The sequence below is a fragment of the Synechococcus sp. ATX 2A4 genome (assembly GCF_024346375.1).
Classification (GTDB): domain Bacteria; phylum Cyanobacteriota; class Cyanobacteriia; order PCC-6307; family Cyanobiaceae; genus MW101C3.
Map to the genome: position 1 here is coordinate 168,299 of NZ_JAGQCV010000003.1, position 54,411 is coordinate 222,709.

General features: G+C 66.3%; 59 protein-coding genes and 1 tRNA gene (2 of these 60 only partly in view). 28 read left to right on the plus strand and 32 right to left on the minus strand.

Going from position 1 to position 54,411, the window contains the following annotated elements; genetic code table 11:
* A protein-coding gene (nblS, locus tag KBY97_RS04110; RefSeq protein WP_255145495.1) for a two-component system sensor histidine kinase NblS crosses the window boundary here: on the plus strand, window positions 1-1,482 show its 3' portion. Its footprint begins 540 nt before the window's first position; 1,482 of the gene's 2,022 nt are visible here — the last part of the coding sequence; its start codon lies off the left edge, out of view; it ends in the stop codon at window positions 1,480-1,482.
* A 30-nt stretch (window positions 1,483-1,512) separates the two neighbouring features.
* Here nblS and kaiC read toward each other — a convergent pair whose 3' ends face one another.
* The 3 genes from kaiC to KBY97_RS04125 form a co-directional block, all read right to left on the minus strand.
* Window positions 1,513-3,024, minus strand: a complete 1,512-nt coding sequence (gene kaiC / locus KBY97_RS04115) for a circadian clock protein KaiC (RefSeq protein WP_255145420.1) — start codon at window positions 3,022-3,024, stop codon at window positions 1,513-1,515.
* A 99-nt stretch (window positions 3,025-3,123) separates the two neighbouring features.
* Window positions 3,124-3,480, minus strand: coding sequence for a circadian clock protein KaiB (gene kaiB, locus KBY97_RS04120; protein ID WP_255145421.1), 357 nt, complete (start codon window positions 3,478-3,480; stop codon window positions 3,124-3,126).
* Complete coding sequence (locus KBY97_RS04125) at window positions 3,477-4,355, minus strand: circadian clock protein KaiA (RefSeq protein ID WP_255145422.1); 879 nt, start codon at window positions 4,353-4,355, stop codon at window positions 3,477-3,479. The genes kaiB and KBY97_RS04125 overlap by 4 nt, the downstream gene beginning before the upstream one ends.
* A 174-nt stretch (window positions 4,356-4,529) precedes the next feature.
* Between KBY97_RS04125 and rplU the strand changes: the two genes are divergently transcribed.
* The gene (rplU, locus tag KBY97_RS04130; RefSeq protein ID WP_255145423.1) at window positions 4,530-4,928 is read left to right on the plus strand and encodes a 50S ribosomal protein L21; all 399 of its coding nucleotides are present in this window, start codon (window positions 4,530-4,532) and stop codon (window positions 4,926-4,928) included.
* A gap of 52 nt (window positions 4,929-4,980) precedes the next feature.
* Entirely contained in the window at window positions 4,981-5,244 is a 264-nt protein-coding gene (gene rpmA, locus KBY97_RS04135) for a 50S ribosomal protein L27 (RefSeq protein WP_255145424.1), read from the plus strand.
* Between the two features lie 170 nt (window positions 5,245-5,414).
* Here rpmA and KBY97_RS04140 read toward each other — a convergent pair whose 3' ends face one another.
* On the minus strand, window positions 5,415-6,179 hold the full coding sequence (locus KBY97_RS04140) for a bifunctional 2-polyprenyl-6-hydroxyphenol methylase/3-demethylubiquinol 3-O-methyltransferase UbiG (RefSeq protein WP_255145496.1): 765 nt from the start codon (window positions 6,177-6,179) through the stop codon (window positions 5,415-5,417).
* Between the two features lie 42 nt (window positions 6,180-6,221).
* On the minus strand, window positions 6,222-7,007 hold the full coding sequence (locus KBY97_RS04145) for a queuosine precursor transporter (RefSeq protein WP_255145425.1): 786 nt from the start codon (window positions 7,005-7,007) through the stop codon (window positions 6,222-6,224).
* A gap of 83 nt (window positions 7,008-7,090) precedes the next feature.
* Here KBY97_RS04145 and truB point away from each other — a divergent pair, with 83 nt between their 5' ends.
* The gene (gene truB / locus KBY97_RS04150; protein ID WP_255145426.1) at window positions 7,091-8,017 is read left to right on the plus strand and encodes a tRNA pseudouridine(55) synthase TruB; all 927 of its coding nucleotides are present in this window, start codon (window positions 7,091-7,093) and stop codon (window positions 8,015-8,017) included.
* 52 nt (window positions 8,018-8,069) lie between these two features.
* On the plus strand, window positions 8,070-8,933 hold the full coding sequence (locus KBY97_RS04155) for a YebC/PmpR family DNA-binding transcriptional regulator (protein WP_255145427.1): 864 nt from the start codon (window positions 8,070-8,072) through the stop codon (window positions 8,931-8,933).
* A 39-nt stretch (window positions 8,934-8,972) separates the two neighbouring features.
* Here the strand turns inward: KBY97_RS04155 and KBY97_RS04160 are convergent, their stop codons facing one another.
* On the minus strand, window positions 8,973-9,815 hold the full coding sequence (locus KBY97_RS04160; RefSeq protein ID WP_255145428.1) for a glucosamine-6-phosphate deaminase: 843 nt from the start codon (window positions 9,813-9,815) through the stop codon (window positions 8,973-8,975).
* Window positions 9,773-11,161, minus strand: a complete 1,389-nt coding sequence (locus tag KBY97_RS04165) for a SpoIID/LytB domain-containing protein (protein WP_255145429.1) — start codon at window positions 11,159-11,161, stop codon at window positions 9,773-9,775. The genes KBY97_RS04160 and KBY97_RS04165 overlap by 43 nt, the downstream gene beginning before the upstream one ends.
* A 122-nt stretch (window positions 11,162-11,283) precedes the next feature.
* Here KBY97_RS04165 and rnz point away from each other — a divergent pair, with 122 nt between their 5' ends.
* Together rnz and psbV are read left to right on the plus strand one after the other, a co-directional pair.
* On the plus strand, window positions 11,284-12,234 hold the full coding sequence (gene rnz, locus KBY97_RS04170; RefSeq protein WP_255145430.1) for a ribonuclease Z: 951 nt from the start codon (window positions 11,284-11,286) through the stop codon (window positions 12,232-12,234).
* 127 nt (window positions 12,235-12,361) lie between these two features.
* A complete protein-coding gene (psbV, locus tag KBY97_RS04175; protein WP_255145431.1) occupies window positions 12,362-12,883 on the plus strand; it encodes a photosystem II cytochrome c-550 in 522 nt (173 codons plus the stop codon).
* A 93-nt stretch (window positions 12,884-12,976) separates the two neighbouring features.
* Here the strand turns inward: psbV and KBY97_RS04180 are convergent, their stop codons facing one another.
* The 4 genes from KBY97_RS04180 to serA form a co-directional block, all read right to left on the minus strand.
* Window positions 12,977-13,357 (minus strand): hypothetical protein, encoded by a 381-nt coding sequence (locus tag KBY97_RS04180; RefSeq protein ID WP_255145497.1) that lies wholly within the window; start codon window positions 13,355-13,357, stop codon window positions 12,977-12,979.
* Window positions 13,358-13,492: 135 nt separating this feature from the next.
* Complete coding sequence (locus KBY97_RS04185; RefSeq protein ID WP_094512700.1) at window positions 13,493-13,792, minus strand: ferredoxin; 300 nt, start codon at window positions 13,790-13,792, stop codon at window positions 13,493-13,495.
* Between the two features lie 145 nt (window positions 13,793-13,937).
* Window positions 13,938-14,903 carry a 50S ribosomal protein L11 methyltransferase gene (gene prmA, locus KBY97_RS04190; protein WP_255145432.1) on the minus strand — a complete coding sequence of 322 codons (966 nt, stop codon included), beginning with the start codon at window positions 14,901-14,903 and terminating at the stop codon, window positions 13,938-13,940.
* Window positions 14,900-16,486: a phosphoglycerate dehydrogenase gene (serA, locus tag KBY97_RS04195; protein WP_255145433.1), complete on the minus strand. Its 1,587-nt coding sequence runs from the start codon at window positions 16,484-16,486 to the stop codon at window positions 14,900-14,902. Before serA ends, prmA begins: the two co-directional genes overlap by 4 nt.
* A gap of 123 nt (window positions 16,487-16,609) precedes the next feature.
* Between serA and KBY97_RS04200 the strand changes: the two genes are divergently transcribed.
* The 6 genes from KBY97_RS04200 to KBY97_RS04225 all read left to right on the plus strand — a co-directional run bounded on the left by KBY97_RS04200 (window position 16,610) and on the right by KBY97_RS04225 (window position 20,834).
* A complete protein-coding gene (locus KBY97_RS04200; RefSeq protein ID WP_255145434.1) occupies window positions 16,610-17,113 on the plus strand; it encodes a hypothetical protein in 504 nt (167 codons plus the stop codon).
* Window positions 17,110-17,925 carry a photosystem II S4 domain protein gene (locus tag KBY97_RS04205; protein WP_255145435.1) on the plus strand — a complete coding sequence of 272 codons (816 nt, stop codon included), beginning with the start codon at window positions 17,110-17,112 and terminating at the stop codon, window positions 17,923-17,925. The genes KBY97_RS04200 and KBY97_RS04205 overlap by 4 nt, the downstream gene beginning before the upstream one ends.
* A gap of 81 nt (window positions 17,926-18,006) precedes the next feature.
* Window positions 18,007-18,078 (plus strand) — tRNA-Val (locus KBY97_RS04210).
* A 19-nt stretch (window positions 18,079-18,097) separates the two neighbouring features.
* On the plus strand, window positions 18,098-19,540 hold the full coding sequence (gene murD / locus KBY97_RS04215; RefSeq protein WP_255145436.1) for a UDP-N-acetylmuramoyl-L-alanine--D-glutamate ligase: 1,443 nt from the start codon (window positions 18,098-18,100) through the stop codon (window positions 19,538-19,540).
* 35 nt (window positions 19,541-19,575) lie between these two features.
* The gene (locus KBY97_RS04220) at window positions 19,576-20,037 is read left to right on the plus strand and encodes an EVE domain-containing protein (protein WP_255145437.1); all 462 of its coding nucleotides are present in this window, start codon (window positions 19,576-19,578) and stop codon (window positions 20,035-20,037) included.
* Window positions 20,034-20,834, plus strand: coding sequence for a hypothetical protein (locus tag KBY97_RS04225; RefSeq protein WP_255145438.1), 801 nt, complete (start codon window positions 20,034-20,036; stop codon window positions 20,832-20,834). The genes KBY97_RS04220 and KBY97_RS04225 overlap by 4 nt, the downstream gene beginning before the upstream one ends.
* Here the strand turns inward: KBY97_RS04225 and KBY97_RS04230 are convergent.
* The 3 genes from KBY97_RS04230 to KBY97_RS04240 all read right to left on the minus strand — a co-directional run bounded on the left by KBY97_RS04230 (window position 20,821) and on the right by KBY97_RS04240 (window position 22,217).
* Complete coding sequence (locus tag KBY97_RS04230) at window positions 20,821-21,132, minus strand: DUF2811 domain-containing protein (protein WP_255145439.1); 312 nt, start codon at window positions 21,130-21,132, stop codon at window positions 20,821-20,823. The two genes, KBY97_RS04225 and KBY97_RS04230, sit on opposite strands and share 14 nt — an antisense overlap.
* A gap of 323 nt (window positions 21,133-21,455) precedes the next feature.
* A complete protein-coding gene (locus KBY97_RS04235; RefSeq protein WP_255145440.1) occupies window positions 21,456-21,872 on the minus strand; it encodes a DUF1818 family protein in 417 nt (138 codons plus the stop codon).
* 114 nt (window positions 21,873-21,986) lie between these two features.
* A complete protein-coding gene (locus tag KBY97_RS04240) occupies window positions 21,987-22,217 on the minus strand; it encodes a DNA-directed RNA polymerase subunit omega (RefSeq protein ID WP_255145441.1) in 231 nt (76 codons plus the stop codon).
* Between the two features lie 126 nt (window positions 22,218-22,343).
* On the opposite strand from KBY97_RS04240, the gene KBY97_RS04245 reads away from it, so the two are divergent.
* The 3 genes from KBY97_RS04245 (at window position 22,344) to KBY97_RS04255 (ending at window position 25,219) form a co-directional block, all read left to right on the plus strand.
* Window positions 22,344-23,951, plus strand: a complete 1,608-nt coding sequence (locus tag KBY97_RS04245; protein WP_255145442.1) for an Hsp70 family protein — start codon at window positions 22,344-22,346, stop codon at window positions 23,949-23,951.
* Between the two features lie 206 nt (window positions 23,952-24,157).
* The gene (locus tag KBY97_RS04250) at window positions 24,158-24,952 is read left to right on the plus strand and encodes a hypothetical protein (RefSeq protein WP_255145443.1); all 795 of its coding nucleotides are present in this window, start codon (window positions 24,158-24,160) and stop codon (window positions 24,950-24,952) included.
* 45 nt (window positions 24,953-24,997) lie between these two features.
* Window positions 24,998-25,219, plus strand: a complete 222-nt coding sequence (locus KBY97_RS04255) for a ferredoxin-thioredoxin reductase variable chain (protein ID WP_255145444.1) — start codon at window positions 24,998-25,000, stop codon at window positions 25,217-25,219.
* 11 nt (window positions 25,220-25,230) lie between these two features.
* Here KBY97_RS04255 and pyrR read toward each other — a convergent pair whose 3' ends face one another.
* Complete coding sequence (pyrR, locus tag KBY97_RS04260) at window positions 25,231-25,779, minus strand: bifunctional pyr operon transcriptional regulator/uracil phosphoribosyltransferase PyrR (protein WP_255145445.1); 549 nt, start codon at window positions 25,777-25,779, stop codon at window positions 25,231-25,233.
* A 243-nt stretch (window positions 25,780-26,022) separates the two neighbouring features.
* On the opposite strand from pyrR, the gene gpmI reads away from it, so the two are divergent.
* The 3 genes from gpmI (at window position 26,023) to msrB (ending at window position 28,425) form a co-directional block, all read left to right on the plus strand.
* Window positions 26,023-27,603, plus strand: a complete 1,581-nt coding sequence (gpmI, locus tag KBY97_RS04265) for a 2,3-bisphosphoglycerate-independent phosphoglycerate mutase (protein ID WP_255145498.1) — start codon at window positions 26,023-26,025, stop codon at window positions 27,601-27,603.
* Between the two features lie 92 nt (window positions 27,604-27,695).
* Window positions 27,696-27,926, plus strand: coding sequence for a preprotein translocase subunit SecG (secG, locus tag KBY97_RS04270; RefSeq protein ID WP_094512713.1), 231 nt, complete (start codon window positions 27,696-27,698; stop codon window positions 27,924-27,926).
* A gap of 16 nt (window positions 27,927-27,942) precedes the next feature.
* Window positions 27,943-28,425, plus strand: coding sequence for a peptide-methionine (R)-S-oxide reductase MsrB (gene msrB, locus KBY97_RS04275; protein ID WP_255145499.1), 483 nt, complete (start codon window positions 27,943-27,945; stop codon window positions 28,423-28,425).
* A 358-nt stretch (window positions 28,426-28,783) separates the two neighbouring features.
* On the opposite strand, the gene groL is transcribed toward msrB, so the two are convergent.
* Together groL and groES are read right to left on the minus strand one after the other, a co-directional pair.
* Window positions 28,784-30,421 (minus strand): chaperonin GroEL, encoded by a 1,638-nt coding sequence (gene groL / locus KBY97_RS04280; RefSeq protein ID WP_255145446.1) that lies wholly within the window; start codon window positions 30,419-30,421, stop codon window positions 28,784-28,786.
* A 124-nt stretch (window positions 30,422-30,545) separates the two neighbouring features.
* Window positions 30,546-30,857 carry a co-chaperone GroES gene (gene groES, locus KBY97_RS04285; RefSeq protein WP_255145447.1) on the minus strand — a complete coding sequence of 104 codons (312 nt, stop codon included), beginning with the start codon at window positions 30,855-30,857 and terminating at the stop codon, window positions 30,546-30,548.
* Between the two features lie 246 nt (window positions 30,858-31,103).
* Here groES and atpD point away from each other — a divergent pair, with 246 nt between their 5' ends.
* Window positions 31,104-32,570, plus strand: coding sequence for a F0F1 ATP synthase subunit beta (gene atpD, locus KBY97_RS04290; RefSeq protein ID WP_255145448.1), 1,467 nt, complete (start codon window positions 31,104-31,106; stop codon window positions 32,568-32,570).
* Window positions 32,571-32,612: 42 nt separating this feature from the next.
* Window positions 32,613-33,020 carry an ATP synthase F1 subunit epsilon gene (gene atpC / locus KBY97_RS04295; RefSeq protein ID WP_255145449.1) on the plus strand — a complete coding sequence of 136 codons (408 nt, stop codon included), beginning with the start codon at window positions 32,613-32,615 and terminating at the stop codon, window positions 33,018-33,020.
* A gap of 372 nt (window positions 33,021-33,392) precedes the next feature.
* Here the strand turns inward: atpC and KBY97_RS04300 are convergent, their stop codons facing one another.
* A complete protein-coding gene (locus KBY97_RS04300) occupies window positions 33,393-33,845 on the minus strand; it encodes a 30S ribosomal protein PSRP-3 (RefSeq protein ID WP_255145500.1) in 453 nt (150 codons plus the stop codon).
* A 120-nt stretch (window positions 33,846-33,965) separates the two neighbouring features.
* Here KBY97_RS04300 and KBY97_RS04305 point away from each other — a divergent pair, with 120 nt between their 5' ends.
* Window positions 33,966-34,721 carry a TIGR01548 family HAD-type hydrolase gene (locus tag KBY97_RS04305; RefSeq protein WP_399217267.1) on the plus strand — a complete coding sequence of 252 codons (756 nt, stop codon included), beginning with the start codon at window positions 33,966-33,968 and terminating at the stop codon, window positions 34,719-34,721.
* Between the two features lie 45 nt (window positions 34,722-34,766).
* Here KBY97_RS04305 and KBY97_RS04310 read toward each other — a convergent pair whose 3' ends face one another.
* Complete coding sequence (locus KBY97_RS04310; protein ID WP_255145450.1) at window positions 34,767-36,086, minus strand: aminopeptidase P N-terminal domain-containing protein; 1,320 nt, start codon at window positions 36,084-36,086, stop codon at window positions 34,767-34,769.
* Window positions 36,087-36,196: 110 nt separating this feature from the next.
* On the opposite strand from KBY97_RS04310, the gene KBY97_RS04315 reads away from it, so the two are divergent.
* From KBY97_RS04315 to ald, 5 genes are all read left to right on the plus strand, one after another.
* Window positions 36,197-37,213, plus strand: coding sequence for a CNNM domain-containing protein (locus tag KBY97_RS04315; RefSeq protein ID WP_255145451.1), 1,017 nt, complete (start codon window positions 36,197-36,199; stop codon window positions 37,211-37,213).
* Window positions 37,210-38,526, plus strand: a complete 1,317-nt coding sequence (locus tag KBY97_RS04320; RefSeq protein ID WP_255145452.1) for a GTP-binding protein — start codon at window positions 37,210-37,212, stop codon at window positions 38,524-38,526. The genes KBY97_RS04315 and KBY97_RS04320 overlap by 4 nt, the downstream gene beginning before the upstream one ends.
* Window positions 38,523-39,137: a nicotinate-nucleotide adenylyltransferase gene (locus KBY97_RS04325; protein ID WP_255145453.1), complete on the plus strand. Its 615-nt coding sequence runs from the start codon at window positions 38,523-38,525 to the stop codon at window positions 39,135-39,137. The genes KBY97_RS04320 and KBY97_RS04325 overlap by 4 nt, the downstream gene beginning before the upstream one ends.
* Window positions 39,137-40,834 carry an NAD+ synthase gene (locus tag KBY97_RS04330; protein ID WP_255145454.1) on the plus strand — a complete coding sequence of 566 codons (1,698 nt, stop codon included), beginning with the start codon at window positions 39,137-39,139 and terminating at the stop codon, window positions 40,832-40,834. Before KBY97_RS04325 ends, KBY97_RS04330 begins: the two co-directional genes overlap by 1 nt.
* A gap of 75 nt (window positions 40,835-40,909) precedes the next feature.
* Complete coding sequence (gene ald / locus KBY97_RS04335) at window positions 40,910-42,049, plus strand: alanine dehydrogenase (protein WP_255145455.1); 1,140 nt, start codon at window positions 40,910-40,912, stop codon at window positions 42,047-42,049.
* A gap of 6 nt (window positions 42,050-42,055) precedes the next feature.
* On the opposite strand, the gene KBY97_RS04340 is transcribed toward ald, so the two are convergent.
* From KBY97_RS04340 to KBY97_RS04400, 13 genes are all read right to left on the minus strand, one after another.
* Window positions 42,056-43,159 carry a DUF3326 domain-containing protein gene (locus tag KBY97_RS04340; protein ID WP_255145456.1) on the minus strand — a complete coding sequence of 368 codons (1,104 nt, stop codon included), beginning with the start codon at window positions 43,157-43,159 and terminating at the stop codon, window positions 42,056-42,058.
* Window positions 43,156-43,383, minus strand: a complete 228-nt coding sequence (locus tag KBY97_RS04345; protein WP_255145457.1) for a hypothetical protein — start codon at window positions 43,381-43,383, stop codon at window positions 43,156-43,158. Before KBY97_RS04345 ends, KBY97_RS04340 begins: the two co-directional genes overlap by 4 nt.
* A 28-nt stretch (window positions 43,384-43,411) precedes the next feature.
* Window positions 43,412-43,735, minus strand: coding sequence for a 2Fe-2S iron-sulfur cluster-binding protein (locus KBY97_RS04350; RefSeq protein WP_255145458.1), 324 nt, complete (start codon window positions 43,733-43,735; stop codon window positions 43,412-43,414).
* 315 nt (window positions 43,736-44,050) lie between these two features.
* Window positions 44,051-44,776 carry a TIGR02466 family protein gene (locus KBY97_RS04355; RefSeq protein WP_315857137.1) on the minus strand — a complete coding sequence of 242 codons (726 nt, stop codon included), beginning with the start codon at window positions 44,774-44,776 and terminating at the stop codon, window positions 44,051-44,053.
* On the minus strand, window positions 44,757-45,710 hold the full coding sequence (locus KBY97_RS04360; protein WP_255145459.1) for a F0F1 ATP synthase subunit gamma: 954 nt from the start codon (window positions 45,708-45,710) through the stop codon (window positions 44,757-44,759). The genes KBY97_RS04355 and KBY97_RS04360 overlap by 20 nt, the downstream gene beginning before the upstream one ends.
* A gap of 26 nt (window positions 45,711-45,736) precedes the next feature.
* Window positions 45,737-47,254, minus strand: coding sequence for a F0F1 ATP synthase subunit alpha (gene atpA / locus KBY97_RS04365; protein ID WP_255145460.1), 1,518 nt, complete (start codon window positions 47,252-47,254; stop codon window positions 45,737-45,739).
* Window positions 47,255-47,332: 78 nt separating this feature from the next.
* A complete protein-coding gene (gene atpH / locus KBY97_RS04370; protein WP_255145461.1) occupies window positions 47,333-47,881 on the minus strand; it encodes an ATP synthase F1 subunit delta in 549 nt (182 codons plus the stop codon).
* Window positions 47,881-48,405, minus strand: a complete 525-nt coding sequence (locus tag KBY97_RS04375) for a F0F1 ATP synthase subunit B (RefSeq protein WP_255145503.1) — start codon at window positions 48,403-48,405, stop codon at window positions 47,881-47,883. Before KBY97_RS04375 ends, atpH begins: the two co-directional genes overlap by 1 nt.
* A 14-nt stretch (window positions 48,406-48,419) precedes the next feature.
* Entirely contained in the window at window positions 48,420-48,890 is a 471-nt protein-coding gene (locus KBY97_RS04380) for a F0F1 ATP synthase subunit B' (protein WP_255145462.1), read from the minus strand.
* A 141-nt stretch (window positions 48,891-49,031) separates the two neighbouring features.
* Window positions 49,032-49,280, minus strand: a complete 249-nt coding sequence (atpE, locus tag KBY97_RS04385) for an ATP synthase F0 subunit C (protein ID WP_010315318.1) — start codon at window positions 49,278-49,280, stop codon at window positions 49,032-49,034.
* A 150-nt stretch (window positions 49,281-49,430) separates the two neighbouring features.
* The gene (atpB, locus tag KBY97_RS04390; protein ID WP_255145463.1) at window positions 49,431-50,159 is read right to left on the minus strand and encodes a F0F1 ATP synthase subunit A; all 729 of its coding nucleotides are present in this window, start codon (window positions 50,157-50,159) and stop codon (window positions 49,431-49,433) included.
* Between the two features lie 72 nt (window positions 50,160-50,231).
* On the minus strand, window positions 50,232-50,822 hold the full coding sequence (locus tag KBY97_RS04395) for an ATP synthase subunit I (protein ID WP_255145464.1): 591 nt from the start codon (window positions 50,820-50,822) through the stop codon (window positions 50,232-50,234).
* A gap of 51 nt (window positions 50,823-50,873) precedes the next feature.
* On the minus strand, window positions 50,874-52,082 hold the full coding sequence (locus KBY97_RS04400; RefSeq protein ID WP_255145465.1) for a trans-aconitate 2-methyltransferase: 1,209 nt from the start codon (window positions 52,080-52,082) through the stop codon (window positions 50,874-50,876).
* 153 nt (window positions 52,083-52,235) lie between these two features.
* Between KBY97_RS04400 and KBY97_RS04405 the strand changes: the two genes are divergently transcribed.
* A protein-coding gene (locus tag KBY97_RS04405; RefSeq protein ID WP_255145466.1) for a phycobilisome rod-core linker polypeptide crosses the window boundary here: on the plus strand, window positions 52,236-54,411 show its 5' portion. The gene runs 842 nt beyond the window's last position; 2,176 of the gene's 3,018 nt are visible here — the first part of the coding sequence; it begins with the start codon at window positions 52,236-52,238; the stop codon falls past the right edge of the window.

A 54,411-nucleotide genomic window follows, 5' to 3' on the forward strand; every position in this document is an offset into this window, starting at 1 on the left:
GCCAGTGCGGCACTTACGCGGGAGGTCACCGTGGCGGTGTTCATCTCGATCTGGGTGCTGGTGATCCTTGGGGCGGTGTTCAACGCGCTCACGATCACCCGTCCAGTGAAGGAACTGCTGCGTGGCGTCCGAGCGATTGCCGGTGGTGATTTTGAGGCCCGCATCGCCCTGCCGGTGGGCGGGGAGCTGGGGGAACTGCTGAACGGCTTCAACGACATGGCCTCCCAGCTGGAGGTGTACGACGCCGCCAACATCGAGGAGCTCACCGCCGCACAGGTGAAGCAGCAGACCCTGATCGCCAGCATGGCCGATGGGGCCGCCCTGCTCGATGGCGACGGTCAGATCGTGCTGGTGAATCCCACCGCCCGCCGCCTGTTTCGATGGGAGGGCCGCAACCTCGAAGGCAGCGATCTCTGTAGCGAACTGCCCGACCTGCTGGCCATGGAACTGCAGGCGCCGCTGGATGGCTTGCTGGCCGGTGAGCGTGACAGTTGCGATGTGCGCTGCACCTTCGGCGAGCCGGCCCGCACCTTGCGCATCGTGCTGCAGAGCGTGCGTGATGCCAGCGGCGAAAGCCTGAAAGGGATCGCCATGACGATCCAGGACCTCACCCGGGAGGTGGAACTCAACGCCGCCCAGAGCCGGTTCATCAGCAATGTGTCCCATGAACTGCGCACGCCGCTTTTCAACATCAAGAGCTATGTCGAAACCCTCCACGACATGCGCGACCAGCTGAGCGAGGAGGAAACCCAGGAGTTTCTCGGCATCGCCAACGCCGAAACCGACCGACTCACCCGCCTGGTCAACGACGTTCTCGACCTTTCACGGCTGGAATCCGATCGCACCTGGGTGCTGGAGCCGATCGAGCTGCGTCCGGCGATCGAGCAGACCCTGCGCAATTACCGGCTCAATGCCGATGAAAAAGGGGTGGCGCTGGCGATGGATGTGGATGCCCAGTTGCCCCGCGTGCGCGGCAACTGGGATCTGCTGCTGCAGGTCTTCGACAATCTGGTGGGCAATGGCCTCAAGTTCACCCAGCCAGGCGGCTGCCTGCGGCTGCGCGCCTATCCGTGGCCCGATTCCTGCCACATTGATCTTTCCATCCCAGTCCATACCAACGACGGCCTCAGCTGCGGCCTGTCGTCGCCACTGCCACGGCTGCGGGTGGAGATCGCCGACACGGGCGCTGGCATCTCCCGTGAAGACCAGGCCCGCATCTTCGATCGCTTCTACCGGGTGGAGAATGCCGTGCACACCGAAGTGGGCACGGGTCTGGGGCTGTCGATCGTGCGGGGCATCATCGAGAAGCACAGCAGCCGTATCCATATGGTGAGCGAACTGGGCGTCGGCACCACCTTCTGGTTTGATCTCCCCCTGGAGCAAGCCGACAGCGATGAACTGGCAATTGCCGGGGAACGCAGCAACGTGACATCCACCAATACGGTATTTACGCCTCAACCACCAACCGCTGTCAGCGCCTGAGCCGTTAGCTGGATCCTGCCTGGGCCTTGCTCAGAAGGCGTCATCATCCTCCACGCCACGCACAATGCGGGAAAGCTCCACCCGCTCATCGGAGGTGACGCGATGGGGCACGCCGCTGATGATGCGCTCGAAGTTGGAGAAGGAATCGCGGATTTCTGGGCCGTTGCCAGTGATCACGAATTCACGGATGCCTTTGTCGTGCCAGGAGCCACGCATCTTGAACACGTTGATTGCACGGGCCATCTCACCGCGAATCTCCACATATTGCAGCAGCAGGATGGTGTCGGTGATCGTGGAGATATGGGAATCCGTGATGGAGTGGCTGCCCATGAACTCTTCGGACGTGTTAGTGAAGAAGCCCGCGATCTCTTCTTGCTTTGCGTAGCCGGTTACACCGATCACAAACTGCCGGAACGCGTTATGGCTGACCCCACGGGAGAGCGCCGACAGCGAATCGATCGCCATTCTGGACGGCTTGAATTCGGCAATCTCGGTTTTGATGATCTGAAGGTGATCTTCCAGACCGGTGGATTCCGGGTAAGCGCAGATGATCTTGAGCATGCCATCTTGCTCCATCTGCTCAAAGCCAATGCCCCAGCTGGTGGCGTTGCGCAATAACTGAGCCCGTGATTCCTCATAGGCAAACAGGATGGCCCGCTCTTTATTTCTGTAGGCGTTCTCGATGAACTTGCTCACCAGCAGCGTTTTACCGGTGCCGGTGGCACCGGTGGCGAGAATGATCGAATCCTTGAAGAAACCGCCGCCACACATCTCATCAAGGCGCGGCACTCCTGAGCTGAGCCGCACATTTGAAGAGCGCTGCGTGAGGCGCATGGCGCCCAGCGGGAAGATCGCCACGCCCTGGGGCCCCATGGTAAACGGGAACTCCCCTTTCATGTGGGTGGTGCCCCTTAACTTGAGAATCTCCACCGTGCGGCGACGGCGCTCCACATCCAGCACGTTGCGCAGAATGATCACGTTGTCGGAGACAAACTCTTCGACCCCATATCTGGCGATCGGGCCATACTCATCGATCCGCTCGGTGGTCATCACCGTGGTGACGCCGATTTCCTTGAGCCGGGCAATCAGGCGAAAGATCTCCCGACGCACCACGGATACAGCATCATATTGCTGAAAAACTGCCGTGATTGAATCGATAGCAACGCGCCGCGCCTTATATTTTCTGATCGCATAGTTGATTCTCTCGATGAGGCCGGAGAGATCAAAACTCCCCGCCACATCCTGTCCATCGGGATCCGGGGAAGCATCAAGGATGAACAGCTTGCCCTGGTCCACCAACTCTTGCAGATTCCAGCCGAAACTGGAGGCATTGCGGATGATGTCGCGCGGTGATTCTTCAAAGGTGACAAAGATGCCGGGCTCATCAAAATGATGGATGCCGTTGTAGAGAAAATGCAGCGAAAAGACGGTTTTCCCTGTGCCGGATGTGCCGCTGATCAGGGTGGAGCGCCCAATCGGCAGCCCGCCTTGACAGATGTCATCAAGGCCTTCCACCCCGGTCGGAAGCTTCTGAACCTGCATCGGGGAATGGAGAAGGGGTAGGGAATCCGTCATGGCTGGTCGGGTGCCTGCTTCAACCTAAGGCCCAGCTGATCAAAGGCTTGAAATTGCTAGGAGGATCTACAGAATCTGGCCCGCATCACCGGCTTCATCAGCCTGGGGTTCAGGATTGAAGAGATCACTTTCTGTGAGTTCGTCGTAGAGCAAATCAAGGCCGATCAGCACCCGCTCACGATCAGAGAGATCGCCGATGATGCGCCGCACTGGCGGCGGCAGGATCTTGGCGAGGGTGGGGGTGGCCAGAATCTTGTCGTCTTCGGCCAGCTGCGGATTCTTGAGCACATCAATCACCTTCAGGGCGTACACCCCTTTGAACTCTTGCTCCAGAATGTTGCGCAGGGTTTTCAGGGCGCGCATGGAGTTGGGGGTGTTCCCAGCCACATAGAGCTTGAGGATGTAGGTCTTGCGAATGCTCAAGGGTGCACCTCAGAAGGTTGGGTGGGTTGAAGGTCCTGAAGCGAGGCAGCAGCGATCGCACGCGGCCCATTGGCCAGCTCGGTGACGGGCAGGGATCGGCGGTACATCTCGCAGAGATGGGCCATCACGTCAAGGAGTGCCAGGCGGTAATCACGAAGAAAATCATCTTTCTGACCCTTTAGCTTGAGAAGCTTCCAGAATTCGTCGATCAAGTTGGCATGGATGGCCACGGTCTTGGTGATGGAGAGGTCACTGAAAAAAGCGGTGTTCACAAAGCTTTCCAGTGCCTGATTCGCCGAAGCCTCATCCTTGAAGTAGCTCACCAACAGGTCTCTGTAGGTGCGCTCCAAGGAAAGGAACAGTTCCTTCTGCTCCATGGGGGGCAGATTGCGGAGAAACCGGGAGGGGTCCCTCTTATAAAACACCCCCAGGTAGCCAAGCCGCTCCTGCAGGCGGCTCGACAGCCTCCAGGAGCCATCGCCTCCGGGCCCGTTCGGCTGGGAACCATCCATGTTGCCGCGTCGCAGAAAGCGGGAGATCGCCGCATCCAGGCTGTAGCTGAGCTGTTCCAGTTGGTCGGCGGGCAGGTGCACCTCGGCATCGTGATAATCCAGCTGCCCACTCACCGGGCCCACCACCACAGCAGGGAGCAGCAAGCCTTGGTCCCTCAGGCCATCGAGTGCCTCCGGCAGGGCACCCTGTTCAAGCAGCACCGCATCGAACGTTTCCCAGCTCTGGGCCAGCCTTGCAACGGGGTCGGGGGCGAGGCCCAGCGGCACCACGTCGTAGCGCCCCTCTTGCAGCCACTGCCCGCAGGCGGCATCGAGCCCGGGATCGCGGATCAGGGAGGCAATCGTGAATGCCGGCTGGGACATGCGGCGCGGGAAGCCTCGTTTGGGTGACCTTAAGGTTGACGGGCGGGGCTCTGGAAGAGCAGGATGGCCATTCGTCCATTCTTCAGGATGTGCGCCAGGCCTGAATGCCGAGCCGCCCGGTGATCTCCGCGATCGCCAGGCAGGAGCGGGCAGCCTGTCCACGCCTTTGCACCCATGAGCACCACCCCCGCCACCGGCACCCCTGAGCCGGGCACCAGCACCCCTGCGCCGGGCACAGGCACCTACGTGATCGCCGAGGCCTCTGGCCAGCAGTTCTGGCTCCAGCCCAACCGCTATTACGACCTTGACCGCATCGGAGCGGAGGTCGATGAGGCCGTCACCTTGGAGAATGTGCTGCTTGTGCACGACGCCAACGGTGCCACCACCCTTGGCCATCCCTATGTGAGCGGTGCCACGGTCCAGCTGAAGGTGCTCGAGCATCGCCGCGGCCCAAAGATCATCGTTTACAAGATGCGGCCCAAGAAGAAAACCCGCCGCAAAAACGGCCACCGCCAGGAACTCACCCGCGTGCGGGTCGAGTCGATCACCGTGGCGGGCCAAGTGCTCGCCTGAATTCTGGCTTCTCTGCTTCCTTCTCCCGCCCCCCCCTCGTTTTCTCGCCCCCATGGCCCACAAGAAAGGCACAGGCTCCACCCGTAACGGCCGCGATTCCAATTCCAAGCGGCTGGGTGTCAAGCGCTATGGCGGTGAAACCGTAAGTGCCGGTTCGATCCTGATCCGGCAGCGTGGCACCTCCGTGCTGCCCGGCAACAATGTCGGCCGCGGCTCCGACGACACCCTCTTCGCCCTCATCGATGGCGTCGTGAACTTCGAGACCATCAAGCGGGGCCTCCGCGTCCGCAAGCGCATCCACGTCGCGCTGGGCTGAGTGCCAAAGGCCTGCAGTTAAAGACCGGGACTGCTGTTTCACCAGCATCCCGGTCTTTTCGCTTGGGTGCTTGTCACCCTTTTCGCGTTCGTTCACTGGGGTGCAGCAACCTCGGGTTCGGCTTGGGCATCAGCGATGAGCCCACGCTTCAACCGCGGCCCACACGCCTTTCAATCCGCAAGGCGATACGCCCTGGTGGTGATCAGAAAGGGGTGAAACACTTCCAGAAAGCGGCTCTGCAGCTTGCGGAAGAAACGCTCCACCAGTTGGGGTTCATCGAAGTGGAACGGATATTCGCCGGCGAAGCCCTTGAAGAAATACCAGTTGAACAGGGCCACCGCCCCCTTCGACATGCGTGAGGCGAACACCTCCAGCTGATCCGCCGGATCGCTCAGGTGCTCCAGCACATCCAGGCACACAATCGTGTCGAAGGTGGCCGGCAGGGCCGAATCGCTCAGATCGCGGCAGAAGCCGAGGCGATGGGCGAGGCCCAGAGCTTCTGCCCGCTGGCGCACGAACGCCCGGTTGTCGGGGTTGAGATCCACAAACCACACCCGCTCCACCTGCGGCAGCGCCGCAGCGGCCAGGGCATGGGTGCCGATGCCGCCGCCGAAGTCGAGCACCTGGCCCCGGGCCAGGTGCTGCTGAAGGCGGAGGGTGTCCGCGATGTAATCGCCACTGCCCAGGTGCCAGGCCGAAAGCTCAAGCAGGTGGCCGTGGCCCACTGTTTCCTCGTAGAAGGCCTCCACCCGCTGCGGGTCGAAGCCGGTCGCGCCGGGATGCAGGGCCGCCAGCTCGCTGCGGCTATGGGCGAGGCGCTGTTCCAGCTGGCTGGGGCTCAGCTGCATATAGGCCGCCAGCTGATCGAACAGCCCGAAGCCATCCCTCAGAAACCGCTCCACATCAAGGGTGGGCAGCGCCGATGGGGCGGCCATGGTCTGGGTTGACTCGGACACGGCTGGTCCCGTTTCAGAACGTCACGGTAAGGGGCCGCCCTCACGGCCGCCTGCACGGCCGGCCCAGGGCCCCGGGCGGGCAAGCGGGAGGGGTCGGGCGTCTTCGCAGCCCAGTTCCACCCCGGCGCCTGGCACCTCAAGCCAACGGCGCAACCAGCCCACCAGCAGATAGAGGGGCAGCGTGTCGAGCAGGGCGGCCAGAAACTTGAACAGGTAGCCGCTGAGGATGAAGGCCCCCAGCTGGGGCAGCACCGGCTCACCGGGCCGGATCGGCAGCACGTGAGCGGCGTAGTGGCTGATCAACACCACGGCTGTGGTGTCCACCAGCTGGCTCACCAGGGTGGAGCCGTTGTTGCGCAGCCAGAGCGCCTTGCCACCGCTGAAGCGCTTCCAGAAATGGAACAGCCGCACATCGGTGAACTGGGCCGCCAGGTACGCCACCATCGAGGCCCCCACGGCACCGAAGGCCAGGCGGCGCATCTCGAAAAAGGTGCTGGAATCGGTGCCGGCCAGGCCAGGCAGCACCCCACCCAGCCACAGGATGAGCACAATCCAGCCGTTGAGCAGCAACCCCACCCACACCAGCTGCCCGGCTTTCTGCTCGCCCCAGATCTCGCTGATCAGGTCGGTGCAGAGGAAGGTGACGGGATAGGGCAGGGCGCCCACCGCCACCACGATCGGCCAGCCACCGATGGAACCCAGGCTCAGGAAGCGGGTGAGGCCGAGGATGTTGAGCATGCCCATGGTGCCGAGGAAGAGGCCGGCCAGCACCAGAAAGGCCAGATCACGGCGGTGTTGCACAGGCACAGACGCGGCACCGGGGGAACAGGCACCACCAGCCTGAAGCCCCACCTGGCCCCTGCCATCCCCCTGGCGGCGATGATGACGCAGTGACCGCCTCCCCTTCGCCCTGCGGCTTCCTGGTGCTCGACAAGCCAGCAGGCCTCACCTCCCATGCTTGCGTGGCCAGGGTGCGCCGCTGCTATCGGATCAAGCGGGTCGGCCACGGCGGCACCCTCGATCCGGCTGTCACCGGCGTGTTGCCCCTGGCGCTGGGCGCTGCCACGCGCCTGCTGCCCTACCTGCCGAGCGGGAAGGCCTACCGCGGCGTGATCCAGCTCGGCTGGCGCACCAGCAGCGACGACCTCAGCGGTGAACTGCTGGAGCGCCGCCCGGTGCCCGCCCTGAGCCACGGTGACTTAGACGCCTGCCTGGAGCGCTTCCGCGGCACGATCCTGCAGCAACCGCCCCAGGTGTCGGCAGTGCACGTGGATGGGGAGCGGGCCTACACGCGGGCGCGGCGGGGTGAAACGATGGAGTTGGCGGCGCGGCCCGTGCAGATTGATGCCCTGGAACTGCTGAACTGGGAGCCCGCCAGCCAGCAGCTGGAGCTGGCGGTGCGGTGCTCTGCCGGTACCTACATCCGCTCCCTGGCGCGGGATCTGGGCACCGCCCTGGGCTGTGGTGGCACCCTGGCCAGCCTGCGCCGCACCGAAGCGCTCGGCTTCGATCTGAGCGGCAGCGTCAGCCTGGAGGCGCTGGAGAGCGGTGCACCCCTGCCGGCCCTCGAACATCCACTTCAGCCCCTCAGGCACCTGCCCTGGCAGAAGCTGGATGCAGAGGATCTGGCAGGCTGGCGCTGCGGCCGCAGCCTCTGCGCCCGCGCCGAACCCAGCCTCGGTCAGCCCGCTTTCGATCCCAGCGCGCTCGATCAGCCCGTGGTGATTCTCGATCCACAGGGCCACCTGGCCGGCATGGCCCGCACCGCCCCCGGCGGTCGCCTGCAACCGCGCCTGGTGTTCGACGCGGCCGGCTGAATCCGACGCCGCTTTGGCGCTTCCCTCCCGATCCCGCACCCACCACCCAGCCATGGCCGGCCACAGCAAATGGAGCCAGATCAAACGCCAGAAGGCGGTGGTCGACGCCAAGCGCGGCGTGGTGTTCACCCGCCTGGCCCGGGAAATCAGCGTGGCCGCCCGCGCCGGTGCCGATCCGGCGGGCAACTTTCAGCTGCGCACAGCCCTGGAGAAAGCCAGGGCCGCCGGGCTGCCCAACAACAACATCGAGCGGGCGATCGCCAAGGGCTCCGGCCAGGGGAGCGGTGACGGCGATCAGTTTCAGGAGGTGCGCTACGAGGGCTATGGCCCCGGCGGGGTGGCCGTGCTGGTGGAAGCGCTCACCGACAACCGCAACCGCACGGCGGCAGACCTGCGCCTCGCCTTCAGCAAGCACGGGGGCAACCTGGGCGAGGTGGGCTCCGTGGGTTACCTGTTCGAGCACCGCGGCGTGGTGCGGATCGAGCAGCCGCAGCTCAAGGAGAACGCCCTGCTGGAGAGCCTGCTGGCCGTGGAGCTGGCTGGCGGTCCCGCCGCGCTCACCTACACCTTCGAGCCAGCGGCGACAGGGGTGGCCGCGGCCGGCAAGGGCGGGGCTGCGGCTGCTGGAGGTCGCGGTGGTGTTGGTGCTGCTGCTGAAGAAGAAGGCGCTTCCGCCGAAGTGGTGTGCAGCTTTGCCGACCTGGAGGCACTTCAAGACGCCTTGCGCCATCAGGGCTGGAGCGTGCAGGGCTGGGAACACCGCTGGATCCCCGCCACCACCTGCCGCCTGGAGGAGTGCGAGGCGCTGCGCCACTGCCTGCGCATGCTCGATGCCCTCGACGACCTCGATGACGTTCGCAGCGTGACCACCAACCTGGAGGCCGACGAGGCCCTGATCGAGGCACTGCTGGCGTGACGCTGGTGGACTGAGGCTGGTCTACCGGCGGCGGCCCGGTCAGCCGGCGAGTGCGGCCCGGTCCACCATCAGCCGCAGCCGCGGGTGGTGTTGCAACCAGCTGGCCGGCAGCTGGGCGTTGGGTGGTTCCTGCAGCAATCGCTTCAGGATCGGCGCTTTCGCGCCGCCGCTCACCACCAGCAGGATCTGCTCCGCCGCGAGAATCTCCGCCAGGCCGAGCGTGATCGCCCGCCGTGGCACCGCTTCCGGATCACCGCCGAACGCCGCGGCGTTCTGGGCGCGGGTGGCGGCATCGAGCTCCACCACATGGCAGCGCTGGCTGGCCTCGCAGGGGGGTTCGTTGAAACCCACATGGCCGTTGTTGCCCAGCCCCAGCAGCTGCAGGCCGATGCCGCCGGCCGCCCGCAGCGCGGCGCTGTAGCGCTCGGCTTCGGCATGGGGGTCGGCGGCCAGCCCATCGGGCAAGGCCAGCCGCTCGGCGGCGAGGCCCAGCGGTGCGATCAGCCGGGCCTCCATCTCGGCGGCGAAGCTGCGCGGATCGTGGCGGGGCAGGCCCACGTACTCGTCGAGATTGAAGCTGCGCCATCCGGCCAGCAGCCGGGCCCGCTCGGTGGCCGCCAGCGCCGCGATCCGCTGCCGCAGGGCGCCGTACACCGCCACCATGGTCCGGCCCGTGGCCAGCCCAAGCGGCCGGGCCGGCGGCAGGAGCAGCTGGTCAAGCAGGGCGTCCGCCACCGCCGCGCTCAGGTGTTCCCCATCCGGAAACATCTCCAGCCGGTCGTGCCAGCCGGGCACCGGCCCAGAGGCCTCCAGAGATACAGAGGAAAGGGCCGGTGCGCTCAGGGGCGAGCGGAACTGAGGGCCGCGTTGCGGGGACTCCATGGCGAGGAGCCTGACGCAGCGCCCGCATCCGCCGCCGTCCGCGTCTTGGCGATGTCACCGTACGGACGCAGTTGGGCGCCCCGGTAGTAGTGGTGCAGGATCTCCTGAAAGCTGCTGCCGCGCTGGGCCATCGCCAGGGCCCCCCACTGGCTCATGCCCACCCCGTGGCCAAAGCCCCTGCCCACCGCCACCAGCGTGGGGTTGGGGGGCGGCAGCAGCGGCGGCAGCGCCGGCAGTGAGAGCAGCACGCCTGTGGCCGACAACCAGGTGGAGGGGGGCACCTCCGGGTCGGGGAAGCTGAACGGAGCCGCCTCGAAGCGCACCAGCGTGCTCCTCAGGCCCAGCCGGCTGCGCAGCTCCGCCCCACTCACCAGCAGCTGCCCGCTGGGGCCCACCACACGGGCCTGCCGCACCCTGCCGCTGGCGGTGGTGGAGAGGATGTCGATGCGTTGCACCCCGCCCAGTTCGGCGAAGGCGCGGGCCAGCAGGGGGGGCGGCAGTTCCTGGCGCCAGCGGCTCACCGGCGAGGCCTCGTCGAAGTCGGCGACGCTCACGAGATAGGGCATCTGGCGCTGCCAGAGATCGCCGCTGTTTTCGGTGGTGCCGCCGGCACTGCTGTGGAACACCGCATTGATCAGGGCGTTTTGGTGGGTCAGCACCAACCCACGCGTGCCGCGCACCGCCTCCCGGGTGGACGGGGTTTCCGCCTCCAACCCCTTGTAGACCTGGCTGCTGACGGTGGCCTTGAGATCAAAGGGCTGCTCGGGGCGTCGCTGGCGGAGGGCGTAGGTGCGGGCCGCCACGGCCTGGGCGCGCAACGCCTCGAGCGGCCAGCTGGCGGGCATCTCGCTGCCCACCACGCTGGGCAGATAGGTCTCGAGGGCCACCACATTGACCACCCGCAGCGCAGTGGCAACGGCGGCCGGGCGCACCACCAGTCGCCCCCGGTAGGTGCGGTTCTGCAGATGCAGCACCGCGTCACCGCTGGTGGGCTGGACCGCATCGATCCACACCTCCGGCAAGCGCAGCGGCGCCGGCAGCGGCGCCGCACCCTGCACCGCGGGCGCCACCACGTCCACCTGCACGCCGTTGGCGGTGGTCCGCAGCGCCAAGGCGCCGCCTTCCGGCAGGCGGAACCGTTCGCGGCCGCTGGCATCAAGCAGGCGCAGGCCATGGGCACCGCCCACCCGCACTTCCGCCGCCTCCAGCAGCAGCACCCGCAGGCTTGGATCAGGACTGGCGCTGGCCGCCAGCGGCAGCATCAGAGAGGCAAGGCCAAGGCAGGGCGCCAGCAACGGCGCAGCGCACCGACGGAAGGACGTCAGCAACACCGAGCGGACGAACATCCCAGCCATGGCGACCAGCAGCGGAGCTCATAAGGCGGTCATTGTCACGACGATCCGGCCGCAGCGCCAGCCCTCCGCCGGCCAGTGATTGACGTGGCAGCATGCGGCAAAGCGCAACTGGCTTGCAGGTCACTTTCCTCGGAACGAGTTCGGGCGTTCCCACCCGGGCCCGCAACGTGTCGGCCGTGGCCCTGCGGCTGCCTCAACGCGCCGAGCTGTGGCTGTTCGACTGTGGCGAAGGCACCCAGCATCAATTCCTGCGCAGCGACCTGCGGGTGTCGCAGTTGCGGCGCATCTTCATCACCCACATGCACGGCGACCACATCTTCGGGTTGCCGGGTCTGCTGGCCAGCCTGGGCATGGCAGGCAGCTGCCAGGGCATCGATCTCTACGGCCCCGACCCCCTGCGCGACTACCTCGAAGGGGTGCTGCGCACCTCATCGACCCGCATCGGCTATCCCCTGGCCAGCCACCGGGTGCGGGAGGCCGCCACTGCCGGCACGGTGCTGCTCGACGATGACGATCTGATCGTGCGCTGCGCGCCGCTCACCCATCGCATCCCCGCCTACGGCTACCGGGTGGAGCAGAAGCCCCGCCCCGGTCGCTTCGATGTGCAGAAGGCCCGCGAGCTGGGCATCCCCCCCGGTCCCGTCTATGCGGAGCTCAAGGCGGGGCGGAGCGTCACCCTTGAGGACGGCCGGATCATCCATGGAGAACGGCTGTGCGGGCCGGCGCGGCCCGGGAGCATCTTCGTTTACTGCACCGACACCGTGTTCTGCGAAGCGGCGGTGGAGCTGGCGCGGGGAGCCGATCTGCTCGTGCACGAATCCACCTTTGCCCACGGCGAAGCGGAGATGGCCTTCCAGCGGCAGCACTCCACCAGCACCATGGCGGCCCAGACGGCGGCCCTGGCCGGGGTGAAAAGCCTGGCGCTCACCCACCTGAGCCCCCGCTACGTGCATGGCAACACCGTCACCCCCGACGACCTGCTCGAAGAGGCCAGGGCAATCTTCCCGAACACCTTGGTGGCCAAGGATTTCCTCACCCTGGAGGTCAACCCCGAGGAGGGCTGAGGCACAGCCCGCGCGTCAGCCGGGCCGCTTGTGCCTGCAACAGTTCTTGATCCCGCCCCGGAGGGCCCTTCGCCCGTGATACAAGGTCTCAGGTGCGGTGTCCACCGCCAATTCGCCAGCTCCCTCCATGGCCCTTTCCCTTTCCGCCGCCCTCCGGTCGATCGCCCGCCTTCTGCTGGTGGTGCCGCTGGGATTGCTGCTGACCTTCGGAGTCTGGGTGGCTCCTCTGCAGGCCGCCCAATGGGATGCCGAAACGCTCACGGTCAGCGGCACGCCGGATGGTGGCCTGGTCACCTTCAGCGAATCGGAGATCAAGAGCGGTCGCAAGTTGTTCAACAGCAGCTGCGGCACCTGCCACGCCGGCGGCGTCACCAAGACCAACTACAACGTGGGGCTTGACCCGGAAACCCTTGCCCTGGCCACGCCGCCGCGCAACTCTGTCGACTCCCTCGTTGACTACATCAAGGACCCCACCTCCTACGACGGGGAATACAGCATCTCCGACGTGCATCCGAGCATGCGCAGCAGCGATGTGTTCGTGAAGATGCGCGATCTCAGCGACGACGACCTTCGCCTGATCGCCGGCTACATCCTGGTGGCCCCCAAGGTGAGCGGCACCCAGTGGGGCGGCGGCAAGGTCTATTTCTGAACCTTGTCCCCGCGGGCGGATCACCCCGCCACCGAACGCCTCTGCCCCCCTGCCCAGGGGGGCTTTTTGCTGGCAGGCGCGCACAGTGAGCGGTTAGTGCGTCGCGGCGGCTGGAGGCCGCTGGAAGGCGGGGTCGAGAGAGGCCGGCTGTTTGCTGTACCACCACTCCTGGAGCGCCGGCGACAGGCGTTGCGGAAAGAGCGTGATCACGGTGCGGGTGGGGCGGGACCCTGGCTGCAGCACCTCCACCGCATAGGAGGGGCACCGCCGCGAGGCCAGGTCGGCCACGAAGCGGCGGCCGATGCGGCGCCAGCTGGGCTCCTTGCTGCGCCAGGCCAGGCGGCAGCAGGGCCACGGCAACTCCTCCCGGTCGAACAGGCGGCAGCACGCCCCGATCACGCGGTAGCTGTACTGGCCCCCGGGGCTGCAATGTTCGCTGCCGTGGTCCTGGAGAACGTCGACCTGCAAGGCCATCAAAAAGCCACCCCGAAGGGTGGCAGAGAAGGAGAAAGGAAACAAGCGGGACACCTGAACGGGCTCAGTGCCACTTGTTGGCTGTTGAGCGTGCCCGCGGGATCGTCGGGCGGCTGGCGGGTGAAGGCCGCCGGCTCAATAGAGCTCTTCTTCGGCGTGGGTGGTGATGGTGACGTCGGAGGTGGGGTAGGCCACGCAGGTGAGCACGAAGCCAGCTTCGATCTGGTCGTCGTCGAGGAAGCTCTGGTCCGACTGGTCAACGGTGCCGGAGGTCAGCTTGCCGGCGCAGGTGGAGCAGGCGCCAGCACGGCAGGAATAGGGGAGGTCAATGCCCTGCTCTTCAGCAGCATCCAGGATGTACTGATCGTCGGGAACCTCGATGGTCTTGTTGAGGCCCTCGCTCTCGTTGATGAGGGTGACCTTGTAGGAAGCCATGGAAGGGAAATTTGGGGCTCACAGGCTCCTGGAGGATCCGGGCCTGTAGGACAGCCCCTTCCTACATCGGACAGGGGCGCTGGCGGCGGTCTTGGGGTGGGAGCCCCGGAAGCGCAATCAAAGGGTGAGCACGGATAAGCGTGATTTATATGACATGGCGCTGTTGCCGGATCCGCATCAGCCCCCAGCCGCCCTCGTCGGCGATCAGTTCGGCCATCCAGCCCAGGGAGGCGAGGGTGCGCTCCAGAGCTGGCGCCTGATCCACCAGGAGGCCGCTCAGGAACCCCACGCCGCCGGGCGCCAACACCGCCTTGAACTCCACGGCCAGCTCCGCGATCACCGGCGCGAGGATGTTGCAGAGCAGGATGTCGGCCGGTTGCCCTGCCAGCAGCTCGGCCAGGCCCTCCACCGAGCCCAGCGCCACCTGCAGCGGCCCATCAGGCCCTTCGCTGAAGCCGTTGAGGATGCCGTTCTCCCGTGTGGCTCTCACCGCCAGGGGGTCGTTGTCGGTGGCGGCCAGGGCGGCCGCGCCCAGGCGCAGGGCGCCGAAACCGAGGATGCCGCTACCGCAGCCCAGATCAGCCACCCGCCGGCCCGTCAGCGCGCCGCCAGCCAGCTGGGCCAGCTCACCGAGAGCCTCCAGGCAGAGCCGGGTGGTGGGGTGGCTGCCGGTGCCGAAGGCGCTGCCGGGATCGATGCGGATCACCAGGCGGTGGGCCTGGTCGTCGGGCACCTCCAGCCAGGCGGGCAGGATCAGCAGCCGCTCCCCCACCGGGTCGGGCTGCCAGTGCTGCTTCCAGCTGAGGCCCCAATCCTCGTCGTCCTGCAACGCCCAGGCCAGCGGCGGCAGAGGCAGCTCAAAGGTGGCCGCGAGCGGCGCCAGTGCCTCAGGCAGCCGGGCGCGTTCGCCCTCTGGCCAGTCGATCGCTGGCAGCCAGGCCACCAGCTGATGCTGGTCGGGGGTGCTGGGGTGATGGCGCACGGCCAACCGGGAGATCCCCAGGCTCTGCAGCTTCCACAGCAGCGATTCCTCCAGCTCCGCAGGAGCCGCCATCTCCAGGCGCCACCAGCGGTTGTCGCTCAGCGCTGGTGCCGTTGGGTCGCCGGTCACAGCGTGACCGGGTGTGCCTCCTGGATGCCGTTGATCTTGCCGATCGAGGCGAGCAGGCTGGGGGGAATGGGGTCGTCGAGGCTGAGCACCATCACCGCATCGCCGCGCACGATGCGGCGGCCCACCTGCATCGAGGCGATGTTCACGTTGTGCTCGCCGAGCAGGGAGCCGAGGTGGCCGATGATCCCGGGCATGTCCCGGTGGCGGGTGAACAGCATGTGGCGGCTGGGGGCCACGTTCACCGGGAACTCATCAATCGTGGTGATGCGCAGGTCGCCATCGGCGAACACCGCGCCGGTGACGGTGTGGCTGCCCTGGGAACCGCGTGAGGTGAGCTGCAGCGAACCGCCGGCGAAATCGCGGCTGGAATCGTCTTTCACCTCCAGCACGTGCAGGCCACGCCCCTTGGCCTCGAGCGAAGCGTTCACGTAGTTGATGCGGTCGCCGAGGGCGCTGGAGAGCAACCCCTTGAGGGCGGCCACCACCAGCGGCTGGGAGGGGTGGTTGGCGAATTCGCCCTGCAGCCGCACTTCCAGCTCCTGCACGGAGCCCCCAGCCATCTGGCTGAGCAGCAGGCCCAGGGTTTCGGCGAGTTGCAGGTGGGGCTTGAGGCGCTCCATCACCTCCGGGGTCATGCCGGGGATGTTCACGGCACTGCGGGCCGGCAGGCCCAGCAGCACATCGCGGATCTGTTCGGCCACATCAACGGCCACGTTCTCCTGGGCCTCTTCGGTGGAGGCACCCAGGTGCGGCGTGAGGATCAGGCGATCGCGCACGGCGAGCAGCGGCGAATCGGGCTTGAGCGGCTCGTTCGCATACACATCCAGCGCCGCCCCGGCGATGGTGCCGGCTTCCAGTGCAGCAGCCAGGGCCACCTCATCCACGATGCCGCCGCGGGCACAGTTCACCAGCCGGGCGGTGGGCTTCATCGAGCCCAGCAGCTCGGCGTTGACCAGATTCTCCGTATCCGGGGTGCGGGGCAGGTGCAGGCTGATGTAATCGGCTTCGGCGAACAGGGGCGCGACCGCCATCAAGCGCACCTGGAGCATCTGGGCCCGTTCGGTGGAGATGAATGGGTCGTAGGCGAGCACCTCCATGCCGAGCGCCTTGGCCACCCGGGCCACGTGGGAGCCGATCTTGCCGAGGCCCACCACGCCAAGCTTCTTTTTATAGAGCTCGTTGCCGACGTATTTCTTGCGGTCCCAGCCGCCGGCCATGGTGCTGGCGTGGGCCTGGGGCACGTGCCGCGAGAGCGACAGCATCATCGCCAGGGCGTGCTCGGCGGCGGCGATCGTGTTGCCTTCGGGCGAGTTCACCACCAGCACCCCTTGGCGGGTGGCGGCGGGCACATCCACGTTGTCGACGCCCACCCCGGCGCGTCCAATGATGCGGAGGCGTGGAGCCGCCGCGATCAGCTCAGCGGTCACCTGGGTGCCCGAGCGAATCATCAGGGCGTCGTAGTCGCCGATGATGCTGAGTAACTGGTCGGGCGGTAGGCCGGTGCGCACATCCACCTGGGCCACCTGGGAGAGGATGTCGATGCCCGTCTGATCGATGGGATCGGAAACCAGAACCTTTGTCATGACCCGCGACGTTGGGGAAGGAGCGGTCCGGAACGCGCCAGACAACGCAGGGGGTGAAGTGTAGTGATCCGCCGCCACAGCTCCTGCTCTCAGCAAAGAGAATCGTGCTTTGGGACACTGGGCTTGGGATTGTGCGTGGTGGTGGTGCTGGCCGATCGCAAGAGCCTGCAACGCCTGAAGGACAAACTCGATGGGGTCCGTCCGGCGCCGGCCACCCTGCTGACCATCGGGGAGGGAGAAACCTCGATCGACAGCGTCGAACTGCTCAACCCGGGGCTGGCCCGCCAACGCCGGCAGCGGGGAATGGTGCGCTGGCTGATGCCGTTCGGGTTCTTCGCTGGCATCACCTTCACCTTCATGACCGATCTGCAGACCTTCGCCTTCGCCGGTCCCTACGGGGAGCCACTGATCGGCGGCCTGCTGGGCATGGGCTCGGGCTGGATGGGCAGCTTCGCTGCCGCCGCCAGCGTCACCTCCGATCCCGACGACCGCATCCGCAGCCTGCGCAACCGCCTCGAGGAGGGCAACTGGCTGCTGGTGGTGGAGAGCGCCCCCGGCCAGGAGATTCCCTGGACCTTGATTCAGGAAACCCGGCCCAAGGCGGTGGTACGCCTGGCGGAACGTTGAGCGCTGTCACCCTCCCGCGCGGCAGCCTGCTGCAAGGCAGCCACGCCCCTGAACAGCTGGCGGAGCTGATCGATCAGGCGGAAGAGGCCCTGCGCACCTGGCGGCCGGTATGGACGTCGTTTGTGTCCCCGCTGCTGCGCGAGGAGGCCATGGCGCGCCTCGGCAGCCTCAGCGAGCTCACCCTCCACGCCGAAGGGGGCCTTTCCGGCGCCGAGCGTTGCCGGCTGCAACTGGTACGCGCCGAGCTGGATGCCCCGCCACCGGACCCAGCCCAGGCGGCGGACACCGCCCTGCCGCTGCTCGGGCTGACGCTGAGCGGCAACTTCCTGTTCGATTCCGCCAGCGCCGGTGATTTCCGTGCCGGGCTGCTGCAGGCGGGAGCGCAGGAGGCGGAGCTGGGGGACCTGTGGCTGCGGGGCGATCGCGGCGCCCAGCTGGTGGTGACCCCGGAGCTGGCCGGGCGCCTCGACGGGGGCACGGCCTTGGTGCGCAGTGTGGAGGTGCAGCTGGAGACCACGCCGCTGGATCGCCTCCTACCCCCGGCCCGGCCCCAGCCCCGTCGCTTTTCCACCGTGGAGGCCTCGCTGCGGCTCGATGCAGTGGGCTCCGCCGGCTTCGGCATCCCGCGCAACCGCATGGCCGAGCAGATCCGCAGCGGGTCTGTCCGCGTCAACTGGCAAGACGTCCGCAACCCCAGCAGAGAGCTCAAGACCGGCGATCGGGTGCGGCTGGAGAACCGGGGGGAGCTCACGGTGCTGGAGGTGCAGATCACCAAACGCGACCGTTGGCGGCTGGCCCTGCTACGCAGCTGACTGGCCCTGCTGAGCGGTTAAGAGGGGAAGGGCCGGCTGCTAAGTTTCGGCTCCGGGTGTCGTCTTCAAGACACCCGACCCGGGCGATTAGCTCAGAGGTAGAGCACTACCTTGACACGGTAGGAGTCACTGGTTCGATTCCAGTATCGCCCACTTCTTTACGTCCCCGGCTTTGACCCAACCGCTGCCGCTGCGGGAAGTTTCACCGCCTTTCGGTGCCTTCACCGTGGTGGTCGGCCTGGGTCGATCCGGCGCGGGAGCGGCCCGCCTGCTGCAGGCCCTGGGCAGCCGCGTGCTGGTGATCGAAAGCTCCGGCACGCCGGCGCAACATCTGCAGGCCAGGGAGCTGCGGGCCGGCGGTATCGAGGTGCAGCTCAACTGCCCCTTATCGATCGAGGGTTTCGAGGCCCATGACCAGCTGCCGGCCACGGTGGTGGTCAGCCCAGGCATCCGCTGGGATCTCCCCACCCTGCAGGAACTGCGCAATCGGGGCGTGCGCGTCTGCGGCGAACCGTCTGTGGCCTGGGCCGCCAGCCGCGGCCTTCCCTGGATCGGCATCACCGGCACCAACGGCAAGACCACCGTCACCCATCTGGTCAGCCACCTGCTGCAGGCCGCCGGCCTCGACGCGCCGATGGCCGGCAACATGGGCACCTCTGCCGCTGAGTTGCTGCTCGAACGCCGCCTGCGAGGTGAGGCCAACCCTGACTGGTTGGTGATGGAGTTGAGCAGCTATCAGATCGAGGCTTCCCCCGAGCTGGCCCCCGCTTTTGGTCTATGGACCACCCTCACCCCTGATCACCTGGAACGCCACGGCACGCTCGGCAACTACCGCGCGATCAAGCGAAGGCTGGTGGAGAGCGCCACAGTCCGGCTGCTCAACGCCGACGACGCCGATCTCAGGGCCCAGGCCCCCAGTTGGGACCGGGCCGACTGGGTGTCGGCGGGGCCCCGTGCCGGGCTTCCCGCCGGGATTGATCCGCTGATCTGGATCGAAAACGGCATGCTCTGCAGCCGCGATGGTGAGCTCTTTCCCGCCGACAGCCTGACCCTGCCAGGGCAGCACAACCGACAGAACCTGGTGCTGGCGGCTGCCGTAGGGCTCAAGCTCGGCCTTGATGCCGCAGGGATGGCTGCGGCCTTCCGCAGCTTCCCCGGGGTTCCGCACCGCCTTGAGAGGATCTGCGAGCGCGCCGGGATCACCTGGTACAACGACAGCAAAGCCACCAACTACGACGCCGCCGAGGTGGCGCTCAAGGCTCTGCCCGGGCCGATGGTGGTGCTGGCGGGCGGGCAGGCGAAACAGGGCGATGCCTCCGCCTGGCTGGCGGCCCTGCAGCGGCAGGCAGCGGCGGTGGTGGTTTATGGAGCGGCCCGTGACCACTTCGCCGGCCTGCTGCTCAGCAGCGGCTTCAGCGGCGAGGTGCACAACGTTGAGGATCTGGGGGCCGCGGTGCTGGCGGCCAACGCCCTGGCCACGGCCTCAGGCTCACCCACCGTGCTGTTGTCACCGGCCTGCGCCAGCTTCGACCAATACAGCAGTTTTGAAGCCCGTGGCGACCACTTCCGCGCCCTTGTCACCGCGCTGAAAGCCACACCTGCCGCCATAGAGTGAGGCCCTGTTCAGCAGAGCAAGGAGCCGGCGCTGCGATGGCCTTCTGGCTGATGAAAAGCGAACCGGATGTCTACGGAATCGAGGATCTCGCCAGCGAGGGCAGCACCCTCTGGGATGGAATTCGCAATTACCAGGCGCGCAATTACATGCGCAGCATGCAGGTGGGGGATCAGGCCTTCTTCTATCACTCCAATGCCAAACCCCCCGGAATCATTGGCCTGATGGAGGTGATCGCCACCGGGCTCGCCGATCCCAGCCAGTTCGATCCCGCCTCCGCCTATTTCGACCCCGCCTCGAAGCCGGAGGCACCGCGTTGGGATTGCGTACGGCTGGCGTACCGCCGCACCTTTGACCAGCTGCTGAGCCTCGATGCCCTGCGGGAAGCGTTCACGCCTGAAGAGCTGATGGTGGTGCGGCGCGGCAACCGGCTCTCGATCCTGCCCGTCGCCGATGCCACTGCGGCGCGCCTGATGGCGTTGCTGCTGCCGGCTCCATGACAACCGCCGGCGGGTCCGTGGTCCCGCTGGCGACCGCTTCCTGCCTGCGGCAAGGCTGGCGCGCCTTTGGGCAGGCACCGTTGCGATTCATGGCCTTCACGCTGCTGGGCGGTGTGCTCAACGTGATCGGCCAGCTGGTCCAGAACCGGGGCAGTGATGAGCTTCAGCAGGGCGGGCCAGCGGGCTATCTGCTGCTGGCCCTGGGCGGCTTGGCCGCTGGGGTGGCCAGCAACATCTGGCTGAACGTGGGGCTGCTGCGCGGCAGCCGGATCGCCCTGGCGGAAGGGCAGCCACGCTTCGCCGAGCTGGCCCGCTGGGAGGGTGCCGCCACGCTGCGGCTGCTGGGCATGGCGGCGCTGTTGCTGATGGTCAATGGGCTGGTGCTGATCACCTGCGGCCTGGTGGCAGGGGTGCTGAGCGTGCTCACCCCCGGCCTGGGCCTGCTGGCCCTGGTGCTGGGTGGCGCCGCCCTGATGATCCTCAATGTCAGCCAGGTGTTTCAGTTGCCACTGGTGGTGGTGGGGCGTCTAGGGCCAGTGCTCGCCTTTCAGCGCGGCTGGTCGCGGAAAACACGCGGCTGGGCTCCGCTCTACCTGCTGACGCTGGCGCTCCATGGACTCCAGGTGCTGCTGGTGCTGCTGGTGCCCACCCCCTTCGCCGCGCTGGCGGTGCTGCTGGCGGTGGGGCTGCTGATCGCCTGGCCGGTGATGATCGCCAGCCTGATGGCGGGCTACGACGCCCTGTTCGGGCGAGACTTCGGGCGGGGCGGGACCGCCCAGGCGTTCAGCGAGCGCTGAAGCAGCCGTCGGCGGAGGCGCTCCAATTGAACATGTTGCCGACGTAGCAACGGGTCACGGCACGGCTGTTCACGCCGTTCTGCACCAGGAAGCCAGCCAGAGCGGCCTGGAACAGGCGGTACTGGTCCCAGTTCGGATGGGCATCGATGAAGGTGCGCATCGAACCCAGCAAGGCCTCCGGCACCTCTGCCCTGATGCTCACCACGCCAGCGGCACCATCGCCGTTGTCTGCGGAGACAGGCGGGCGGACGCCGGCCGGGCAACGCGAGGAGCGATCAACAGCGGGGGCAGGATCCATTGAGGTGTGGCAGGAGGGTGGTCGTCACCCAGTTCCCCACAAGCATCCGATGGCGTCAAACCGGGAGCGAGGGAGGCCGGCATCGCCCATCCCAGCGTGAGATTGCCGTCCCAACTGCGCTCCGGGGTGGTAATGAGCGCGTTAAGGGGCCCACTTGAAGCGATCGGAGCCGCGTGTCAAGGGGAGAACGCGCGGCAGGTGGGTTCTCCACAGGCGACTGCCAGGGCAGCCGGTCCGGGCGGTAGGACCTGTGGAAAACCTGGGCAAAACCAGCCGCAATCCGGGGGCTGGCCAGGAAACAGGGTGCTGATCAGCAGTGCTGATCAGCCGCCCAATCCCTCCTTGGTCTCACACAAGGCCGGCTCCAGCACCAAGGGCGCCAAGGCCTCTGCCAGGGCGGAGCTGGCCGCGGGCGTCCAGCTCCCCTCCAGGCCCCGATGCCCATCGGCGGGCGCCAGCACGAAGCGCAGTGCCCAGGAGCGACGATCGCCCGTAAGGCCGAGCCACCAGGGACCGCGTTCCAGATCCAGCTCCAGGTTTTCTTCTGCCATCAGCTGGCCGGCAATGGCGGCGTGTTGCTCGATCAGCTCGAGCACGCCCCTGCGCAGTTCGGCCGCTTCCGCCAGGCTCAATTCCGCCGCCCAGCCATCGCCGCCGATCAACACAGCAAAGGGATGGCGGCCAGCCTCAAGAGCCAACCGCCATCCCTCCCCTTCAGTCGCAAATCCCGCCGGATGCATCAGGCTGCAGTCGTCACGATTGGGAGCGCGGCGCGAGCCGGAGATCGCAGCTCATCTGCGGCGGCGCCAGCCGACGCCCACAGCAGAAAAGCGGTGGCGCCAGCGGCGAGCCAATCAGCCAGGCAGCAGATCGGGTTGATCCTGCTCATCGGAGAGCTCCACGATGGCCCGCTGCACGGGCTTGATCATCGAATCCTCCAGCAGTCCGTCGAAATCATCGAAACGGCGCTGCTTGGCCCGAAAGGCGATCTTCACGGTGGTGAGGTAGCGGTTACTCGCCTGCCGAATCAGGCTTTCGGCTCGCTGGGCCAGTTCCTTCGGGTTCACCGTGGCGCCGGAATACATAGGAAACATTGATTTTCCTGACCTTAGGCCAGCTCGGGCGTGGGGGCGCTCGGGCGTGAGCTTCAGCGGGCCAGCGGATGCCCGCGGCCATCCGCCAAGCTGCGCGGAGCCCTTCGCCCGCACACGATGGCGACACCCGGCACCCTGGCGATCGACCTCGGCAGCACCACCACCGTGGTGGCCTTCCAGGCGGCCGACGGCGGCGCACCCCAGCTGGTGGAGATCGCCCCCTACAGCTGCTCTGACCCCTGTGTGGTGCCCAGCCTGCTCTGGCTTGCCAGCGCCACAGCGGAGCTGCCGCTGATCGGCCGCCAGGTGATCGAAGCCGGACTCGCCGGCAGCGAAGGCCCGGAGCTGTGTCGCGATTTCAAGCGCGGGATCGGCGGCGCCGGCGGCTCAGGTGGCTCTGGCGGCGCTGGTGCCAAAGGTGCAGATGGCGCCGTTACTGCCGTGCTGTCGCCGGAGCAAGCCGGCGCGATGCTGCTGCGGCAGCTCTGGCGCCGCCTGCCAGCGCAGCTGGCGCCCACCCGCCTGGTGCTCACTGCGCCGATCGACGGCTATCGCGGCTACCGCGAATGGCTGCACAGCGTCAGCCAGGACCTGGCCGTTGAGGAGGTGGCCCTGGTGGATGAGCCCACTGCCGCCGCCATCGGCGCCGGCTTGCCTCCCGGCAGCCGCGTACTGGTGGTGGATCTCGGCGGTGGCACGATCGATCTTTCGCTGGTGGCCCTCGAAGGCGGCGAAGGCCGCGCCGCGCCGGTGGCCCAGCTGCTGCGCTTCGCCGGCCGCAATCTCAGAAACAGCAGCCAGAAGCTGCGCTGCGCCCGGGTCGTGGGCAAGGCAGGCGTAGCCCTCGGCGGCCGGGACATCGATCGCTGGATCGCCGCAGCGCTGTGGTCGCAGGTGAATGGCCACGGCCAGCCGCCCTCCTCTTGGCTGGAAGCTGCAGAAACCCTCAAGTGCCAGCTGAGCGAGCACACCGAGGCGTCGGTGCTGGCGGTGCTGCCGGGCGGAACCAGCCGCTTGCTGCAACTCACCCGCCAGGAACTGGAATCCATCCTGCTGGAGCAGGGATTTCTCTTACTCCTGGAGGAACTGCTGGAGCGGGTGCTCGCCGCCGCCAGGGCGGAGGGACTGGGGCTGGCGGATGTGGAGGCCATCCTGCCGGTGGGGGGCAGCAGCCGGATTCCGCTCGTGCGCCACTGGCTGCAGGAGCGTTGCCCCGGGGTGACCCTGCGCGACGAGCGACCGATCGAGGCGGTGGCCCTGGGGGCGCTGGCGCTCACCCCTGGCGTGCGGATCAAGGACGTGCTCGCCCGGGGCGTGTCCCTGCGCTGCTGGGACCAGCGCAGCGGCAGCCACCGCTGGCATCCATTGTTCGTCGAGGGGCAGAACTGGCCCACCACGCAGCCGTTGGAGCTGCTGCTCGCCTGCAGCCACGACGGCCAGGAGCAGATCGAGCTGGTGCTGGGGGAGCCCCGCGACGACGAACGCTCCGAGGTGGTGTTCCGCGATGGACTGCCCCAGCTGCGGCGACGTCCCGCTGGGGAGGCGGAGGTGCAGCCCTGGGGCCAGCAACCCGCGCCGATCAGCCTCGATGCCCCTGGAAAGCGCGGCAGCGATTCCCTGCGGCTGCATTTCCAGATCGACGGGCAGGGCCAGCTGGTGCTGGAGAGCGAAGACCTGAGCACCTCCCGGCGCTCGCCAGCTCAGCCGCTTGGCCCGGTGCGCTGAGACGGCAGGTGGCCTCTGAGCAAGCCTTGGAACCAGCTGCTTGTCGCCAAGATCGACTATCGCCAAAGGCAATTGTCGCCACAGTTCAGTGGACGACGGAGCGGCTGACCCCGGAGCGCTGAAACCAGCAGGTGCAGTTCATAGAAAGGTAGACCTGCCCGCCCCTTGCCTTGGCCATTCGCCGCCACAGGCTTCCGCGTTTCTGGTTGGCTCTCACTCTTGGCCTGGTGGCCATCGTGATCGGCGCCGCGCGTTGGTGGGAAGAGCAACTTCCCGGCCGCCTGGAGCGGGCGGCCAGCGAGGGGCGCTACGAGGCTTGCCTCGCCTACAGCGACCAGCTGGCTTCGCTGCGCTGGATGACCGGACGCGCGCCGCGCGAACAGGGCCGCTGCCGCCGTGCCCATGCCGAGCGGCTCTGGCAGGAGCAGCGCTGGCAGGAGGCGCTTCAGCTGCAATTGCTGCTGGCCAATTCCGAAGCAGGCATCGACATCGACCGGGACCGGCTGCGCTCCTGGCAGGAAGACCTGCGCACCAAGGCGATGGCCCGCTTCGAGGCTGGAGATCTGGAGGGAGCGATGGTGTTCCTCAAACCGATGGGCGAAGACCGCCACCCCGCCGGCGACGCGCTCGGCGACAACTTCAGGGAGTTCTGGAGCCGCAACCGCTATCAACAGCAACGGGCCACCCAGCTGGTGGAGCAGAAGCGCTGGTGGGAGGCGCTTGAGGCCCTCAATCGGATCGACCATCCCTGGTGGAGGTCGCAGTCTGCGGTCCTGCGCAGGCAGGTGGAAACCGCCATTTCCGGCCTGAAAACCCAAGAGCAGGAACACCACAGCCACGGCGCTACGGCGGCCAACTCCGTGCCAGTGGCGGAGCTGGATGCGGCCATCAAGGGCCTGATCGCCCAAGGGGTTGACGACTGGTCGGCCTTCACGCGGGCCTGCCGGCAACTCGGGGGGAAGGTGGTGGAGAGCGGTCCGGAGACCACCTGTCAACGCTGAGGGCCTGGCGTGACAGGATTGCCGCCGTCCGCCACCGCATCCTTCATGAAGCAGGGAGAACAGGTCAGGGTCTGCCAGAGCGTCGTGGTGTACACCCATCCAGAGCACCGCGGTCAGCCCTTCGACCTCCAGGGCCTGGAGGGCGAGGTGTTCCAGGTGCTTGACGAGTGGAAAGGCCGTCCGATCAGCCCGACCCTGCCGGTGGTGGTGGCATTCGGCCGCTATCGCGCCCATTTCCGCCCCGACGAGCTCGAGCCGGTGGCCTGAAGGGCCCGGCCTCAGGGTTTGAGCAGCACCACACCATCGCGACCATCCACGCCAGCCAGCAAGAGCTGAATCGATTCCTGACGGCTGGTGGGCACCACCCGACCGCAGAAATCGGGCTGGATCGGCAGTTCCCGGTGTCCCCGGTCCACCATCACCAGCAGACGCACCACCGCCGGGCGGCCCCAGGCGTGCAGAGCTTCCAGGGAGGCGCGCACCGTCCGTCCGGTGAAGATCACGTCGTCCACCAGCACCACATGGCGGCCTTCAAGCGCCGCCGGCAGCTGGGTGGCCTGCACCATGCGGGTGCCGACCCGGGCCAGGTCGTCGCGGTGGAAGGTGGGATCAAGGCTGCCCTGATCCACCGAATGGCCGCAACTGGCTTCGAGCTGGGCGGCCAGCACCCGTGCCAGTTCCACGCCACGGGTGGGAATGCCGAGCAGTAACAGCTGGCGGCTGTCGGGCGCGCTCTCCAACACCTGGGAGGCGAGGCGATGGACCGTGCGGGTCAGATCCTGGGCGGAGAGGATCTCCACGCAATGGTCACCGATTGACGACACCATGGGGGAATCCCGGAGCTGAAATGGTAAGGGAACCGACTGGCGCTTATGCCCATTAGCTGACGCTTACCGGCTCGCTTTCTGTGATGCAGAGATCACACTGTAATTTTGAGGGCGATCAGCCTGTATCAGGGCTTTGCGGAAGAATCGGTGACCGACATTCCTTCCAAGGGCTCCAGCTCTCGCCTGAGCGGCTCACTCCCTCCTCCCCCCTCAGGACCCGTGGATCACCGCTACGTGTCACCAGTGGTGCTGGCCATTCTCGATGGCTGGGGATACCGCGAAGCCAGCGATAACAATGCGATCCGCGCCGCCAGCACCCCGGTGATGGATGCGCTCTGGGAGGCCTACCCCCACACCCTCATCCAGGCGAGCGGCGGCGATGTGGGCCTGCCCGACGGCCAGATGGGCAACTCGGAAGTGGGCCACCTCACCATCGGCTGCGGGCGGATCATCCGTCAGGAGCTGGTTCGCATTGGCAAGGCGGTGAAAGACGGCAGCCTTGCCGCCAATCCCGCACTCAATACGCTGGCCGACACCCTGCTGGTCAACGGCGGCACGCTCCATCTGATCGGCCTCTGCTCCGACGGCGGCGTGCATAGCCACCTCGATCACCTCGGCGGTCTGCTGCAGTGGGCCGCAGGGCGCGGCCTCAGCGACGTCTGCATCCATGTGATCACCGACGGGCGCGACACCCCACCCCAGAGCGCAATCGCCTTCCTCGACCGCATCGACGCCCAGATCGCCGCCGCCGGCGTCGGGCGCATCAGCACGATCTGCGGCCGTTACTGGAGCATGGACCGTGACAACCGCTGGGACCGCACGGAGAAGGCCTACCGATTGCTCACCGAAGCCAGGCCGGCCGACGGCCCGCTCTCAGCTCAGCAGGTGGTCCTGGCGGCCTACGACGCCGGCACCAACGATGAGTTCCTTGAGCCCTACCGCCTCAGCCCCGGGCATCTGAGCCCCGGCGATGGCCTGATCTGTTTCAACTTCCGCCCCGACCGGGTGCGTCAGCTGGTGCGCGCCCTGGTGCTCGAACAGTTCAGCGGTTTCTCCCGCGACCGCATCGAGCCCCTGCACCTCGTCACCTTCACCCAATACGAGCAAGCCCTCAACGTGGCGGTGGCCTTCCCCCCCGAATCACTCGATGGCCTGCTCGGCCAGGTGGTCTCCGACCATGGGCTGCGTCAGCTGCGCACCGCCGAAACCGAGAAGTATCCGCACGTCACCTATTTCCTCAACGGCGGCATCGAGCAGCCCTTCAACGGCGAAGACCGCCATCTGGTGCCCTCCCCGCGCGTGGCCACCTACGACCAGGCGCCGGAGATGTCCGCTGCCGCCCTCACTGACAGCTGCATCGCCTCGATCAACAAAGGCATCTACTCCCTGGTGGTGATCAACTACGCCAATCCCGATATGGTCGGCCACACGGGGCAGATGGAGGCCACCGCCGCCGCCATCGCCACTGTGGATCACTGCGTGGGCCGGCTGATGGAAGCCACCAATCGGCAGGGGGGCACACTGCTGATCACCGCCGATCATGGCAACGCCGAAGTAATGAAAGGGGAGGACGGGCGGCCCTGGACGGCCCACACCACCAACCCGGTTCCGGTGATCCTGGTGGAAGGGGAACGGCGCAAGCTGGCTGGCCACGGCACGGATGTGCGCCTGAGGGAAGGGGGCGGCCTTGCTGACATCGCCCCCACCCTGCTGGAGATCCTTGAGCTGCCTGTGCCCGCCAACATGACGGGCACCTCCCTGGTCGAGCCATCGCCCCTGCTGCCCACTCCTGAGCCCTTGCGGCCACGGGCGCTGCAAGTCTGAAGCCGGCGGGCCATCAAGGCCGTCAGCCTGCCCGCACCCTGAAATGAGGCTGACCCTGGCGTTCGGGCCTCGTGTTTGGGTAGGGTTTGAAGATGATCACCACGGTTCTTTCCTGGATCTGGGCCGCCCTCGGCGTGCTCCTGATTGCCAGCGTGTTGCTGCACAGCCCCAAGGGCGATGGCATGGGAGGCCTGGCCAGCAGCGGCGGGTCGATGTTCAGCAGCGCCCGCAGCGCCGAAGCCACGCTCAACCGCGTCACCTGGACCCTTCTGGCACTGTTTCTTGGTCTCGCTGTGGTGCTGAGCGCCGGCTGGCTGCGCTGACCCTGCCGTGACACCCATCAAACGCCGTGGTCTGCTGGCCTCCCTGGCCCTGCTGGTCTCCCCCCTGCTGGGAGGCCGCAAAGCTGAAGCTGCTGGCAAGGCAGGCGATCCCGCCTGGCAGCTCAGTGAGGCCGTCTGGAAGGAGCGGCTGAGTCCAGCCGCCTTCGCCGTGCTGCGCCGTGAAGGCACGGAACGGCCGTTCTCCAGCCCGCTCAACAACGAAAAGCGAGCCGGTACCTACGTGTGCGCCGGCTGCCGTTTGCCGCTGTTCGCCTCCACCACGAAATTCGACAGTGGCACCGGCTGGCCCAGCTTCTGGCAGCCCCTGCCGAATGCGGTGGTCACCCAGCTGGATTTCAAATTGATCGTGCCCCGCACGGAATACCACTGCCGCCGCTGCGGCGGGCATCAGGGCCATGTGTTCAACGATGGACCCAGGCCCACCGGCAAGCGTTACTGCAACAACGGCGTCGCGCTTGCCTTCGTGCCCGGCAAGTAGGCATCAGCTGCAGCAGGGCCGCTGAGCCCTAGCCTCGTTGCGGCGCCGCAACATCACTCCTGACCCGACGCTGCGCCTGGACCACTCCTGCACCACTGCTTGCGGTGTAGCTCTGCGCACGCACTGTGGCGCCGACACGGCGGGCAAAAGCACAAAAAAAGAGCAGGCTCTTGGCCTGCTCCTGTGATGCACTGGTCGATGGCAGCTGATCTGGTGCTGGTTGGCAACGGATCCGCTCGCAGCAGCCTTTTCGAAGCTGATGATCCGAATCTGCTGGTCTGAAGCTGCTGGCTTGAAGCCGTGACGGTTGATCGGGGCAGGATCCGCAGGGTGAACCTGCGGATCCTGTGGCTGACGATCAGTAGTCGAAATCGCCGCCCATGCCGCCACCGCCGCCGGCGGGAGCAGCTTCCTTCTTCTCGGGCAGATCAGCCACGATGCACTCGGTGGTGAGCACCATGCCGGCGATCGAGGCGGCGTTCTGCAGGCCGGAGCGGGTCACCTTGGCGGGATCAACGATGCCGGCAGCCAGCATGTCGACGTACTCGCCGGTGGCGGCGTTGTAGCCCTCGTTGAAGGGCATGCCCTTGACGTGCTCAGCCACGACAGCGCCGTTAACGCCGGCGTTCTGGGCGATCCGCATCAGCGGAGCGGTGAGCGCGGAGGCCACGATGGTGGCACCGATCAGCTCTTCGCCGGAGAGATTGGCAGCCGCCCACTCCTCGAGGGCCGGAGCCAGGTGAGCCAGGGTGGTGCCGCCACCAGGAACGATGCCTTCCTCAACAGCCGCCTTGGTGGCGTTGATGGCATCTTCCAGGCGCAGCTTCTTGTCCTTCATCTCGGTTTCGGTGGCTGCACCCACCTTCACCACGGCGACACCGCCGCTCAGCTTGGCCAGACGCTCCTGCAGCTTCTCCTTGTCGTAGGAGGAGTCGGTTTCGTCGATCTGCTTGCGGATCTGCTCCACCCGGGCCTTGACGGCCACTTCGTTGCCTTCGGCGACGATCGTGGTGGTGTCTTTGTTGATGGTGATGCGGCGGGCGGTGCCCAGCATCTCCAGCTTGGTGTTCTCCAACTTGAGGCCAGCGTCCTCAGTGATCAGCTGACCATTCGTGAGGACAGCGATGTCCTCAAGCATGGCCTTGCGGCGATCGCCGAAACCAGGGGCTTTGACGGCGGCCACGTTGAGCACACCGCGCAGACGGTTCACCACCAAGGTGGCGAGGGCTTCCTTCTCGATGTCCTCGGCGATGATCAGCAGCGGCTTGCCGGTCCGGGCGATCTGCTCGAGCACAGGCACCAGGTCCTGCACCAGGCCGATCTTCTTGTCGGTGAGCAGGATGTAGGGCTCGTCGAGCACCGCTTCCATCCGCTCGGTGTCGGTGGCGAAGTAAGGGGAGATGTAGCCCTTGTCGAAGCGCATGCCTTCGGTGACCTCCAGTTCGGTGGTCATCGATTTCCCTTCTTCCAGGGAGATCACGCCTTCCTTGCCAACCTTGTCCATCGCGTCGGCGATCATGCGGCCCACCTCTTCGTCGTTGCCGGCGGAGATGGTGCCCACCTGGGCGATGGCGTTGCTGTCAACGATCGGCTTGGCGTGCTCTTCGATCTTCTTGACAAGGAAATCGGCAGCCTTGTCGATGCCCTTCTTGAGGGTGATGGCGTTGGCGCCCGCAGCCACGTTGCGCAGACCAGCCTTGACCATGGCGTGGGCCAGGACGGTGGCGGTGGTGGTGCCGTCGCCGGCGGCGTCGTTGGTTTTGGAGGCGGCCTGACGGATCAGGGCCACACCGGTGTTCTCGATGTGGTCTTCCAGCTCGATCTCTTTGGCGATCGTGACGCCGTCATTGATGATCTGGGGGGCGCCGAATTTCTTCTCCAGCACCACGTTGCGGCCCTTGGGGCCGAGGGTGACGGCAACAGCCTCGGCGAGGATGTCGATGCCTTTTTCGAGGGCCCGGCGGGCGTTCTCGTTGTAAATGATGCGTTTGGCCATGGAAGGGATGGTCCTTGCGGTAGTGAGTAGTGGGTTGACCGGATGCCGAAGCCTCGCGGTTCAGATCGTGATCTTGATCAGTGACGACAGGTGAAGCTCACAGAGCCTCTTCGCCGGCAACGAATCAGTCGACGATGGCGAGAATGTCTTTTTCGGAGAGCAGCACGAACTCATCGGTGCCGAGCTTGATATCGGTACCGGCGTACTTGCTGTAGAGCACCTTGTCGCCGATGCTCACTTCAGGAGCCTGGCGGGAGCCGTCCTCGTTGCGCTTGCCGGGGCCCACTTGGACCACCTCGCCCACCTGGGGCTTCTCCTTTGCAGTGTCGGGAAGCAGGATGCCGCCCGCGGTTTTTTCCTCCGATTCGGACACCTTGATGAAAATGCGATCTCCAAGGGGTTTGACAGTGGAGACGCTGAGGGAGACAGCAGCCATGGATCGTTTCGAATGCAGTGGTGCGGCGCCATTGGCGCCACAGGGGGGAGTGAATTAGCACTCGCCCTGCCTGAGTGCCAACCTATGGCGGTGGAAGGGTTCAGCGCAATCGGCGCGGTGTGCGGTTGACCGAACCCACTCGCCCGCCAAGGTGCTCCGCCCTTCAAAGCCTGGCCATTGGCGGTGGTAAGGTGGCGCGGCTTCAGGCGGGCGCGCGTCCCGCTGCGCGATCTTCCTTCCTTTCCTATGGCTGCTGCTGCTCCCGTCAACACCGGCTACAAAGGTGTTGTCCGTCAGGTGATCGGCCCCGTTCTCGACATTGAATTTCCGGCCGGCAAACTGCCCCGCATCTTCAATGCCATCCGCGTTGAAGGCCGCAACTCCTCGGGTCAGGACATCGCCCTCACCGCCGAAGTCCAGCAGCTGCTCGGCGATCACCGTGTGCGTGCGGTGGCCATGAGCGGCACCGACGGCGTCGTGCGCGGCATGTCCGCCCTCGACACCGGCGCCCCGATCAGCGTTCCCGTGGGTGAGGCCACCCTCGGCCGCATCTTCAACGTGCTCGGGGAGCCGGTGGATGAGCGCGGACCGGTCACCTCCACGCTCACCTCGCCGATCCACCGGGAGGCCCCAAAGCTGATCGAGCTTGAAACCAAGCCCAAGGTGTTCGAAACCGGCATCAAGGTGATCGACCTTCTGGCTCCTTACCGCCAGGGCGGCAAGGTTGGCCTGTTCGGCGGCGCCGGTGTGGGCAAAACCGTGCTGATCCAGGAGCTGATCAACAACATTGCCAAGGAGCACGGCGGCGTTTCCGTGTTCGGCGGCGTGGGCGAGCGCACCCGTGAAGGCAACGACCTCTACGAAGAGTTCAAGGAATCCGGAGTGATCAACTCTGAAGACCTCCCCAAATCCAAAGTTGCGCTCTGCTTTGGCCAGATGAACGAGCCCCCTGGCGCCCGCATGCGCGTGGGTCTGTCAGCCCTCACCATGGCTGAGCACTTCCGTGATGTGAACAAGCAGGATGTGCTGCTGTTCATCGACAACATTTTCCGCTTTGTGCAGGCCGGCTCCGAAGTCAGCGCCCTGCTCGGCCGCATGCCCTCGGCCGTGGGCTACCAGCCCACCCTCGGCACCGACGTCGGTGGGCTCCAGGAGCGCATCACCTCCACTCTTGAAGGTTCGATCACCTCGATTCAGGCCGTGTACGTGCCTGCCGACGACCTCACCGACCCGGCTCCAGCCACCACCTTCGCGCACCTCGATGCCACCACGGTGCTGAGCCGCGGCCTGGCCTCGAAGGGCATCTACCCCGCCGTCGACCCGCTCGACTCCACCAGCACCATGCTGCAGCCGGCGGTTGTGGGTGATGATCACTACCGCACCGCCCGTGCCGTGCAATCCACCCTGCAGCGCTACAAAGAGCTGCAAGACATCATCGCCATCCTCGGCCTCGACGAACTCTCCGAAGACGACCGTCGCACCGTGGACCGTGCCCGCAAGATCGAGAAGTTCCTCTCTCAGCCTTTCTTCGTGGCCGAGATCTTCACCGGCCAATCCGGCGAATACGTGAAGCTAGAAGACACCATCAATGGCTTCAACATGATCCTTGCTGGTGAGCTTGACGATCTGCCCGAGGCAGCGTTCTATCTCGTGGGTAACATCGATCAGGTGAGGGCGAAGGCCGCCAAGATCCTCGCTGACGCCAAGTCCTGATTGGCGACGGACCGCCTCTGATCTCCCTGTCACCTTCTCGCCATGACTCTCAATCTCCGTGTTCTGGCACCCGACCAGAGCGTTTTCGACGGCAGCGCGGATGAGGTGATCCTGCCCAGCACCACTGGGCAGCTGGGGATCCTCCCCGGCCACGTCTCCTTGCTCACCGCCCTTGATGTCGGTGTGATGCGCTTGCGCAGCGGCAAAGGCTGGACCTCCATCGCCTTGATGGGTGGTTTTGCCGAAGTCGAAGCCGACGAAGTGACCGTGCTCGTGAACACCGCCGAGCTCGGTGAAAAGATCGATGCCGCCGCCGCTGAGCAACAGGTGGAAGAAGCCCAGCTGTGCGCAGCTGGCTTCGAGGGCCAGCCGCCCAGCACGGAAAAGGTGAAAGCCGTCCAGAACCTGGCACGCGCCCGAGCCAGGCTTCAGGCCACTCGCAAGGCTTGATCGATCAACAGATCAACAGCGTCGCGGATGAACTCGGACCGGCTCGACAGGCCGGGCCTAGAACTCTGCAAGCCTCCAGTCCTACAACTCCACCCGAACGTCCCCATCCGCCTGGCGAGGTCAGAGGGGCGAAACGGTCTCAAACCATTCGGCGGGTTTGATGGTCAAGCCAGGTGACGTTCATAGTGGCTGCAAAGCCAAAGCTGTGATCGCATAAAAAAAGGCCCCTTCTCGCGGGGCCTTTTCCATTCTGGCGGGCGTCTGTCAGGGCAGGTATCTGTCAGTCTGAGGGGTGGCACCCACACACAGTGCCCGTTTGCTCCTGCAGTGCTTGAACCTGGCCAGAACAGACTGACCAGGCTTCGACGCCGATCAGGCGGTTCCGCAGAAGGTGACGTCGGGGAACTTGAGCTTGGCTTCATCGAGCGACTTGCCTTTGCCCTCTTCCTGCCAGTAGTTGATCACCTCGGTGGCCTTGTTGAGGATCTCCACCCTCTCGTTGTCGGTGATCCAGGATTTGGCTTCCAGTTCGCCTTTAAGGGTTTCCCATGCATCTTCCCGCGGCCAGAAGAAGTAGGACGTCAGGGGGCTGGGGCCACCGCCCACGATCTGATCAACGGCCAGCGCGACGTTGTCGGGCAGCCAGAGGATCTTGAGCAGGAAGCGCCCTTCATCCGCTTTCGGCGTGTGGCCGGAAGGAACGCCATCTTCGTCGAGGGTGGCCGTGGCCAGTGCGGCGCTGGCGCCACGCAGCACAGGACGCCCCTCGCGGGCGCCACTCGGATCCGCAGCGACGGGAAGGATCTCAGGCATGGCGGCGGGCATCGCAGAAACCACCGCGTCAGGGCTTTCGCTGGCCGTCATAGGTTCGGCGCTCAAGGAAGACACTCAAACAAGTAACCTACCAGCCCCGGCCTCCCTGCCCTGAAGCCCCGCGCTGTTCTGCTGTTCGACATCGACGGGGTCATCCGCGACGTCAGCGGCAGCTACCGCCGCGCCCTGGCCGAAACCGTTCACCACTACAGCGGTTGGAAGCCCGAGCCGGCCCAGGTCGATGCACTCAAAAGCGAAGGCCTGTGGAACAACGACTGGGAAGCGTCCCTGGAGTTGCTGCGCCGCCACGGCCTTGAGCCACTGCCCAGCCATGGCGCCTTGGTGAAGGTGTTCAGCCAGCTCTATTTCGGAGGTGACCCGGATGGCCCGCCGGAAGCGTGGCAGGGCTTCATCCGCGAAGAAACACTGTTGGTGCAGCCGCCGTTCTTCGAGGCGCTGGGCCAGCATGGCTTCGCCTGGGGGTTCGTGAGCGGAGCCGAACCGGCTTCCGCGCGCTTTGTGCTGCATCAGCGGCTCGGATTGCCGCGGCCCCCTCTGATCGCCATGGGTGATGCCCCGGACAAACCCGATCCCAGCGGACTGCTCACCCTTGCGGCTCGCCTGGCCACCACCGAGCTGGGCCTTGACGCTCCCCTGGTGGCCTATGTGGGCGACACCGTGGCGGATGTGGAAACCGTTCAGCGCGCCCGGGCCCACCATCCCGATCAGGCCTTTGTGAGCCTGGCGGTGGCTCCGCCCCATCTGCAGGCTGCAGGAGCGGGGGCGCAGCGGTTGGTCTACGAAGACCACCTCCGCCAGGCAGGCGCCGATCACATTCTGGCCAACACGGCGCAGGCTCCTGAGTTGCTGAACCACCTGCTCAGCTGAACCACCTGCTCGGCTGTGCCAGCAGCCCGGTCGATACGGCCAGCCTCACCGCTCCATGGCTTCTGCCGATTTGAGCGCAGCGGCGGTGAGCACCTCGTGCCCGCTGGAGGTCACGGCCACATCGTCTTCGATGCGAATGCCGATCCCCTTCCAACGCGCGTCGATGGCGGGCTGGCCATCCGGCACGGGCAACCGATCACTCACATAGAGGCCCGGCTCCACGGTGAGCACCATGCCAGGCTCGAGCGGCACCGGATGCTCACCGAGGCGGTACGCCCCCACGTCGTGGACATCGAGCCCCAACCAGTGGCCGGTGCGGTGCATGTAGAGGTGGCGGTAGGCGCCCTGCTCGATCAGCCCATCCACCTCCCCCTGCAGCAGTCCCAACTCCACCAGACCCCCTACCAGCACCCGCACCGCGGCCGCATGTACCTGCTCGGCATCGGCACCAGGCTGCACGCAGGCGATCGCCGCCTGCTGGGCGGCCAGCACCAGGTCGTAGAGCGCGCGCTGCTCCGCGCTGAAGCGCCCGCCCACCGGGAAGGTGCGGGTGATGTCGCCGTTGTAGTAGTCGCTGAGGCTGCAACCGGCATCGATCAGCAGCAGATCGCCGTCCCGCAGGGGGGCATTGTTGCTCGTGTAGTGCAGCACACAGGCGTTATCGCCACCGGCGACGATCGAGCCATAGGCCGGCCCACGGGCGCCCTGGGCCAGAAAGTGCTGCTCGATCGCGGCCTGCACCTGCCGCTCGTTCAGCCCGGGCCGGGCCACCTGCCGCGCCAGTTCATGGGCTTCGGCGGAGATCCGGGCGGCTTCGCGCAGGCGCTCCAGCTCGTCCTCGGTCTTGCGGAGGCGTAACTGGTGCAGCAGCGGGCAGGGCGCCACCAGGCCAAGCGCCGCCTGACCGCTGCGCGGAGCCCGGTCGAGCTGGGCGGCCCAGGCGGAGAGCACCAGCGGCTCCACGCTCGGATGGCGACCCACCCGGAACGCGATGCCTTCGGCCCCCTTGAGGTACTCGGCCAACCGCTCGGCCAGCTCCGCGCGCGGATGGGCCAGGTCGGCGCCGAACTGGGTCACCGCGCCTTCACAACCCCAGCGGAAACCGTGCCAGACCTCCGCCGAAGGGTCCTTCGGTTCCACGAACAACACGAACGGGTGTTCGCTGCGATGCGGCAGGAACAGCGCCACAGCCCCCGGTTCATCGAAGCCGGTGAGGTACCAGAAATCACTGTGCTGGCGGAAGCCATGCTCCACATCGGCGTGATGGGTGACCAGCGGAGCGGCGGGAATCACGGCGGCCACGGCACCGAGCCGTTCCAGGAAGAGCGCGCGACGCTGCTGGAAGACGGTGGCAGAAATCACCATGGGGAAACCACGTATCGGCGGGACAGGGACTTAGACGATTAAATAAGGGCATGGAATGCCCTGCCTTGGTGAAGGCGCCGACATGAGCGAGCTGGGAAAGGCGCGCCACCATGAATGAGCTGTTCGGCCTGGCAGCACTGGTGGTGGTGATTCTGGCGGGATCGGCACTGTGCTCAGGCGTTGAGGCGGCCATCCTCACGGTCAACCCCCTCAAGGTTCATGAACTGGCGGGCCGTCCAGTGCCACCGCGCGGTGCCCTGGCCCTGCAGCGCCTGAGGAACCGCCTGGGCCGCGCCCTGGCGGTGCTGGTGATTCTCAACAACGGCTTCAACATCTTCGGCAGCCTGATGATCGGCAGCTACGCCGGCTGGGTGTTCGCCCAACTGGGCGTCTCCGGCGTGGCTCTGCCCCTCTTTTCGGTCGGCCTCACCGTGCTGGTGATCCTGCTGGGTGAAATCCTGCCCAAATCGCTCGGCAGCAGCATGGCGATGCAGGTGTCCCTGGCCAGTGCCGCCACGATCAACGTGTTGCTGCGGCTGATGTTGCCGCTGGTGCTGGTGCTTGAACGGCTGATGCCGGCGATCACCGCCGAAAGCGAGCTCAGCACCGATGAGGAGGAGATCCGGCTGCTGGCCAGGCTCGGCTCACGCACCGGCCAGATCGAAGCCGACGAGGCCGCCATGATCGGCAAGGTCTTCCAGCTCAACGACCTGACCGCGCGTGATCTGATGGTGCCCCGGGTGGCAGCCCCCACCCTGCAAGGGATGGCCAGCCTCGAGAGCGTGAAGCCTCAGCTGCTCGCCCAGCACGCCCCCTGGTGGGTGGTGCTCGGCGAAGAGGTGGACGAAGTGCTGGGGGTGGCCAGCCACGAGAGCCTGTTGCAAGCCCTGGTGGAAGGGCGCGGCGAAGCCACGACCTTGAGCCTCACCAGCCCTGTGGAGTTCGTGCCCGAGATGATCCGCGCCGACCGTCTGCTCACCGCCTTCCGGCGCAGCAGCCATTCCGTGCGGGTCGTGGTGGATGAATTCGGCGGCTTCGTGGGTGTGATCGGTGCCGACGCCGTGCTGGCGGTGCTGGCCGGCTGGTGGCGGCGGCCGCAGTCGCCTGCAGAGGCCCACCCCGAATGAGGCCCACCCCCGACACCCCCACCCGTTGCCGGCAGTTGCTCCGGCACTGGCGTTCGGAGCTCGACCTGAGCCCGCGCGAGCGTTCGGTGCTGGGGCCGGAGCTGGCGGCGCTTGATCGCCAGATCGAGCGGCTGGAGCAGGGGCGCCTGCGGCTGGCGGTGTTCGGCCGTGTGGGCGTGGGCAAATCCAGCCTGCTGAACGCCTTGCTCGGCCGTTCCCGCTTCGCCACCGACCTGGCCCATGGCAGCACCCGCCGGCAGGACCGGGAACGCTGGCAGCAACCGATCGTGGGTCTCGCCGGCGTTGAGCTGGTGGATACCCCCGGCATCGACGAAGTGGATGGTCCGGCCCGCCAGCGGCTGGCTGCGCGGGTGGCGCTCGGCGCCGATCTGCTGCTGTTCGTGCTCGACGGTGATCTCACCAGAGCGGAAGCCGAAGCCCTGGAGCAGGTGCTCGGCTGGGGCAAGCCACTCCTGCTGGTGGTGAACCGCATCGACTGCTGGCCAGCCAGCGAACGCGCCCCGCTGCTGGAGAGCATTCGCCGCCGGTTGCCCGCTGCCGCCGCCGGCCTGGATCTGGTGGCCGTGTCGGCCGCCCCGCGGCAGGCCCAGCTCCTGGCCGACGGGCGAGTGCGCAGCGAAGCCCAGCCTCCCGCCATCGAACCCCTGCAGAAGCGGCTACTGGCCCTGCTGAGCAGCCACGGGGCCTTGTTCCTCGCTCTCAACAGCCTCAGGGCGGGAGATCGCTTCGCCCAGCACCTGCAGGCTCAGCGCCTACGCCAGCATCAACAGCGGGCCCATGGGGTGATCGGGAGGTTCGCCACCCTCAAAGCCGCTGGCGTTGCCGCCAATCCCCTGGTGCTGCTGGATCTGGCTGGATCCATCGCCTGCGACACCGCCCTGGTGATGCAGCTCTGCCGGCTCTACGGACTCACCATCAACGGCGCCCAGGCGCGGCGGCTGCTGGCCCGGCTGTCGGGCCACAGCGCCCTGCTGGGCGGCACCCAGATCGGCATCCAGCTGCTGCTGGGCGCCCTGCGTCAGGCGCTGCTGGTGGCAGCCCCGTTCACCGCCGGGCTCTCCCTCGCCCCTGCCGCGCCCGTGGCCCTGGCCCAGGCGGCGCTTGCCGTTCACACCACCCGGCTCACTGGCAGGCTGGCCGCTGCAGAGTTGCTGAAGGCGGCCCAGCAAGGCGCAGCCCGCCCTGGGGCCCTGCTGCGACGCCTGGCCCGGCAGGATCCCCAGACCCAGGCCTGGCTGCAGCAGTGGCCGCCTCGCGGCTGGGACCCGGCCGTGCAGGGGCTGCAGCCATGAACGCCCCCGCACAAGTGGCCCTGTTCGGCACGAGCGCCGATCCGCCCACCCTCGGACACCGGGCCCTGCTGCAGGCGCTGGGAGAGCGCTATCCGGTGGTGCGCACCTGGGCCAGCGATAACCCCTTCAAGCAGCATGGAGCCCCCGTCGAGGTGCGCGCCGTGCTGCTGCGGGCGCTGGTGGAGGGCATCGGCAATCCCCGCATTCAGGTCGACCAGAGCCTCAGCCACAGCCGTGCCCTCCACACCCTGGAGGAGGCCCGTGTCCACTGGCCCGAAGCCGATCTGATCTTTGTGGTAGGCAGCGATCTGCTGCCGCAGATCCCCCGTTGGTATGCGGCCGATGCCCTGCTCGCCGCCTGCCGGCTGGCCGTGGTACCACGCCTGGGCTGGCCGCTCGACGCGCTGCAGATCGATGGCCTGGTGCAACGGGGAGCCCGGGTGGAGATGCTGCCGCTGCAGATCCCAGCCACAGCCAGTTCCCAGTTGCGCCTCCATCCCGACCCCCAGCTGATCCCAGAGGAACTGTGGCCGGAGCTGCGCAAGCGCAATCTCTATGGCCTTGGCGATGGGGCGGCCAGCCTGCGGCCCGCCACCCCGCCGCGGCGCTGATGCGGCTCGCCCTCGCCCAGATTGACCCGCTGGTGGGAGACCTACCCGGCAACGGCGCATTGCTGCTGGAGTGTTGCCGCCAGGCCGCCGCCGCCGGGGCCGATCTGGTCGCCAGCCCCGAGCTGTCGCTGTGGGGATATCCACCGCGGGATCTGCTGCTGCGGCCTGCGCTGCTGCGCCAACAGCAGCAGGTGCTCAACGAGCTGGCCCAAGAGCTGCCCGCCGGACTGGCGCTGTTGGCGGGCATCGCCGAGCCGGTGGCCGGCAGCGGGCTGCCGGCGCTGCACAACGCCGTGGCCCTCGTGGAGGAAGGCGGGTGGAGCATCGTGGCCCGCAAGCGCCTGCTGCCCAGCTACGACGTCTTCGACGAACGCCGCTACTTTCAGCCGGCCGACGCGGCCTGCCTGATCGAACGCCAATGGGGAGGGCGGCTGTGGCGCATCGGCCTGACGATCTGCGAAGACCTCTGGGTGGAGGAGCGCCTGCAGGGGCATCGGCTGAGCGGGGTGGACCCGATCGCTGCCCTGATGCCGCTGCAACCCGACCTGCTGCTGAACCTCTCGGCCTCTCCGTTCGTACAGGGCAAAGCGGCGCTGCGCCGCCGGCTGGCCCAGGCGGCGGCCGCCCGGCTCCATTGCCCGGTGGCGTACGTGAATCAGGTGGGCGGCAACGATGAGCTGGTGTTCGATGGCGGCAGCTTCGTGGTGGACGCAGGTGGTGCCATGCTGCTGCAGATGCCCTGCGCCGCGGTGGGCCTGGCTGTCTGGGACAGCAATTCGAGCGCTGACTCCGCCGCTCCCGTTGCCTCACCCCTCGATCCGATGGAGCAGCTGTTCCGGGTGCTGGTGCTGGGGGTGCGCGACTACGCCGGCAAATGCGGCTTCCGGCAGGCGCTGCTTGGGCTCAGCGGTGGCATCGATTCGGCGCTGGTGGCCGCCGTGGCCGTGGCAGCCCTGGGGGCCGACCAGCTGCTTGCCCTGCTGATGCCTTCCCCCTACAGCTCAGCAGGATCACGCACCGATGCGATCCAACTGGCCGATCGCCTCGGCATCGCCCACGGTTGCGTGGCGATCGAACCGCTGATGCGGGGATTCGATCAGGCCTTGGCAGCTCCACTCGGAGCGGCACCCACGGGCCTGACGGCCGAGAACCTGCAATCCCGCATCCGCGGCACCCTGCTGATGGCCCTGGCCAATGCCCAGGGCCGGCTGTTGCTCTCCACCGGCAACAAATCAGAGCTGGCCGTGGGCTACTGCACCCTCTACGGCGACATGAACGGGGGCCTGGCCGTGATCGGCGACCTCTACAAAACCACCGTGTTCCGCCTCTGCGCCTGGCTCGACAGCCCCGCCGCCGCCGACTGCCGCCGCAGCTGCGGGCTGCCGGGCAGCGGCGAGCTGATCGGCGCGGCGATCCGCGAGAAGCCGCCGAGCGCCGAGCTGCGGCCCGATCAGCGTGACACCGACTCCCTACCCGACTACGACGTGCTGGACCCCCTGCTACGGGGCTTCATCGAAGAGCTACGCAGCCCGGAGGAGCTGGTTGCCGCGGGCACGGATGCACAGCTGGCCCAGCGTGTGTACCGGATGCTGCGCCGGGCCGAGTTCAAGCGACGCCAGGCCGCGCCCCTGCTCAAGGTGAGTGGCCGGGCCTTCGGCAGCGGCTGGCGCATGCCGATTGCCGCTGCCAACGATTGAATCGTCTGCCGATGCGGACCAATTCCTGGCAGTGAGGCCTCGCCGCCGCCAGTGTGTAAGCAGATTGAGAGTTGCATGACCAGCCCCGGTTCCACCGCACCGATCGCGAGCATCGGCGTGCCCACGGAAATCAAGCGGGACGAACAGCGGGTGGCCCTCACCCCCGATGGTGTCAGGGAGCTGGTGTCCCATGGCCTGGAGGTGCGGGTGCAGAGCGGCGCCGGCAACGGCGCCGGCATCGATGATTCCAGCTACGCCGAAGCCGGGGCGCAGTTGGTGAACCAGGAGGAGGCCTGGGCAGCCCACCTCGTGGTCAAGGTGAAGGAGCCCCAGGCCGAGGAGTTCCGCTTTCTGCGCGGCGACCTCGTGCTGTTCACCTACCTGCACTTGGCGGCCTACCCCGATGTTGGCCGGGCCCTGCTGGACGCAGGCACCACCGGGGTGGCCTACGAAACCGTTCAGCTCGACAATGGCAACCTGCCGTTGCTGGCGCCGATGAGCGAGATCGCCGGCCGGCTCGCCGCCCAGGTGGGTGCGCACCTGCTCGAAAAGCCCCATGGCGGCCGCGGGGTGCTGATCGGCGGTTGCACCGGCGTCAGGCCGGCGCGGGTCGTGGTGCTCGGAGCCGGCACGGTCGGCTGGAATGCGGCCCGGCTGGCGGCGGCGATGGATGCGGAGGTGTTCCTGCTCGATCACTCCCCCCAGCGCCTCCGAAGCCTTGAATCCGACCGGAGCGGCCGGCTGGTGAGCCTGGTGAGCAGCCGTGGCCTGATCGAGCGCATGGTGCCTGGTGCCGATCTGCTGATCGGAGCGGTGCTCACCCCCGGCGGTCGGGCGCCCACCCTGGTGGACGAAGACCTGGTGCGGCGCATGAAACCCGGCTCCGTGATCGTCGATGTGGCGATCGACCAGGGCGGCTGCATCGCCACCAGCCGCGAAACCACCCACACCGATCCGGTGGTCACGATCCACGGCGTGCAGCATTACGCCGTCGGCAACATGCCCGGCGCCGTTCCCTTCACCTCCACCGAAGCGCTGGTGAGCGTCACCCTGCCTTACATCGTCGGCATTGCCGGCCGGGGGCTGGTGGAGGCGGTCACTGAGCGGCCCGAGCTGCTCTCCGGTCTGAACACGGTGGATGGGGCGGTGTGCCATCCCGGGGTGGCCAAAGCGCTGGGCGTGCCCACCCGCCACCCGATGGCCTGCCTGCGCTGAGCCGGATCACAGCGGCGCGTCGGCACCACCGAGCGAGGCGAGCGGGCGCACCAGGGCTTGCAGGGCAATTCCCTCACGCAGGGCCAGCACAAAACCCGCCGCCTCGGCATAGGTGGCGGCCGGGAGCACAGGAATCCCCAGGGCGGCCCCTGTGACCTCCAGCACACAGGCATTAGCTTGAACGGCGATCACCGGCAGGCCCCGTTCGGCGCAACGCAGCACGGCCTCGCCCCCCAGCGCTCCAGCCGGGGCCACCACGGCCCCGATCCCGGCAGGGTGGATCGCCCCGGCAGGCAGCACCGCCGAAGCGGCCAGGGGGGAAGGGGGCTGCAACGGCACCAGATCGGGAGCGCGGCTCAGGCCCACCAGCACGCAGGGCAAAAACGTGTGACCCAGTTCTTCCGCTGCAGCCCGCGGATCAAGACCGATCTCCAGCGGCAGGGGAGCCAGGGCGGGAGCATGGGCACAGGGAATGCCCAGATGGCGCCCGAGCAGGTGGCTGATCACCGCTTCGGCCCCGGCCAGTCCGTCGACGCCATTGCCACCGCGATAGGCCGCCAGCTCCTGTTGGCCGTTGTCGTCCGGGAAGCGGGTCACCACCGCGATGGCCGTGGCTCCCGCCTCTCGCAGGCGTTCCCCGGCGCGCAGCAGCTCGTCTGGGTGCTGGAGCCCACCGCCGCTCGCGCCGCTGCTGCTGCGGCTCAACGCCACACCGAGGGGCCGCTCGGTGATGAGCACCGGGCCCACAGCAAGGCCAAGCGTGGCCCGGCAGGCATCCGCCACCTGCAGGTGCCGCTGACGCAGGTCCGGCTCGATGCCAGCATCCAGCAATAGGCCCACCTGGCGCTGGCGCACGGGCGCAAGTGCCAGATCCCCGGCAGCGAAGCGGTTCAACGCCCAACCCTCTACGTAATGAATCCTCGGGTCGCTCCAATACAGGGCGGCGCCATTCATCACGTTTGGGTGGGTGATCAGGCAGCCGCTGGCCGCCGCCAGCAGGCGGGCCGCCGGCAGACCATCACCCGCATAGCCACCGATTTGACAACCGATCCCGGTCGGGATCACCAGCAGGAGCGGGAAGGGCGTTGCTGAGCCGATGGCAGGGGTCATGGCTCCACCAGCAGCACCGCTTCCAGCCGCGCGCGCCTGGCACCGCGCTCATCACCATCGATGGCCGTGATCGCCCAGCGCAGCGGCACGCCCTCTTCGCGATCGAGAGCTGCCAGCACAGTGGTCAATACAGAAGCCGAAGGCGACGGGGCGCGTGACGCTGAGGCGGGCGACGACGCAACGGCCGGCAGCGGCACCCACACCTCCCTGGCGATCAGCCGCACGGCACCCGTGGCCTCAGCGGCCCGCGGCTCACTTCTGGTACTGCCCGAACTGGGCCAGATACAGGGCATCCTCCTGGCCAGCCATCAGCTGGAGATCACTGCGTGGGTAGGACACGCAGAGCAGCGCGTAGCCCTGGGTCTGCAGGTCGGCCTTCACGCCCATGGCGTCGGGCTGGTGCACCGTTCCCTCCGTAATCACGGCCGCACAGGTGGTGCAGACCCCCGAAAGACAGGAACTGGGCAGCGGCACGCCAGCGGCTTCAGCCGCCGACAGCACCGTCTGATCGGCGGTGCAGGAAAAGGTATGGGTGGCGCCGTCGAGCGCAGCGACGATGGTGAAGGTTTCACTCATGGCAGGAAGTGCAAGCGGCGGAGCTGCTCCGCCTACGGAAGGCAGCGGTCCCATCTTCCTGGACGGCGGAGCAGCACGGGGCTTTCAGGCGTCACCGAGGGTCGCGCAAGGGCCTGGAACGTGAATGGGGAGAGGAGCCGGAGAGGCGGATTCGTGGGTGGAGGCGAGAAGATGGCGGAGCAGTGGGCAGTGCTGGGTGATGTAGTGCGGGGGGCGGTGCGGGGTGAAGCAGTGCGGGGCGGTGCTGATGGTGCTGGGTGAGAAATAGTCGCGGCGGACGGCGAAGCTGCCGGCGAATGGCGAGTGGATCGAGGTTCACGCCGTGGGCCCAAGGGGTGTCCATGCACCGGGGTGGGGAGCCAGAAACTCGGGGGGGCGGCTGTTGGAGGCCCGGGCGGAGAGGAAGAGATCAAAGCTGACAGAACAGCGCCGCTCATCGTCCTCGTTGGGCAGCACCGCGTGGTCGGTGGCCGCAGGAAAAAGCACCAGCAGGCCAGCCTGGGGAGCCACATCCTGCCAAGGGGCGTTGAGGGGGTGATCGGCAGAAATCGGCCCGCCGTGGCCGACGGCCAGGCCCGGCACCAGTTCGTTCACCTGCCGGTGCGGGAAGAGCCGGAGGGAGCCGCAACGGCCACTGCCATCACCCGTGATGTAGTACACGGCACTGAGGTGGGCGTTGGGGTGGTGGTGACGCCCGACCGCTTGCCCCGGCTCGCTCACCACGGGCCAGGCCCGCTGCAGATGCAGCTCCAGCTGATCGGTGTCGAAGCCCAGCACCCTCAAATAGGCCATAGCAACAAGCTGCAGCTGGCCGACCAACCAGCCAAAGGCAGGGCGGCGGTGTACCTGCCACGCGTCATGAAGGTCACCTGTCCAGGCGCAGCCTTCAGACGGATTGCCCGAATCAGCACCACGAAGCTGCAGAGCATCCTGCAGCATCACGGCTGAATCGAGCGGGTCGGGCCGCAGTTGCTGACGCGCAAGGGCCAGCGGGAACAGTGGCTGGATCTCGATGATGGCCTCAGCCCATCGCCGAGCCACCCACGATTTCCAGGATCTCCTGGGTGATCGCAGCCTGGCGGGCCTTGTTGTAGTCCAGGGTGAGCGACTTGGCGAGCTCCTTGGCGTTGTCGCTGGCGCTGTTCATGGCCGTCATACGGCTGGCCAGTTCGCTGGCGGCCGCTTCCTGGAGGGAACGCAGCAGCTGGTTATCGAGATACAGCGGCAGCAGGGCATTGAGCAGCTGGTCGGGGCTCTGCTCAAACACAAACTCCGACTCCAGTGGCGGCATGGTGTTGTCGGAGGGCACACCCCGTTCCACCGCGAGCCGGCCTTCCCGGGTGGTGAGCCGGAAGATCTCATCATCTTGGGCAGCAATGCCCTGGGGATCAAGTGGGAGAAGGGTCTGGGAAACAGGGCCACTGCTCACCAAGTTGATGAACTTGGTGTAAATCATCTCCACCCGATCCGTGCTGCCCGAGAGGAAACCCGCCAGAATTTCGTCGCCGATCTTGCCCGCTTCGTCTGCGGTTGGCACCTGCTCAAGGCCTGTGAACGTGGCGAGGATCGGATAGGAGCGGTTCTTGAAGTAGCCGGCAGCCTTGCGCCCGATCAGCACCAGTTCCACAGTGAAACCCTGGCCCTTGAGCTCGGCAAAACGCTGCTCCGTGCGCTTGATGATGTTGGCGTTGTAGCCACCGCAGAGGCCGCGGTCGGCGCTCACCACCACAAGGGTGATGTGGCGCACAGGACGGCTTTGCTCCAGCAGAGGGGTGTTGGCAACGTCCTCGAAACGCAGACGGGTCTGCAGGTTTTCGAGCATCCGAGCCAGGCGGTCGGCGAACGGCCTCGACCGCAGCACCTGTTCCTGGGCACGCCGCACCTTGGCGGCCGCGACCATCCCCATGGCCTCGGTGATCTTGCGGGTGTTCTTGACCGAGCTGATGCGGTCGCGTGTTTCCTTGAGGTTCGCCATGGTTCAGGTGCTTCGCTTCGGGGAGATCAGGCCGAAGCCAGAAGGGTGGAGGTGACTTCGCTGATGGCCGCCTTGAGGATGGCCTCGGAGGATTCGCTCAACTGCTTCTCGGTTTGCACCTGATCGATGTAGGCGGAAGCATTGGTCTTGAGGTATTCACGCAGCTCGCGAACGAACTGGGTCACCTGGTCGATGGCGACATCGTCGATCAGGCCCTTGACCCCGGCGTAGACCACTGCCACCTGCTCCGCCAGGATCAGCGGGCTGTACTGGGGCTGCTTGAGAAGCTCACGGAGGCGCTTGCCGCGGCCGAGCTGCTTCTGGGTGGCGGCATCCAGGTCGGAAGCGAACTGCGAGAAGGCAGCGAGTTCGTCGAACTGAGCCAGTTCCAGCTTGAGGGTGCCGGCAATCTTCTTGATGGCCTTGGTCTGGGCAGCACCGCCCACGCGGCTCACCGAGATGCCCACATTGATGGCGGGCCGCAGACCGGAGTTGAACAGGTCGGAGGTGAGGAAGATCTGGCCATCCGTGATCGAGATCACGTTGGTGGGGATGTAGGCGGAAACGTCTCCTGCCTGGGTTTCGATGATGGGCAGAGCGGTCATGCTGCCTTTGCCCATGGCATCGGAGAGCTTGGCGGCCCGCTCAAGCAGGCGGCTGTGGCAATAGAAGACGTCACCGGGGTAAGCCTCACGACCGGGCGGGCGGCGCAGCAGCAGGGACATCTGGCGGTAAGCCTGGGCCTGCTTGGTGAGGTCGTCGTAGATCACCAAGGTGGCCTGGCCTTTGTACATGAAGTACTCGGCAATGGCCGCACCGGCGTAAGGGGCGAGGTACTGAAGGGCTGCTGGCTCTGAGGCGCAAGCCGCCACAACGATGGTGTAATCGAGGGCGCCTTTCTCACGCAGCACGTCGATGACGTTGGCCACCGAAGCCTGCTTCTGGCCGATTGCCACATAGACGCAAACGACACCCTCGCCCTTCTGGTTCAAGATGGTGTCGATCGCAATGGCGGTCTTGCCGGTCTGGCGGTCACCAATGATCAGCTCCCGCTGGCCGCGGCCGATCGGGATCATGGCGTCGATCGCTGTGATGCCGGTCTGCATCGGCTCGTGGACCGACTTGCGCTGGATGATTCCAGGAGCAGCCGACTCAATCAGGCGGGTTTCCGTTGTGGCGATCTCGCCTTTGCCGTCAATCGGCCGGGCCAACGGATCCACCACACGCCCGAGCATGGCGTCGCCCACCGGCACCTGGGCGATGCGGCCGGTGGCTTTGACGGTGCTGCCTTCCTGAATATTGATGCCTTCGCCCATCAGCACCACCCCGACGTTGTCGTCCTCAAGGTTGAGGGCGATGCCCTCGGTGCCGTCTTCGAATTCCAGCAGCTCGCCCGCCATCACCTGCTCAAGCCCATAGACCCTGGCGATGCCGTCGCCCACCTGGAGCACCGTGCCGACGTTGCTGACCGAAACGGACTTGTCGTAGTCCTCGATCTGCTGCTTGAGGATGGCGCTGATCTCGTCGGGACGGATGGAAACCATGGGTTCAGTTCCCCGCGCGGGGAGTCGATGGAAGGAGTGAGGGGAGGGGAGGGAGGAGAAAGCCGGGAACCTGGGGTGTCAGCCGCTCTTGGCGAGCGCCAAGCCAAGCCGCCGGACCTGGCCGGAGAGGCTGGCATCGATCACCTTGGATCCGTACCTGATGATCAGCCCGCCGATCAACGAGGGATCAACGTCGAGCTTGAACTCGACATTTTCGGTACCAGCCAGCGCCTGCACCTTCGTGCGCAGGGCCTGTTGCTGATCGTCGCTCAACGGCGTGGCGGAAACCACGCTGGCAAGAGCGATGTGTCGCTGCTCACGGAAGAGCGTAAGGAAGCGCTCCAGGATCGCATCGAGGATCGAGATCCTCTGGCGATCGGCGAGCAGCTTGAGCAGATTCAGAAACGACGGAGTGACCTGCTCATGAAAGAGAGCCACCACAATCGCCTTCTTCGTTTCCGGTTCAATCACGGGCGAAACGAAGCTTTGGCGCAACTCAGGTGATTGTTGCCAGAGGTCAAGCAACTGCTTGGCCTGCTCGGCAACGAGTTCGCTCTCCCCGGATTGATCCGTGATCTGGAGCAGGGCTTCGGCGTAAGGCGAAGCAATGGTGTTCAGCAAGGGCATCAGGCTTCACCCAGCGATTCGATGGAACGGTCGATCAGTGCAAGCTGGGCACCGGGATCAAGCTTAGAGGGGAGAGCTGCGAGAGCCTTCTCCACAGCCAGCCTTGCCGCTTCACGGCGCAGCCTTTCGCTGACCCTGTCGGCTTCTGCTTGAAGGTCGTTGCTGGAGCCTTGCTTCAGCAGGGCCATCGCTTCCACCGTGCGGCGCTCACTTTCAAGGCGAATGGACTCAGCGCGTACCTTGCCATCGGCTCTGATCTGATCCGCCTTGATCTGAGCTTCGGCGAGATCCTTCTGGGCGATGGCCAGGGCAGAAGTGGCTGCGCCGAGCCGCTCTTCCGCATCCTGGAGATCGCTCAGGATCGCCTCGCGACGTCGCACCAGCGCACTGCCGAGCACCTTCGGCAGAAACCACACCAAGGCGGCGATCACAATCGCCAGGTTGATGACGTTGGTTTCGAACAAATTCAGATTGAGCCCGAAATGGCCCTCGCTGGCCAGCAGCGGGGAAAGGGGCGCAATCAGGAAAAGAGGAAGAGTCATTTGGCGGCCAGCAGACGGTTGACGATCAGTTCGCTGAGAAGATCGGATTCGCCTTCGAGGTGCTCCATGGCCTTCTGACGTTCAGCCTCAATGGTGCGGCGAGCGCTTTCCATGCTGGCGTTGACGTCAGCCTGTGCCGCGGCTAGGGCCGAGCGGTACAGCCTGTCCATCTCGTTCTCCGCTTCAACGATCAGCGTCTGGGACTTCTGTCGAGCGTCCTTCAGCTGGGCGGTGAGATCGGCGGCGAGTCGCTCGGCTTGTGCAAGCTTCTGCTTGGCATCCGCGCGGCTCAGAGTGATGTAGCTGTCGCGCTCTTCAACCGTGCGACCAATCGGCCGGAAGAACAGCAGGTTGAGAACGTAGGTGAGGAGCACCACCTGCACCGCCATGAGCGGCAGGGTGGCATCGAGGTCGAAGAGACCTCCCTCTGGAGCACCGGCTGCGGCGAGCAGAAGCCAGCTGGTCATGGGGCAGGGACGCTGGAAGGATCAGGTACGGCTGCCGTGGTGAAACACGGCAGATGGTCTGGACGGTTCAAACGACGCAAAGGTCCGGATCGGGGCCGCACCAAGTGAATGGGCTGGCCTCCCGATCCGCACGGTCGGCGATCAGCCTGCGAAGGGGTTCGCGAACAGGAGCACCAGGGCCACAACGAGGCCGTAGATGGTCAGAGCTTCCATGAAGGCCAGCGACAGCAGCAGGGTGCCGCGGATCTTGCCTTCGGCTTCGGGCTGGCGGGCGATGCCCTCGACAGCACCGCCGGCAGCGGTGCCCTGACCGATGCCGGGGCCGATGGCGCCGAGGCCGACGGCAAGACCGGCAGCCACGACGGAGGCGGCGGAAGTGATGGAATCCATGGTGGAACGGGGGGGATGGAAGGCGCCGGTGAAGCGCGGGTTGGACCTGGCGCTTGGGACATCCCCGGGTCGGGGATGGGCCCGGCAATGGCCGGACCTACGCGCAGGAGGTTTAGCAGATCGGAGGGACGTGCCCTGGAAGCCAGGGGTTCAGTGAGCTTCTTCGTGAACAGCCTCGCCGATGTAGTAAGCAGCGAGGGTGGCAAAGATCAGGGCTTGGATCGCGCTGGTAAAGAGGCCAAGGAACATGGCGGGCAGTGGCACGATCAAGGGCACGAGGAAGGCCAGAACGGCCACCACGAGTTCATCGGCGAGGATGTTGCCGAACAAACGGAAAGAGAGGGAAAGGGGCTTGGTGAAATCCTCAACGATCTTGAAAGGGAGCATGATCGGAGTAGGTTCCACGTAATACTCGAAATACCGGAATCCTTTGCGGCTCAGACCTGCATAAAAATAGGCAAGTGAAACAAGCAGTGCCAGGGCAATGGTTGTGTTGATGTCTGCCGTGGGAGCGCCAAGCTCACCGCTCGGCAGATGGATCAATTTCCAGGGAACCAAGGCACCTCCCCAGTTGCTCACGAAGATGAAGAGGAACAGGGTGCCGATGAATGGCAGCCAATCGCGGTAAGCCTTCTCGCCGATCTGCTCACGAGCCAGATCACGTACGTAGGCCCAGAGGAATTCCAGCAGGTTCTGAACACCCCTGGGATCTCGCTCAAGCTTGCGGGTGCCCGCGACGACCAGTGCCAGCAGAGCACCGATCACGACCCAGGAGCTGATGAAAACCTGGCCATGGATCACCAGACCACCGATCTTCCAGTAGAGGTGTTTTCCCACCTCCAGTTCGGCCAGGGGCAGCAAGAGAGACAACGGTGCCATCGGTGTGCTGGGGTGCCGCAGAAGCGACGAGAAAGGACAGGAGGCCCGGATCGACGGGAGGCGGACCGGGGATCAGCGGTCGGTGAGGGCCTGAAGAATCAGCGCAGGCTTGTAGAGAAGGAATCCAACAAGCGAGGGCACGATTTCCAGGAATGGCAGCCTTGAAGCTGCCAACACGAGCACAATCGGCACAAGCAACTGTGACTTGCCGACCGAGCGCTTGTCGCCGCCGATGCGGGCGACACTGCGAGCCAGCAAGCGCATGTAAAGCATGCCGGCCAGAGCGCCCACTGCGAGGCTCAAAGCGGTGGAACGATCGAACAGGAAGGCGGCAAGAACAACAGCAAACGCTGAGAGAATCAACGTGGCCAGAAGGATGCGGCGCTGCAACCTGGCGTAGTCCTCCATACCATTGGCCAGCGTGGCCTCGGTCTGGGGGGCTGTGACAGGTTCAACCGGTTGGATCAGAAGGGGGACCTCTGAGGATCGTCCAGAGAGATCTCGCAGGAGTGTGGCCCGCAGGTCGTTGATGTCATGGGGAGGAAAAACGACCGTGGACGCGGGGCTTACAACCTGACGGGAGCCATTAGAAACACCCCCGGCAGTCATGCCGGATGTGATCTTGGACGCGTCGGGAAGAGCCTGCAAACGCCCCAAATCCATTGGAAAGGCGGCCGGAATCTATCACGGAGCCGTCACAGCTCCCTAGCCGTTTCAAGCTGGCGCCGGTGCGCCAAGCAACAGCAAACGGTGCTGCCAGAGCCAGCGGGCGACAGAGGCGATGCGGGCAGGTTCCCAGGCGAGGGGCAAGCTGGCGAGTGCCGCGGTAGGAGGCGCGTGGTCGATCCGCATGAGCAGTTCCACGGCATCCGCCGCGAGGTCGAGGGGCCGCAGATCGGGGTCAAGCAGGCTGGCACCAGGCCAGCCCCAGAGGCAGGGGTTGCGGCAGCCATGGGCTGCCAGCAGCGTGGCGTCGTCCTCCCAAGTTTGCCTGGGCAACTCCCCACGGCTGAGGAAGAACTCAAAGTGGCTGATGTCCGGGTCGAGGGCTTCCACCAAGGCCCAACGCTCGCGCTCGGGCAGGGCGCAGGCGCGTTCAAGCAGCTCCCCTGACAACAACCGTGCCGGATCCCAGACCTGGGGATTGGAGAAGCCAGCAAAGCTCAGGTCGGCCTGATCCACGAAATCGAACAGACGCTTGATGTCGTAGCTGGTCTCCTGCGGGTGAAGATACATATCCGCAAAATTGACGTCGGCCGCCGTATCGAGTGCCCAACGCTGCTCGTGATGGAGGCGCAGACGGTTGGCCGGCGGCAGAGCATCGAACAGCTGGCGCCCCAGCCGCAGGCCCTCACCATCACCCTGCACACCCATCAGCGAGAGCGCGGCCTGAACGCGGTGGATCTCCCAGCGCCCCCCATCGGCGTACAGAAAAAGATGCAGGAGTCCGCCGGGACGCAGCAACGCCGCCAGGGCTTTCAGACCGGCTTCCGGTTGCCGCAGGTGGTGCAGCACCCCTACGGAATTGATCAGGTCAAAGGGGCCTTCGCCTTGAAGGTCGAGCAGGCTGCGCTGCTCGATCCGCAGGGAGCTGGCCGACCTGGCACCGCCCGAGCGCTCAAGCCGCCGGCGGGCCACTTCCAGCGTGCCAGGGCTGATGTCCACCGCCAGGATCTCAGCCCCGGGGTTGAGATGGGCGAGGTAGTCGGTGCTCACGCCGGTGCCACATCCGGCATCAAGGAGGCGCAGGGGCCCTGCTTGCTCCGGGAGCATCCCCGTGCAGGCACTCACCACGCAGGGGTAGCACCAGCGCCAGTTGTATCCAGGCGGAGGGCCGTCCTGCAGGGGATCGCCGGGGTAGGGGAAACGGTCGTAGAAGGAGCGCACCGCCGGTGTGGCGGCATCGGCGACTGGCTCGGACACAGGCAGAGGCTGGAGTAGGGATGAGCGAGCTTTTCATGGCCGGGCCCTGCCTGTGCCCTGCGCAGCGGCAAGGCTGCAAACATTTGTCTATGGCGGGGAAAAGGGCCGGAAGGTGAGCCGTACCCTGGCCAGGCCTGGTACACGCCCCTCTCCATGACCGTGACCGCCAGCAGCGGCAGCAACAGGGTCAGCCCTCAGCGCTATGACACCCTGCCGCTCTCCAGCGTCCGTCAGGCGGAGCAGCAGGATCGCTTTCCCGAAAAGGGGGAGCTCGACACGCTCCTCACCTTCTTTCAGAGCGGTGCCATCCGCATGGAAGCGGCCCGCAGACTCTCGGCCAATGCCGATGCCATCGTCGCCAAAGCGGCCAACCGCATCTTTGCCGGTGGTACGCCTCTCTCCTATCTTGACGAGCCGCTCACGCCGTTCGCGGTCACCGTGCCTGAAGAGGCCGTGCTGGCCGCTGACCAGGCAGCCTTCAGCCGTTCGGTGCGCACCTTCGCCCAGGGCACCGGCGGGGGTGGCTTGCTCGGGCGGGTGCTCGAAGGCCTCCAGGCTGACGCCGATGTGCGGGTGGTGCTGCCCACGGGGTTCACACCGATCAGCGTGGCGCGCTACGGCACTGAGCGGATGCGCAAGTCGCTCCGGGACATGGGCTGGTTCCTGCGCTATGTGGGATACGCCGTGGTGGCGGGCGATCCCAGCATCCTGGCGGTGAACACCCGCGGCCTCCGCGACGTTCTTGAGAAAGCCTGTTCCCTGGCCGCCACCAACGTGGCGCTGCAGGAAATGCGTGCGGCAGCAGCCAATCTTTTCCGACAGGAATCGGACTCCCGCCAGCTGGTGATCGACTGCTTCAACGTCCTGCTCAAGGAGCTGGACGTTCCCACGCCATCACCGCGCCAGCGGCTCGGCAGCCCGGAAAATCAGGGGCTGCAGCTGCCGGCGACCTACGCCCTCGCGGCAGAATCTCGCCAGCGCTTCGTGATGAAGCCAGGCCTCTCCGGCCGGGAGAAGGCTGAGGTGATCCGGGCCGCCTATCGCCAGGTGTTCGAACGCGACATCGTCAAGGGCTACTCCCAGGTGGTGTGCCTGGTGGAAGCCACCCAGCTGCGCCAGGGCCAGCTGGTGATGCGCGATTTCATCCGCGCCCTCGGCCGCAGCAAGGAGTACCGCCGCCAGTTCTATGGCAGGTTCTCCAACAGCCGGGTGGTGGAGCTGGCCTTCCGTCACTTCCTCGGGCGAGGGGTCAGTTCGATCGAGGAGTTCCGGCGGTACTTCGCGATTGTCAGCGCCCAGGGTCTGGCCGGTCTGGTCGACTCCCTGATCAATTCCATGGAGTACGCCCAGGTGTTTGGGGAGGAAACGGTTCCTTACCTGCGCGATCTCGGTGAGGAAGCGCAGGAGAGCGCCGGCTGGGGATCCAACCGCAAGCTCTTCCGTTTCAGCGCCCCATTTGAGGGAGCGCCTCAATACATCACCCTCTATGCCGCTTACCGGCAGCCGCTGCCCGATCAGCACGTCTATGGCGGCGGCAACGACCCGCTCGGCCTCACCTACGGGGCCATCTTCCCCTCGTCGACGGCCGCGGTGGCCACCCGGCCAGCCCCCTTCGGCTACGACACCCGCCGCATCCTGGTGGGCAACGGCATGAAGCAGCCGGGTCAGATGGACAGTCCCCAGTTCCGCGCGTCCATCCCGCGCCGGGTGGGGCCGAAGGTGGTTCGGCTCCAGCAGATCTCCACCGGTGGCTCGTCGGTTCCCCGTCGAGGTGGCGAGCCCAGCATTCGTGGCACCGAATCCAGCACCCAGGGGGTGATTCGTGCCGTCTACGTCCAGGTGCTCGGCACCGCCGGCTACCAGGGCGAGCGGCTTACGGTCGAGGAGATCAAGCTGGAGAACGGTGACATCACCCTGAGGGAGTTCATCCGTCTGGTGGCGCGTTCGAATGCCTTCCGCCGCCGCTATTGGTCTGGTCTGTACATCACCAAAGCGATTGAGGTGATCCACCGGCGCCTGCTCGGTCGGCCTACCTTCGGCCGCTGGGAGATCAACAGCTACTTCGACACCGCAGCTCGCAAGGGCTTCTACGGCGTCATCGACGCGATCCTTGAAAGCGCCGAATACAGCCAGTCCTTCGGAGAGGACACCGTTCCCTACGAGCGGTTTGTCACGCCGGCCGATCTCAACGCCCGTCGGGTGCCGAAGCTGAAGGTGCCGTACAACGCGGCGGCGGTGGTGGAGCTCACTCCTGTCCGCCGTCCCGAAACTGCTCGTAGTGAGTCTTTCCGCGGTAGCGGCGACCTTACCCAACGCAACCTGCCAGACC

What these genes read in the sequence shown, in the direction of transcription:
- psbV (WP_255145431.1), top strand. Translation starts at nt 12,362, where the DNA reads ATGGCCCTTTCCCTTTCCGCCGCCCTCCGGTCGATCGCCCGCCTTCTG.
- KBY97_RS04320 (WP_255145452.1), top strand. Translation starts at nt 37,210, where the DNA reads ATGAGGCCCACCCCCGACACCCCCACCCGTTGCCGGCAGTTGCTCCGG.
- KBY97_RS04395 (WP_255145464.1), bottom strand. Translation starts at nt 50,822, where the DNA reads ATGGATTTGGGGCGTTTGCAGGCTCTTCCCGACGCGTCCAAGATCACA.
- atpH (WP_255145461.1), bottom strand. Translation starts at nt 47,881, where the DNA reads ATGCCCTTGCTGAACACCATTGCTTCGCCTTACGCCGAAGCCCTGCTC.
- atpA (WP_255145460.1), bottom strand. Translation starts at nt 47,254, where the DNA reads ATGGTTTCCATCCGTCCCGACGAGATCAGCGCCATCCTCAAGCAGCAG.
- KBY97_RS04300 (WP_255145500.1), bottom strand. Translation starts at nt 33,845, where the DNA reads ATGCCCGCCGCCATGCCTGAGATCCTTCCCGTCGCTGCGGATCCGAGT.
- KBY97_RS04155 (WP_255145427.1), top strand. Translation starts at nt 8,070, where the DNA reads ATGGCCGGCCACAGCAAATGGAGCCAGATCAAACGCCAGAAGGCGGTG.
- KBY97_RS04160 (WP_255145428.1), bottom strand. Translation starts at nt 9,815, where the DNA reads ATGGAGTCCCCGCAACGCGGCCCTCAGTTCCGCTCGCCCCTGAGCGCA.
- KBY97_RS04315 (WP_255145451.1), top strand. Translation starts at nt 36,197, where the DNA reads ATGAATGAGCTGTTCGGCCTGGCAGCACTGGTGGTGGTGATTCTGGCG.
- KBY97_RS04325 (WP_255145453.1), top strand. Translation starts at nt 38,523, where the DNA reads ATGAACGCCCCCGCACAAGTGGCCCTGTTCGGCACGAGCGCCGATCCG.
- KBY97_RS04380 (WP_255145462.1), bottom strand. Translation starts at nt 48,890, where the DNA reads ATGACCAGCTGGCTTCTGCTCGCCGCAGCCGGTGCTCCAGAGGGAGGT.
- KBY97_RS04240 (WP_255145441.1), bottom strand. Translation starts at nt 22,217, where the DNA reads ATGTATTCCGGCGCCACGGTGAACCCGAAGGAACTGGCCCAGCGAGCC.
- KBY97_RS04125 (WP_255145422.1), bottom strand. Translation starts at nt 4,355, where the DNA reads ATGTCCCAGCCGGCATTCACGATTGCCTCCCTGATCCGCGATCCCGGG.
- secG (WP_094512713.1), top strand. Translation starts at nt 27,696, where the DNA reads ATGATCACCACGGTTCTTTCCTGGATCTGGGCCGCCCTCGGCGTGCTC.
- atpD (WP_255145448.1), top strand. Translation starts at nt 31,104, where the DNA reads ATGGCTGCTGCTGCTCCCGTCAACACCGGCTACAAAGGTGTTGTCCGT.
- groL (WP_255145446.1), bottom strand. Translation starts at nt 30,421, where the DNA reads ATGGCCAAACGCATCATTTACAACGAGAACGCCCGCCGGGCCCTCGAA.
- rpmA (WP_255145424.1), top strand. Translation starts at nt 4,981, where the DNA reads ATGGCCCACAAGAAAGGCACAGGCTCCACCCGTAACGGCCGCGATTCC.
- atpE (WP_010315318.1), bottom strand. Translation starts at nt 49,280, where the DNA reads ATGGATTCCATCACTTCCGCCGCCTCCGTCGTGGCTGCCGGTCTTGCC.
- KBY97_RS04165 (WP_255145429.1), bottom strand. Translation starts at nt 11,161, where the DNA reads ATGTTCGTCCGCTCGGTGTTGCTGACGTCCTTCCGTCGGTGCGCTGCG.
- kaiC (WP_255145420.1), bottom strand. Translation starts at nt 3,024, where the DNA reads ATGCAGGTTCAGAAGCTTCCGACCGGGGTGGAAGGCCTTGATGACATC.
- serA (WP_255145433.1), bottom strand. Translation starts at nt 16,486, where the DNA reads ATGACAAAGGTTCTGGTTTCCGATCCCATCGATCAGACGGGCATCGAC.
- KBY97_RS04140 (WP_255145496.1), bottom strand. Translation starts at nt 6,179, where the DNA reads ATGGCCGCCCCATCGGCGCTGCCCACCCTTGATGTGGAGCGGTTTCTG.
- KBY97_RS04330 (WP_255145454.1), top strand. Translation starts at nt 39,137, where the DNA reads ATGCGGCTCGCCCTCGCCCAGATTGACCCGCTGGTGGGAGACCTACCC.
- atpC (WP_255145449.1), top strand. Translation starts at nt 32,613, where the DNA reads ATGACTCTCAATCTCCGTGTTCTGGCACCCGACCAGAGCGTTTTCGAC.
- KBY97_RS04245 (WP_255145442.1), top strand. Translation starts at nt 22,344, where the DNA reads ATGGCGACACCCGGCACCCTGGCGATCGACCTCGGCAGCACCACCACC.
- KBY97_RS04360 (WP_255145459.1), bottom strand. Translation starts at nt 45,710, where the DNA reads ATGGCGAACCTCAAGGAAACACGCGACCGCATCAGCTCGGTCAAGAAC.
- ald (WP_255145455.1), top strand. Translation starts at nt 40,910, where the DNA reads ATGACCAGCCCCGGTTCCACCGCACCGATCGCGAGCATCGGCGTGCCC.
- KBY97_RS04185 (WP_094512700.1), bottom strand. Translation starts at nt 13,792, where the DNA reads ATGGCTTCCTACAAGGTCACCCTCATCAACGAGAGCGAGGGCCTCAAC.
- rplU (WP_255145423.1), top strand. Translation starts at nt 4,530, where the DNA reads ATGAGCACCACCCCCGCCACCGGCACCCCTGAGCCGGGCACCAGCACC.
- KBY97_RS04340 (WP_255145456.1), bottom strand. Translation starts at nt 43,159, where the DNA reads ATGACCCCTGCCATCGGCTCAGCAACGCCCTTCCCGCTCCTGCTGGTG.
- pyrR (WP_255145445.1), bottom strand. Translation starts at nt 25,779, where the DNA reads ATGGTGTCGTCAATCGGTGACCATTGCGTGGAGATCCTCTCCGCCCAG.
- atpB (WP_255145463.1), bottom strand. Translation starts at nt 50,159, where the DNA reads ATGGCACCGTTGTCTCTCTTGCTGCCCCTGGCCGAACTGGAGGTGGGA.
- KBY97_RS04310 (WP_255145450.1), bottom strand. Translation starts at nt 36,086, where the DNA reads ATGGTGATTTCTGCCACCGTCTTCCAGCAGCGTCGCGCGCTCTTCCTG.
- KBY97_RS04230 (WP_255145439.1), bottom strand. Translation starts at nt 21,132, where the DNA reads ATGGATCCTGCCCCCGCTGTTGATCGCTCCTCGCGTTGCCCGGCCGGC.
- KBY97_RS04220 (WP_255145437.1), top strand. Translation starts at nt 19,576, where the DNA reads ATGGCCTTCTGGCTGATGAAAAGCGAACCGGATGTCTACGGAATCGAG.
- KBY97_RS04225 (WP_255145438.1), top strand. Translation starts at nt 20,034, where the DNA reads ATGACAACCGCCGGCGGGTCCGTGGTCCCGCTGGCGACCGCTTCCTGC.
- groES (WP_255145447.1), bottom strand. Translation starts at nt 30,857, where the DNA reads ATGGCTGCTGTCTCCCTCAGCGTCTCCACTGTCAAACCCCTTGGAGAT.
- KBY97_RS04350 (WP_255145458.1), bottom strand. Translation starts at nt 43,735, where the DNA reads ATGAGTGAAACCTTCACCATCGTCGCTGCGCTCGACGGCGCCACCCAT.
- KBY97_RS04235 (WP_255145440.1), bottom strand. Translation starts at nt 21,872, where the DNA reads ATGCATCCGGCGGGATTTGCGACTGAAGGGGAGGGATGGCGGTTGGCT.
- KBY97_RS04180 (WP_255145497.1), bottom strand. Translation starts at nt 13,357, where the DNA reads ATGGCCTTGCAGGTCGACGTTCTCCAGGACCACGGCAGCGAACATTGC.
- KBY97_RS04255 (WP_255145444.1), top strand. Translation starts at nt 24,998, where the DNA reads ATGAAGCAGGGAGAACAGGTCAGGGTCTGCCAGAGCGTCGTGGTGTAC.